Source organism: Rhodococcus sp. IEGM 1381 (genome assembly GCF_030056795.1).
In the GTDB taxonomy this organism is placed as follows: domain Bacteria; phylum Actinomycetota; class Actinomycetes; order Mycobacteriales; family Mycobacteriaceae; genus Rhodococcoides.
Map to the genome: position 1 here is coordinate 1 of NZ_JASHKQ010000019.1, position 57,671 is coordinate 57,671.

The following is a 57,671-nucleotide window of genomic DNA, read 5'->3' on the forward strand; positions in this document are numbered from 1 at the left end:
CCGTCCGTTCCTACAACTGCCTCAAGCGCGAAGGTGTTCACACCGTCGGTGAGCTGGTTGGTCGTACCGAGTCCGATCTGCTCGACATCCGTAACTTCGGGCAGAAGTCCATCGACGAGGTGAAGGTCAAGCTGCATTCGCTCGGCCTCTCCCTCAAGGACAGCCCCGCGTCGTTCGATCCGACCACCGTGCCTGGCTACGACGCCACCACGGGTACATGGAGTGATACCGACGCCGGCTCCTTCAGCGACACCGAAGGTGCCGAGCAGGACTACGCCGAGACAGAACAGCTGTAATCAGCTCGCTGGAGCTCTTACTAGGAGATTCATCATGCCCAAGCCCACCAAGGGCCGCCGTCTCGGCGGGTCGGCGTCGCACCAGAAGGCCATCCTGGCCAACCTGGCGACGTCACTCTTCGAGCACGGCCGCATCACGACCACCGAGTCGAAGGCCAAGCGCCTTCGTCCCCACGCCGAAAAGCTCGTCACCCATGCAAAAAAGGGTGATCTGGCGCATCGTCGTGAGGTTCTCAAGACGATCAACAACAAAGATGTCGTGCACAAGCTGTTCGCCGAGATCGGGCCTTTCTTCGCCGATCGCGACGGTGGCTACACGCGCATCATCAAGACCGTCCCCCGCAAGGGTGACAACTCGCCGATGGCCATCATCGAGCTCGTCAACGAGCAGACGGTGTCCAACGAAGCCGATCGCGCACGCCGCGTGAAGGCATCGAAGGCTGCTCCCGCCGCAACCGAGGCTCCGGCCGAGGACGCGACCGAAGAGAACGTCGTCGAGGCTGTCGAAGCCGACGCAACGGACTCCGAGGTAGCGAACGCCGACGCAGTCATCGATGGCATCGAAGACAACGACGCTCACGCGTCGGACGCCACCGAGGCCGAGGCTGTATCGACTGAAACACCGGGAAAGAAGGACTAGTCCTTTTGTCTTCCGCGCACGATCGAAGCGGGCCCGCCATTCCCTCAGGGGAAGGCGGGCCCGCTTTGTCGGTAGCCACCAGATTTCGGCTCGACATCTCCTACGACGGCACGAACTTTTCTGGATGGGCGCGTCAACCGGGTATCCGTACGGTCTGCGGGGTGCTCGAACAGGCTTTCTCCACCGTGCTTCGTCAACCGATCGAGTTGACTGTCGCCGGCCGAACCGACGCGGGAGTACACGCGACCGGTCAGGTGGCTCACTTCGATGCCGTCGACGTTCCGGATGACCTCGACCGACTGGTCCGGCGGATGGCCCGGTTTCTGCCAACCGATGTTCGGGTGCGGGCAATCAGGACCGTCTCCCGCGATTTCGACGCCCGATTCTCGGCCTATCGCAGACATTACGAGTACCGATTCAGCACTGCACTGTACGGGGTCGACCCCCTCGATGTGGCCGGTGTCGTGTCCTGGCCACGGCCCATCGACCTGGACGCAGTACGCGAGGCGTCGCAGGCACTGATGGGACTGCACGATTTCGCAGCGTTCTGCAAGAGGCGGGACGGTGCCACCACGGTGCGAGAACTGCAGCGCTTCGATTGGGAACGCGACGGTGATCGACTCACCGCGTACGTCAGCGCCGACGCGTTCTGTTGGTCGATGGTGCGCAGCCTCGTCGGTGCTGTGCAGGCCGTGGGGGAAGGACGTCGCACTCCGGATTGGGCGCGGTCGCTGCTGACTCGACGCGAACGGTCCAGTGAGGTGACAGTGGCTCCGGCACACGGACTCTCGTTGGTCCGCGTCGACTATCCGCCGTCCGACATGCTCGCCGCACGAAACGCGGCCACCCGAGAGGTGCGAACTGCGATCTCGGCCGACGGATGCTGTGGGGGAGAGGGCTGACGGACCGCCGCCGGGGCTACTGTCGGAACGATGCAGCCGATACAACTAGCTATCGTCGTCGGTAGTGTCCGCGCCGGGCGCATAGGACCCACGGTCGCGGCCTGGGTCCGCAGCGTCGCCGCCGAGCGCACGACCATCGAGGTGGTCGACGTGGACCTGGCCGAATTCGAGCTGCCCGGCAACTTGGTCCCGAACGACGACACCGAGCGCTTCACCGCAATGATCGGCACATGCGACGCGTTCGTGTTCGTCACGCCCGAGTACAACCACGGCATTCCCGGATCGTTGAAGACGGCGCTCGATACCGTGAAGTACGAGTGGCGCGCCAAGCCGGTGGGATTCGTGTCCTACGGAGGCCTCGGCGGCGGCATCAGAGCTACCGAACAACTACGACAGATCACTGCGGAACTGCACATGGTGTCCGTTCGAGACGCCGTATCGGTGCACCGTGTACGTAAGCGGTTCGACGACGAGGGTGGTATCGACGATCCGGCTGCTGTCGATGCCCTGGGTCGACTGCTCGATCAAGTCGAGTGGTGGGCCGGTGCGGTGGCCGGCGCGCGGGAGCGAATCGACTATCCCGGCTGAGAATCCGTCAGGCACGCACGGCTGAGCGCAGACTTCGTGGTCGACCTATGAACGCCGTTTCTTGAGGGATCGTCACCAGTGTCAGTTCGATATCGAGAGGGCCCGAGAGCACCCTGATCCGGTCGCCCGAGGCGTGCGGTTGAACGATCGATACGTCCCACTCCGCCCGTGGCAGTCCGCGCGCCTGTTCTGTGCCGTCGTTGCGCGGTACATGCTCGGTCAACGACATCACGGTCACACCCGAAAGTCGTTGCTGATCAGTCGGTTCGGATCCGTCAGCGAAGTCGTTCAGGATCACGTCGAACGACGTCCGAGATCGGATCGTGTGGCCGTCGACAGACAGGCGGTCTGGGGCACCTATCGCGTCGAGGAGCGATCGCCATGCGTGCGGGCGGTCGCTCCGAACGAGAACTCTGGCTCCCGTAGCGATGGCGCGGAACAACAGTTGCTGAGCGAGGTAGAGTTCCCCGGCGATCCGCACTCGGGCCAGACCTGGCCCGAACAATCGCACCGCGACACCGTGTCCGGCTGCGTCGGAACCCAGGAGCTGGCCGCAACCGCTCACCGGAAGGTTCAGGTCGTTCAGCCTCGATACCTCGAGAGTTCTACTGGGAGACAAGGACATCAGCCCGGGTACGGCCAGCGGTAGTTGCGCGAAGATACCGTCTCGATGACTTCCACTCATCGAGGTCAATCCGCGGACAGGAGGTTTCGCGACCCGGGCGCGGGCGGCGAATCTGCACGAACCACGGATACGAAGCTTTCCGGTGTCGCGGGTGGGTTGCAGATGGAAAGTCATCGTCGTCCCCAGGGACGGAGTCGACCACAGAGTGGCAATGTCGTCGGCAGTGATTGCACTGCAGTCTATTCCGAAACCGACGCTGGACACACCCGGCATGGGTGCCGTCGACCACGTCTGTGTCAGATCGTCGGTCCTCACTCCCCGACAGAGGTGCAACACCGCCGATCGCAGTTCTACACTCGTGAGCAGTCGCGAGGACAGGCCATCGGCCTGGAGAGCACGCAAGACGCGCGTGGTCGCCACGACGGCGGTGCGGGCTGCCCCTGCCCGGCTTCCGCCTCTGACCTCGATAGCCCGAGCATTGGCCCGCACGTCGAGAGTGACTGCCACCCATACCGTCCGCATCGCCACGGCCGGTAGCGGACCGATGAGTCCCTCGTACACCTCGGTGGCCGCAGAACCGAGTGAGCTGCGAAATCCGAGTGCGGCGATGTCGATCGACGAGACGGCGATGTCGTGTTGCCGAAGACACGACGCCAGCGTCTCGATGGGGACGATGTACCGCGTGTCCGCGCTCGCCCGTCCGAGAACCGTCGTCGTGTGCGCGGGCGGGAGGATCTCGATGATGCAGCTGACCGTGTTTCGCTGCCAGTGGACACCGATGGCCCGGCCCGTCGTGTCGTCGTGATCGGTGGTCACACCTATCTCGGGAAAGCGGTTCGTGAGGAACCGCCAGAGGACCCGGAACCAGTCGACGATCGGTCTGCGACGAATGGTCACGAACGGAACGAGTGCCACCGCCGCAGCGGCGACCAGTGCCCACAATGGCCGCACCTGCCCCGCGAGCAGCGCAAGACTCGTTGCCGCAGCAGCGATCTCGGCCGTGATCACGCGTCGGAGCGTAGGCGCGGCGAAAGGCACCGCGGTTCGCCTGAGCCGGATAGAACCCGTACGTGCCATCTCGAACCCTCCCCCCGAAGGTTGCATCAGCCATCGATCGCCGCCAATGCGGTCGCCGAGGTGTGCGGACGAACTGTACTGTGTCGCGTGACCCGATTGGGGATCGGGTCCGATCGAATCCTGGGGAGGAACTGTGGCGTCGACGCCCACAACGAAGTGGCAGGTTGGCGGCTACCGCTTTCTCGTTCGCCGAATGGAACACGCGCTCATCAGGCGTGATGCCCGAATGCTGCACGATCCGATGAAGTCGCAGTCCCGTGCTCTGCTGGTGGGCGTGGTGATCGCCTGTGTCGGTTTGGCGGGATGCGCTGCGCTGGCGTTGTTTCGGCCGCAGGACAAGATCGGCGATGCGTCGATCGTGGTAGGCAAGGATTCGGCCGCCATGTTCGTGAAAGTAAACGATGTGTTCCACCCGGTACTCAATCTCGCGTCGGCCAGACTGGTGGTCGGCAAGCCCGACGACCCGTTGACGGTCAAGGAATCCGAACTCGCGTCCAGGCCTCGCGGAGCGCTGGTGGGGATTCCTGGCGCTCCGTCGGCGCTGCCGCACGACGCCGATGGTCGAGCCGAAGCATGGACTGTGTGCGATACCGTGGATCCGATCGCAGGGGTCACCTCGACCACCGTCGTCGCGGGTGATCTCCGGTACGGCGACAGCGCAGCGCCACTTGCCGATACCGAAGCATTTCTGTGGACCTCGAACGGAACGGCGTACCTCGTGCACGACGGCACCAAGTCGCCGGTCGATCTGGCCGACCGGGCAGTGATCCGTGCACTGGGGCTCGAGGATGCCATGCCGTCACCGGTGAGTGCCGGTCTACTCAATTCGGTGCCGGAGTCGCCGGCTGTCGCGGCACCGTTCATTCCACGGGCCGGAGAGGTTCCGCAGTTTCCTTTCGACGGTCGACCGATCGGTTCGGTCGTCAAGGTTGTCGGTCGCGACGTCCAGTACTACGTCGTACTCGAGGACGGTATTCAAGCGATCAGCGAAACGGCTGCCTTGCTCATCAAGTTCACCGACTCGCAGGGTAGTCCCGACATCGCAGCAGTGAACCCCGACGTTCTCCGAGATGCGCCGAAAACGTCGCTCGGGCTTTCGGTCTCGACGTTTCCGGCGACGACCCCCGTGATCGTCGACACCGGTGAGCGACCTGTCAATTGTCTGACGTGGGAGCCGCTCGAGGTGGCCGACGGTGGGCCGACTGCTCGGCTCGTGGAGTCCGCCGGTCGCGGGTTGCCGCTCGAGTCCGGCGCGCAACCGGTCACGCTGGCTCAGGCCGATGGTGGAGGTGACGCGGTGGATCAGGTCTATCTGGCACCCGGCAGTGGCGGGTTCGTCCGCGGCACGGGAATCTCGACGTCCAGTACCCGTCAGGACAGCGTCTTCTTCGTGGCCGACACTGGGGTTCGCTACGGGGTCGAGGGCAGCGAAGCCGCGTCGGCGCTGGGGTTCGGGCCACCCGCACCTGCGCCCTGGCCGATCCTGCAGTTGCTCGGCAGCGGTCCCACTCTGGGGCGCGGTCAGGCCCTGACGATGCACGACGGGGTTGCTCCCGACCCACAGGCCGCCGCGCTACCGACGAAGTAGCGCAACTCGTTACGGCCGGCCCCGTCGACGTAGAGGTATCGACAGCGCGAGACCGAGCGCCAGAATCACCGCGACCAGTACCGAACCTGTCACCGCTGCATTTCGCGGGCGATGATCCGGTGCGGGCGGTGGAAGCGGAGCGCGCATCGCGACGCTGTCCGCAGGCGCAGCACGAGGTGCGGGCACCACGAGATCGGTCACTGCGGCGAGTGGATCGACGACGCCGTGACCGACAAGCGGGTTCCATCCCTCGGCCGGTGCGTGCGCCGTTCTCTGGATTCGGTCCACCACTTCCAGCGCCGTCAACTCGGGCCGGTGGGCGCGCACCAGCGCTGCGACAGCAGCCACCAGCGGTGCAGCGAAACTTGTTCCGGTCATGGGATTCACACCGTCGTTGCCCCGTGTGCCGTTCGCCAGTCCGCTGCCCGAAGGCGACAGCGAGGTCATGTTCGAGCCAGGCGCGGCGACGTCCACCCACGGACCCGCCAGGCTGAAAGAGGACGGCGTGCCATCCGATTCGACCGAACCGACGGTCAGCACGTCGTCGAACCAGGCCGGGGTTGCGATGGTCGCGAAGCCGTTCCATGGATCCGCATCGGGCCGAAGCGGGTCGGTGCGTGGATTCTGCGCCTGGCAGGCCGAACCGCCCAGATTTCCCGCTGCGGCAACGACGACGACATTTCTCTCACGGACGGCGTACTGCACCGCGGCCCCGAGGGGACCGTCCGGCACACCACCTCCCGCGGGTACACAGGCCACCTCCGAGATGTTGATGACCGACGCCCCGGAGTCGACCGCCGTCCTGATGGCCATGGCCATCGTGCGCACGTTCCCGTACCCTGCGGCATTCTCCGGCTCGGCTGCCTTCTCCTCGTCGGGTCGGTTGTCGACAATCTGAAAAACATTGCTGGACTGCCGAATCGAGAGTATGCGTGCATCCGGGGCTCCGCCGGCGAATCCACTGCCCGGCGCGGTCTGCGCGGCGATCAGACCGGCGACCATGGTGCCGTGCGCATCGCAATCGAACAACCCGTCACCTGCACTGACGTAATCGCCGCCCGGAATCAGACCCGGCAAGCGCGAATGAGCAGTGACACCGGTGTCGATCACGGCGACCAGCTGGCCGGCTCCGCGAGTGATGGGCCAGACCGACGCGAAGTCCAGCGCCTTCAGAGCGGTCGGAACTTCCTGCGGGTCGGTCGTTCCGGACGGAAGGGCGCAGGCATTCTTCTGCTCCGTGGGCTCGAGAGGGGCGGGAGCGCTCAGCGGGGGTAACTGAGCGGGATCGATCAGGGGACGTTCGGCACGCGCGGGAGACACCCCGAGAGCTGCGTTCGACAACACAGCGACGGCGGTGAGCACCGCAACGACGATTGTGTGCCGCCTACGCGGCGTCACAGCCCGCGGACGATGCTGTACAACCCGCACACCCATACGGCGACAGGTATGACCAGCGCAATGACGGCATACTCGAGAAGCTCGGCCGATCGTCGCATCACCGGCGAGTACGTGCGTGTCGGCACGAACGCGCCGAAGATCGATGCCGTCACGGCTCCTGCCACTGCCACGCCGAACAAAGCGAGAGCATATTCGGGCAACGCGATCACGGCACCGACGAGGAGCGAGAGCACAATCGACGTCCCGCCTGCGACGAGCGGAACAGCATGCACCACAACAGCATAGGTACGACCGCGCAGTAGCAGAACGAGAGCGCACAGCGCCGCGAGCGCGACCGCAGGCCACTCGACGCCGCCCCCGGTATTGTCGGCTGCCGCACCGAGAACGCCTGCCACCACCGCGATCGTGAACGCCAGCAGCAGACCGGTCAGGTAACTTCGAGCCCGTGCTGCGGCACCCTGCAGATCGGCGAAAGAGATCGCATCGAGTTCGGCTTCCTCGACTGTGTCCAGCGGTGCGCCCGCAGTGGGCACCGGTGGAAGCGGCAACTTGGCCTGCATCATCGATACTCGCGCAGAGACGGCAATTCCTGCCAGACCGATCAGGGATGCCGCTACCCCGATCGCTGCTTCGGACATCGTGGTGAACAGGGTGCACACGGCCGCGACGAACGTCAGCGACGCCAGCACGATCGCAGCGGTGAACACCGCAAAGCCGGTTCCGCCGATCCGCAGGGACAGCAGGGCTGTCGCGCCGGCCATGGCCGAGCCCAGCATCAGCTGCGCCGCACCGAATTGTCCTGGCACCAGCAGAGTTCCGCCGGTGAACATCAGCGCAACGGCACACCCACCGAAGAGCACCGCGACCGCGTCCTGCCGGTACACCCGCCCCAGAATCATCCCCGCGATCGCGAAGAGAATCGACGCGGTGACCGCGGCGAGCCCTTCCACGAGATCGCCGACGTTCTCGGCTCCGGCGCGAATCGGCCCACGCAACACCACAGCGCACGCCAGCAACACCATGGCCCCGGTGACGACCGAGCCCGCGGTTCGCGCAGCGCCCGCCGTCCAGTGCGGAACGTCGTCGTTGCCCGCTCTCGCAACGGAATACATGAGGTCGTCGAACAGCGGAACCGGTGCGGGCCGCTCGGCGACGCCCAAGACGAGCAACTCTCCATCGCGGACCGACAGCTCGGCCAAGGTCGCCGTCGGTGACAGCGGAGGCCACCCGATCCGAGCAAGCGTCCACGCCACGGGCACGCCCTCGGACTCCGGATCCACTACGTATCCCGCCACCCTGCGTCGTTCCGCAGAATCCGCTCCTGCTCTCGACGGTCGTTCCGCAGGCTCCATTCCTGCTCTCGACGGTCGTTCCGCAGGCTCCACTCCGGCTCTCGACGGTCGTTCCGCAGGCTCCACTCCGGCAATCATGTCGATGATCCCCGGAACTAGCAGCGAGACCGGAACGTCCACCGGCAGGGCCATGTCCACCTGGGTGGACCTGGCCAACACCGTCACCCGGCAGACGTCCTGCGCGAATACGGAATGCGTTCCCGGTGCTCGCCGATTCGCTTCTGTTGCGGTGGTCGACGGCACTGGGCCGACCGATGGACGGCTGTCGGCGCGTGTCATGAAGATCCCCCCGGATGCGTACTGTTCGCGTGCAGATGCCCGCCCCACTGGGCATCTGCGTGCACACCTTACGACATCACTACGACGCGCAATCGTCCTTCACACTGCTCGCGGAGAACTCGCGCTCAGGCTGCGACGAGGTTGCTCACCTGTGCAAGCAACTCGAAGGACCGAAGCCACGATGCTCGATCGGACACCCCGGAGGCGACGATCAGCTCGTCGGCACCCGTGCGCTCGGCGAATCGATCGAGGTAATCCTTGACCATGTCCGGAGTACCGACGGCCGAATACTTGGTCATTTTCGCGATCTGTTGTCCTGCCGGCGCTTCGAGAACCATGTCGGCTTCTTCGTCGGTGAAGGTCCGGCCTCGGCCGAGCAGCAGGCTGACGCGGCTGCGTTTGGTGCGGAGGAACTGCGCCTGCGCGTCGGCGAGCGAATCCGCCGCAATCACGTTGACACCCACGATCAGGTGCGGCTCGGCCAGCTGTGCCGACGGCCGGAAGTCACGGCGATAGATCGCGACGGCCTGTTCGAGCGCATCGGGTGCGAAGTGCGAGGCGAAGGCGTAGGGCAATCCGAGTGCTGCGGCGAGTTGAGCACCGAACAACGACGAGCCCAGGATGTAGAGCGGCACCTCGGTACCGGCACCCGGCGTTGCGTTCACCCCCGGGATCAACGACTCCGTCGACAGGTACCCCTGCAATTCCTGGACGTCCTGGGGAAAACGATCTGCGGACTCCGGATCGCGGCGCATGGCGCGCATCGTCACCTGGTCACTGCCAGGGGCGCGGCCCAGGCCGAGGTCGATCCGGCCCGGGTGCAGCGTCGCCAGCGTGCCGAACTGCTCGGCGATGGTCAGCGGCGCGTGATTGGGGAGCATGATTCCGCCGGACCCGAGCCGGATCCGCTCGGTATGGGCAGCAACGTGGCCGATGAGAACCGACGTAGCGGACGACGCGATCGACTTCATGTTGTGGTGCTCGGCGTACCAGATGCGTCGATATCCCCAGTTCTCGGCGTGCTGAGCGAGCGTGACGCTGGCGCCGAAGCTGTCGCGGACTGATTCTCCCTCGCCCACATGTGCGAGATCGAGGATTGACAGGGGTACGGACACGGTGGGAGCCAGCCTTTCGTTCGTCGAGCGCACGGCAAGAGGAGCCGCATTGATGTGTAACGGCGTCGGGCGGCGTTCTATTTCTCGCAGCCCCCGCGCGCAGTACAACCCCGATGGCGGAGCGGAGTCGGGCAGGCGCTCGAAGTGCGCGTGGACCGCCCGGCCTGCGATGCGTTAGCCTGTCGTCCACGTGGCCTCGGGGGGAGGTCGCAGCGAGTGCAGTTGTGGGGGCGCAGCCGTGGGGGCGGATCGATGAGTACCGTGCGCTTCGTTCGCGGCGCGCGCAGGGCAGTGCCCCGGTCACCGGGCGGTGAGGTCAATCTGCAGCCACCACCCGAGATCCCGCGGGCAGTTCCCGGCAATCTGCTGATGAAGTTGATGCCGTTGGTGATGGTCGCGGCGATGGTCGGGATGGTCGCGCTGATGTTCACCTCCGGTGCGGCGGCCAACCCGATGATGCTGATGTTCCCGGCCATGATGTTGATGTCCATGGTGGGGATGCTCGCGGGCGGCGGCAAGTCCGGTGGAGCACGCACGGCCGAGGCGAACGAGGACCGCAAGGACTACCTCCGATACCTCGATCAGCTGCGCCGCGACGTCGCCGAGACGGAGCGTGCACAGCGCAGGGCCCTCGAATGGAGCCACCCGGCACCCGAAACCCTGTGGTCGGTTGCCGGAACGGAGCGAATGTGGGAGCGGCGACAGTCGGATCCCGATTTCGCTCACGTACGGGTCGGCCGCGGTGATCAAAGGCTGGCCACCCGTCTGGTGCCGCCCGAGACAGGGCCGGTGGAGGAGCTCGAGCCCGTGTCTGCGGTGTCGCTACGCCGTTTCGTGCGGGCTCATTCGGTGGTGTCCGCGCTGCCGACGGCGGTGTCGCTGAGGGGTTTTGCTGCGCTGTCGATAGCAGGCGATCGCGACTGCGCCCGAGCGATGGTGCGAGCAATGTTGGCCTCGCTGTGCAGCTTTCATGGCCCCGACCACGTTGCGGTCGCGATCGTCTGCGGTCCGGACACCGTGGAGCAATGGGAGTGGACCAAGTGGCTTCCGCACACGCAGCACGACGCTCTGCGAGACGTCGCCGGGTCGGCTCGGATGATCTTCGGGAGCTTTCTCGAACTCGAGAGCGCGCTGGGCGATGTGCTTGCCTTGCGAAATCGGTTTGCACGCGGGGCAGTTCCGGTCGCCGGTGTCGTTCAGCTGGTGATAGTGGTGGACGGCGGACTTCTCGACAACAGGTCGACCGACCTCACCGACACGGGCCTCGATTCCGTCACGATCATCGACTTGTCCGGTCTCTGCCCCAGACTCGCTGCGTCGCGCGGTCTCCAGTTGTTCGCCGAGAACGGATCTATCGGTGCGGTGAGCGGGACCGCGGTCGAGGTATTCGCCGTCGCGGATTCGATGAGTACCACCCAGGCACACGCCGTGGCCAGACGTCTGTCGCCGTTTCGCGCACCGTCCGCGTCGTCGGTGGTCGATGCCACCGGCGACGACGGGGTGCGGGTCTCGGGATGGAACAGTCTGGTCGGCATTGCCGATGTCGGTGCCCTCGATACGGATCTGGCCTGGACGATGCGTCGCGGCCGCGACAGACTGCGGGTGCCCATAGGTGTTGCACCCGACGGTAGCGCGGTGGAGATCGATCTGAAGGAGTCGGCCGAGAACGGTATGGGTCCGCACGGATTATGTATCGGGGCAACGGGTTCCGGGAAATCGGAGTTCCTCCGCACGCTGGTGCTCGGATTGGTGGCGACGCACTCGCCCGAGCAACTGAACTTGGTGCTCGTCGACTTCAAGGGCGGAGCGACGTTCGCAGGCCTCGAATCTGCACCACATGTCGCCGCGGTGATCACCAACCTCTCGGAAGATCTGGCGCTGGTGGATCGAATGCGCGACGCGTTGGCCGGCGAGATGAACCGTCGGCAGGAGTTGTTGCGCTCGGCCGGAAACTTCGCGAACGTCTCGGACTACGAGAAGGCGCGCGCCGCGGGGGCGGATCTGGCACCGATGCCCGCTCTGTTCGTGGTGGTCGACGAATTTTCGGAGCTGCTCAGTCAGCAGCCGGAATTCGCCGAGTTGTTCGTTGCGATCGGCAGGCTCGGACGTTCACTGCATATGCATTTGCTCCTGGCCAGTCAGCGCCTCGAAGAGGGAAAACTGCGCGGGTTGGACAGTCACCTGTCGTACCGGATCGGCTTGAAGACGTTCTCCGCGAACGAGTCCCGCTCGGTGCTCGGCGTTCCCGACGCTTACCACCTTCCTGCGCAACCCGGTGCGGGCTACCTCAAGTGCGATTCTGCCGAAATCGTCAGGTTTGCGGCAGCGTACGTCTCCGGCCCCTACGAGCCGCCACGGCCGAGTGCCGGTGCACGGGCTGTGCTGGGAGCCGACGTCAGACCGAGGCCGTTCACTGCCTATGCGGTGCCACTCGATTCCACCGATGTCGGCCGTAACGAGGCCGCGCAGGCTCCCGTGGACGAACCGGAGCCAGTCGAGTTCGAGAACACCGGCGCAACAGTGCTCGATGTGGTCGTCGGACGAATACGCGGGCGTGGGATGCCGGCTCACGAAGTGTGGTTGCCGCCGCTGGACACTGCGCCCACGTTGATGCAGTTGCTGCCCGAGTCGGTCCTGACCGAGCGCATCGATCCACGTTCGGGCCTGCGTGCTCCGATCGGAATCATCGACCGGCCGTTCGATCAGCGCCGGGATCTGCTGACTGTCGATCTCTCCGGTGCAGCAGGTCACGTCGCTATCGTCGGAGCCCCGCAATCGGGGAAGTCGACGGCTCTTCGGTCGTTGATCCTGGCGCTGGCCATGACGCATTCACCCGCGCAGATCCAGTTCTACTGCTTGGATTTCGGTGGCGGAACGTTGGCCGGTCTGGCCGATCTTCCGCACGTCGGATCGGTTGCCAACAGGCTGGACGTCGATCGGGTTCGGCGGACCGTGGCCGAGGTTGCGGGCGTCGTGCGGCAGCGGGAAAAAACCTTCCGTGATCGCGGAATCGACTCGATGGCGGAGTTCCGGCGTCGACGTGCGACTCAGCCCGTCGATCCCGATGATCGGTTCGGGGACGTCTTTCTCGTCATCGACGGGTGGCCGTCCATCAGATCCGACTTCGAGACCCTGGAACAGTCGATCGCCACCTTGGCCACCCAGGGCCTCGCCTTCGGTCTGCATCTGATCCTCACGGCGTCGCGATGGGCCGAAGTTCGGCCTGCGACAAAAGATCTGATCGGCACCCGATTGGAATTGCGCCTCGGTGATCCGTCGGATTCGGACATGGGCCGTGCGAAGGCGGCGAGTGTTCCGGAAGGTCGGCCCGGCCGGGGTATGACCAGGGAAGGACTGCACATGTCGATTGCGCTTCCGCGAGTGGACCAGCGCAGTTCCGTCGACGATCTGTCCCGCGCTGTCGGTGAGTCGGTCGCTGCGATCTCCGCGGCATCGACGGGAACCCCTGCGCCGCCGGTTCGGATGCTGCCGGAGTTGCTCGAACGGACGGCGATTCTTGCTCAGCTCGGCGATGCGTGGCCTCGAACTCGTGGCGGCACTCCGGAACTCGGAGTTCCGATCGGTATCGACGAGGCCGAGTTGGCGCCGGTGGTGCTCGATTTCGCAGAGAATCCGCACTTCGTGGTGTTCGGCGACAGCGAGTGCGGCAAGACGTCTCTGCTGCGCGGGATCTGTCGATCGCTCACCCTGGCCAATTCATCCGATCGGGTCAAGATCATCGTGGCGGACTATCGCCGAACTCTGCTCGGAACAGTCGATTCCGATCATCTTGCGGGCTACGCGGCCTCGCAGGCGACTCTGACGAGCATGATCGTCGACCTCGCCGGTCGTATGAGCGACCGCATGCCGGGCTCCGATGTGACCCAACAACAGCTTCGCGACCGGTCCTGGTGGGACGGTCCAGAGGTGTTCGTCGTCGTCGACGACTACGACCTGGTGGCCACATCGTCGGGAAACCCCCTGGCGCCGTTGGTGGAACACCTTCCGCACGCACGAGACATCGGGCTGCACGTCATCGTGGCGCGCCGCTCGGGCGGCGCAGGACGGGCACTGTTCGACCCGGTCATCGGGCGGCTACGCGATCTGGTGACACCGGGTCTTGTGATGAGCGGAAGCCGCGACGAGGGGAACCTGCTCGGGACTGTACGGCCCAGTGCCATGCCGCCCGGACGCGGCGTGTTCGTCAATCGCTCCGGTCAGGCTCTCGTCCAGCTCGGGCATTCCAGTTGACCGACTCGTGGCGCTATGCGGCAGTGCATCTGGGGTACACCGAGATCTCGGTCGTCGCGACGGGCGGCCCGCTCGAGGGACCGCGAGAGAGCGTCGGCTCGGCATGCGCCACGGCCGACGGTGGCCGCCTCGTGTTCGGTCGTGCCGACGCGGCTGGGGAGATACCGCCCCTGCTGTGTGTCGACGACCCGTACATCGCGGTGGGAACCTCGGTGTGGAACCGAGGCGAAGTGCTGCACGGGATCGTGTGGTCGGCACTGCAGAGCGCCGGGGTGCACGACCGACTCGATGTACTCGAGATCGCGTATCCGTCGACCTGGGGTGACGAACGGACGGGCTTCCTTCGCGCGACGTTCACGGCATCGGCGAACGAGGTGGTGCTCGTGGAGACGGCCGCGGCCGCGATCGAGTCGTCGGGTGAACGTGCGCCGTCCGCCGCGATCGTCGTCGAAGTGGGTGCTCTGGACACGTCCGTGCTCGTCATCGACGCGTCGGGGGCGCACGGCGGTGACACCGGTGCCGTCGTCCCCTTCGGTGCAGGCGATGACGAGGCCTGGCGTCAAGCGGTCGGTGACTACGTTCGTTCGTCGGTCCCGCACTGCCCGGACGATGTATTCGTGGTGGCGCCGCCGAACGGTGGAGCCGAACTCGTCGTCGATCGCAGCAACAGGTGGCTGACCGGACTCGATATCGCCAGGTCGTTGTATCGGCGGGCCGGCGCGGATCTCGATCCGGCACCGTCCGCCCGTGCCGCGACGACTCGGTCGGCGGCGTGGCTCGACGACGTCACCGTGCCGTCCCCTCGGCGGAATCCGGCCTTCTCTCGAATCGCAATCGCGGTCGGAGTCGCGGTTGCCGTCGTATCGGTATGTGCCGCGGTATTTTTCGTCTCCAACCCGACCGAGGAGGTCGAAACCGCAGCAGCGCAGCCATTTTCGCCGATCATGCCCCCGAGTAGCAGTACGCCGGTGTCTGCCGTCGATGCGGCACAAGCGACCCCGTCGACGGATGCACCTCTGCCGGTTCGAACGGTGACGTTCGTATCGGGACGTGCCTCGATGCGTCTGCCGGCCACCTGGACGAGGCTGGACGACCCGGACCGGCTGGTGTTGATTCCGTCGATACCTCCCGACCGGCGCATCGTCGTCACGGTGGCGGACCTGACACCGGGTTCGACGCAGGAACAGGTGGCTGCGGAGCTCCGGACGGCCGTCGATGCCCGTGGCCCGGATTCCACTGTCGGGTCGCTCGAACCCGTCCGTGATTTCGGTAGTCGGGTCGGGATCGCCTACACGGAGACGCCCATCGACGATTCGACGGTGCTCTGGCGCGTGTTCGTCGAGTCCGATCTGCAGGTCAGTATCGGTTGCCAGTTCGAGGGCGACGACTCGACCGTGATCGACGCCGAATGCGACATGGCCACACAGAGCCTGGAGATCGTCCCGGCGTCGTGAGAACCGACCACAGTTTTTCGAGTGCAGCCGGAACCGAACCGAGGGGTTGCTGCGTCCAAGGAGATGTAGGGGAGTGAGCAGGCCGGACAAGGCCTCTCGGTCGAACAGCACGTGCGCCGCGGGCGCACGTGATTCGAGTAACGAGTACAAGGAGTCGAAGTGGGATATCCAGGGGGACCGGAATCTACGGGTTCGTCGAACGGCGTCACAGTCACACCGCAGGAGCTCGTCGCTGCCGGGGCCACGATCGAGGGGCTGAGCGTCTCGATCAACGCGTCCAATTCAGCGGTTCGCTCCATCGTCGAACAGACCGCTGAGGCTTGGGTCGGCAAGGCAGGCAAGTCGTTTCAGGACGTCATGGCGCAGTGGGACACCAGCGCACAGAAGATGCGCAGCGCGCTGGAACAGATCTCCGCGGACATCAAGACCAATGGCCACGGCTACTCCGACGCCGACGACGACAACGTGTCGGCCGTCAACCAGGTTGCCGGGTCCCTGAACTCGGGCCTGTCCTCCTTCAAGTAACCCTCGCATTCGGTGACCACGAGACAAACCACACGACCGAGCTCGACCAAGGAGACTGATTCGACATGAAATACGACTTCGCGCAGATCGCGGCGTTGACCGAGGCGATGAACAAGCAGGCGAACGTGACCAAGGACCTCCTCGGGGACGTGGACAGTACTGCGAAGCGACTCTACGAATCGTGGGAGGGGGACGCGATGACGTCCTACTACGAGCTTCAGCGCCAGTGGAATTCCGCATCCGACGAGCTCAATCTCATTCTGTCGAGCCTGGTCGCGGCCGCCCGCACCGGTGGCGAGACCATGCACGGCGTCGAGATGGCCAACAAAGCACGAATGGCTCGCTGACTTTCTCGACGTGCAGGTGAGATGTACGGCAAGAGGTATCTGCCCCGACCGAGAAATTCGGTCGGGGCAGATGCCGTTTCTCGGCGTGCGAGCCCACCTCGGGGTCTACTGGTGTGGTGACGGATTTCGGAGCAGCACTCGAGGCCGAGCGGTCTCGTTCCGAACATCGACTCGAGTCCCTGCGGGACGAACTGGCGTCGGTGATCGAAGGATCGCGGTGGACCACCGACGATGACGAACACGATCCGGAAGGGTCGACGATCGCGTTCGAGCGAGCGAAGATCGCGGCACTGATCGACGACACCGAGTCCGAGATGCGCGAGATCGACGCGGCGGATTCGCGGCTCGCCGCCGGGACGTACGGTATGTGCGACAGGTGCGGGACCGAGATCCCGGCGATCAGGCTCGAGGCACTTCCGGCCGCCCGCCGGTGCGTGCAGTGCGTGCGTCTGCGCTGAGACGTTTTTGACCTGGGGGACCACTGCCGGTATCGTCTCCCGTTGGCGTGTATGGGCTCGCCGCGCACTCTTGTGCGTGTCGAGCTCTTGTCCTCGGGTCTCAACTGGCCGCCGAGGGCATCCACTCGTCTTGGCCAGCAGCGACATCATGAAGACAGGAATTTTCTGTGTCTACTTACGCCCCGAAGGCCGGGGACACCACCCGGACGTGGCATGTGATCGACGCCACGGACGTCGTGCTCGGACGCCTCGCCGTCCAGGCTGCGACTCTGCTCCGCGGTAAGCACAAGCCCACCTACGCACCCAACGTCGACGGTGGCGACTTCGTCGTCATCATCAACGCCGAGAAGGTTGCCATCAGCGGCAACAAGCTCGACGGCAAGTTCCACCACCACCACTCCGGCCACCCGGGCGGTCTGAAGTCGCGCTCCACCCGCCAGGTGCTCGAGAACAACCCCGATCGTCTGGTGGAGAAGGCCGTTGTCGGCATGATCCCCAAGAACAAGCTCGGTAATGCCATCGCGGGCAAGCTGAAGGTCTACGCGGGCCCCAATCACCCGCATGCCGCCCAGCAGCCCGTTCCGTTCGAGATCAAGCAGGTGTCCCAGTGACGGCGCCGGAGGGAAATGACGTGACGTCGCAGGAGAACATCGAAGAGATCGCCGCCGACGAGTTCGTGGCCGTCGAAGAGCCGGAGGTGACAGCGGACATCGAGGCCGCTGCTGCCGCTCCGGCCCCGATCGTGTTCGATCGTCCGATCCAGACCGTCGGTCGCCGTAAAGAAGCCGTCGCTCGTGTTCGGATGTCCTCGGGCTCCGGTGGATTCAAGCTCAACGGCCGCACCCTGGAGGATTACTTCCCCAACAAGGTGCACCAGCAGCTGATCAAGGCTCCTCTCGTGCTCGTCGATCGCGCGGAGTCCTTCGACATCGTTGCCCTGCTGCACGGCGGCGGCCCGTCGGGACAAGCAGGCGCATTGCGTCTGGCCATCTCTCGCGCGCTGATCGAGCTCACCCCCGATGATCGCCCGCCGCTCAAGGCAGCCGGCTTCCTCACCCGTGACGCCCGTGCAGTCGAGCGTAAGAAGTACGGCCTGAAGAAGGCCCGTAAGGCGTCGCAGTACTCCAAGCGCTGACGCGTCTTACCCGTTCCATCCTCGAGGGCAGGCTCCATCAGTATCGGATGCCTGCCCTCGAGGCATTTCTCACGACACACTCTCCGCTCGAAGGAGTTCTTGGTTCATGGCGCGATTGTTCGGTACCGACGGGGTTCGCGGACTGGCAGGCGGGCTTCTGACCGCAGAGCTGGCGTTGCAGATCGCGAGAGCTGCGGCCACCGTATTGGCACCGAACATCGACGGCGGCCGACACGTGGCAATCGTCGGTCGTGATCCGCGCATCAGTGGAGCAATGCTGGGTGCCGCCGTGTCGGCCGGACTCACCGCCTCGGGTGTCGACGTGATCGACGTCGGCGTGCTTCCCACACCGGCGCTCGCCTACCTGACCGCCGAATACGGCGCAGCGCTCGGTGTGATGATCTCGGCATCCCACAATGCGATGCCCGACAACGGAATCAAGATCTTTGCTGCGGGCGGGCACAAGCTCGACGACGACGTGGAAGACCGCATCGAAGCCGCCCTCGATCCCGCTGCCCGCTCCGAGAACGACGGACCTCCGCTCGACGCGACCGGTGCTGCGATCGGTAGAATCGATGTCGCCCAGGACGCCGCCACCCGGTACATCGAGCACCTGGCTGCGTCGGTCTCACATCGACTCGACGGTGTCCGTGTTGTGGTCGACTGTTCGCACGGTGCTGCCTCGGTCGTCGGGCCCGAGATCTACCGACGGGCCGGCGCAACGGTGGTGGCGATCAACGCGGAACCCGACGGCATCAATATCAACGACGGGTGCGGATCGACGCACCTCGAGGGGTTGCAGAAGGCCGTCGTGGAGCACGGTGCCGACCTCGGTATCGCCCACGACGGAGATGCCGACCGCTGCTTGGCCGTGGACGCATCCGGCTCCGTGGTTGACGGTGACGCGATCATGGCCGTTCTGGCCATTGCTATGCGCGACGCGAATCAGTTGACCGACAACACGTTGGTTGCCACGGTCATGAGTAATCTCGGTCTGCACATTGCGATGCGTGAAGCCGGAATCACGTTGCGCACCACGGCAGTCGGAGATCGCTACGTGCTCGAGGAATTGCGCCGCGGCGGATTCGCGTTGGGCGGCGAGCAGAGCGGTCACGTGGTGCTCCCCGCCGTCGGCACGACGGGCGACGGCATCGCGACTGCGCTACGACTGATGGAACGGATGGCGCAGACCGGCAGCAGTCTCGCGGACCTGGCGTCGGCGATGCGGACGCTGCCGCAGGTGCTGATCAACGTGCGAGTGACGGACAAAGCGGCAGTGGCGTCGGCACCGTCGGTATCGGACGCGGTGGCCGTGGCCGAGCGCGAACTCGGCGAATCCGGTCGAGTTCTGTTGCGCCCCAGCGGTACCGAGCAGCTGGTGCGAGTGATGGTCGAGGCATCCGAGCTCGACGTCGCGACCCGGCTCGCCGAAGAGCTGGCGGGCCGGGTCGCATCGGTCTGACGTCTCAGGCGGTGAGTTCGCGCAGCGCAGTCAACTGCGCGACGCGCCCCGCGGTGTTCTCGGCCAGTGGCGCGACGTTGAGGGTGGTGACGCCCGCTTCGGCGAAGGCAGCGACTCGTTCCTTGACGTAGCTTTCCGGGCCGATGAGGTTCACTGCGCGAGCCAGCTCGTCGGGGACCGCAGCGGCCGCTTCTTCTTTCTTGCCGGCGAGATACAGGTCCTGGATCTTCTCGGCCTCGGCCTCGTAGCCGTAACGCTGGGCCAGCGAGTTGTAGAAGTTCTTGCCCTTGGCTCCCATGCCGCCGATGTAGAGCGCGAGGTGTGGCTTGACCCAGGGGAGGTACTTCTCTGCGTCCTCGCCGATGGCCAGGGTGGGACTTGCGAACACCTGGAGTTCGCCGAGCGACGGATCACGCTTGGCCTTGCCCGCAGCGAGCGATTCTCCCCAGACGTCGGCTGCCTTCTCGGGGAAGTAGAAGATGGGTTGCCAACCCTCGGCGATCTCGGCGGTGAGCTCGACGTTCTTGGGCCCCAGAGCGGCAATGACGACTGGAATGCGATCGCGCACAGGGTGATTGATGAGCTTGAGGGGTTTGCCCAGCCCGGTGCCCTGGTCGGCAGGCAGTGGAATCTGGTAGTGCTTGCCCTGATACTGCACCTTCTCGCGACGCCAGACCTGGCGGCAGATCTCGATGACCTCGCGGGTTCGTGCGATCGGTGCGTCGTACTTGACGCCGTGGAAGCCCTCGACGACCTGCGGCCCGGATGCGCCGAGTCCGAGTACGAAGCGGCCCTCCGATACGTAGTCGAGACCGGCGGCGGTCATGGCGGTCAGTGACGGTGTCCTGGTGTAGATCTGGAAGATGCCGGACGCGATCTTGATCGTGCTCGTCTTGGCGGCGAGGAATCCGAGTTGACTCACGGCGTCGAACGAGTAGGCCTCGGGCACGAAGATGATGTCGAGACCTGCCTTCTCGAGCTCGGCGACCTCGGCAACCGTCTCGTTGAAACCACCGCTGTAGTTCAGCATCGTTCCGATGTGCATGGGACTCCTCGTTCGGTGAGCAGCTGGGGCAGCCACTTCAGGTACCTGTTACTGACATTTCACATCGGGACGTTACCGCTCGCTGGGGAACCGATGTGCGTCGGCGCACGTCATAGTGAGAAAGGGGCACATCGAGGGCGAGACGGGGACGTATGAGTGAGGGATTCTGGGTGGACGCGGTCCGCGTTCGCGGAGTCGCAGAAGCGTTGGCGGTATCGGCAGACGCACTCGGCAGTGCCGCGGATTCGGTGGCCGACGCGGGCTTCGGTGCTGTCGGCGCCGGACGGAACTACGGCGACCTCGGCGCTGCGTACACCCAGGCTCACCACGGCCTCGGCCGGGCGGTCGAATTGTGGAGATCCTCGGTCGAGGACGTCTCCAACGCCATCGTCGCTGCCATGAACGACTACGAAGGCCAGGACGACACGACAGCAGATGCGATCGAGTCGCCTCGATGACGCCTCCTCCCTTCTCCCCGGGGGAGAACTCGTCGATAGACGAGATTCTCGATGCGAACGCGATAGGGCTGCTGCACTTCGAGCGCTTCCTGCCACTCGTTGCCCGGGTATCGAGCAGCGAAGAGTTCCCGAAGTACGAGCAGGTGTGTGCTAGGTACGACGAACAACGTGGCTTGAATCTCGGCGCGCTCGGCAACGATGCCGATGCGGTCGAAGCTATGTCTGCGGTACTCGGCGATCAACTCGAGGAACACGTTCAATTGCGCCGAGTTCTGCAGATGCGATGGCACGGCGAGGCAGGCGATGCCGTGCAGATCTATCTTTCGGCCGAACATCAGGCAGCGGCCGAGTTCGTGAAATTGATCGAGGACTCCCACCAAACGATGTCCGCTGCCGTCGATGTTCTTCGCGACGTGGTCACCGACAAGGCAGAACTGTTCGGAGGACTCGACATCGATGCGGTGGACGGTCGAACCGCCGACGAGATCGACGCGATCCTGCTTGCCTCGGGAATCGAATGCGTTCCGTTCGATCGAGAGTCGGTGTTTCCTCGGTTGGCGGCGGCATTCGAGGAACTGGCCGAGCGGGCTCGAGGTGCGGACGTATCGGACGAGTTCGCAGCCGAGGTGGGTGAACGGAGTAGGAAATGGATCCACGAGGAGTTCGTCCCGAGGATGAAGGCGACCTGTGATGCTGTGCTCGGTGCATGCACATCGACGGACACCGCCGTTCGAGACAGTCTGGCGTTGCTGGTCGACGTTCTGGGCGACGTACAGGACCCGTCGTTCGGCGATCTCGACGAGCGGAGTTGGGCAATTGCCCCCGGCGCAACGGTTGCCGAGCCATGTCCGGTAGTCGACGACTCGTCGGCAACGCCCCCGGCGACTGCATCTGCTGCTGCGACACCGGCAGCCAGTGCGGCACCGTCGATCGCAGGTTCGTCAGTCGCGGCACCGTCATTCGGGGCTCCGAACGCCGGTTCACCCGGGGTCGCGGGAGGTACCGACTCGTCCGGTCCGCGTACCCCCGACGCCGGATCCGCCGCCCGAGCAGGTGAATCCTTGGACGGACTCGTTGAGCGGGTGGTCGCCGAGATCGTGGATCGCGTCGACGAAGCGTTGAGCACTGCGGTCCCCGATGACCGCAGCGCTGATGACCGCAGTGCTGATGACCGCAGTGCCAAGGTCCGTGGTTCCGACGACATTGCGCCTCCGTCCACTGCAGAACCGGACGGCGGATCAGCGGTGCAGGACGATCCTGCCGGCCCGCGAACGGAGTCGGTGCCATCGGCGCCGCCGGAGCAGTCGCCGCTGCCGGAGCAGTCGTTGCCGATCGACTCGCGCACGCCCGGGTCCACCGAGGAACGCGGCCATCTCGAGGCCGAGCTCGACGGTCATCGCGCCCGCATCGCACTCGAACACGACGGTGCTGTGACTCTCCGACTCGAAACCCCGGGGCTGGGGGTTCGCTCGTTCGAGTTGAGAATCGGCCCGTTCGGCCTGCCCGAGATCGTCGAGATACCCGGTGCTGCAGACAGCGCAGACGCGAACCAGTCATCGATACCGGCAGCCACGCCGCCGTCCGAACCTGTGCCGACGTCCGAACCTGTACCGCCGTCCGAACCTGTACCGCCGACCAACGCCGCGCCTGCCGATTCTGCTCCGACCGAGCCGACACCGACCGAGCCGACACCGACCGAGCCGACACCGGCCGATTCGGTGCCGAGCCAGGGATCCGATCCGATGTCACCGGATGCGCAGGCGCAGTGCCTGCCGGAATCGCCCACTGACGAGCCGACCGTCCAGCCGGATGCGGACGAGGACGAGGCCGGGCACCATCCGTCAGCTGCGCAGCATCCGGTCTCGGCAGATCTCCCGCGTCCTCCGGCCGAATCGCAGGATTCGAGCACCGGTGCCGGCCTGAGTGAAGCGGGGACACTGTGAGCGCAGCCGGCGGGTGGCGGCGCGAGCTGCATCGAATACGCGAAGAGCACCGCGATGCGATGGCGCGTGCGGCCGAGGCGATCAGGCAGGCTCAGACCCCCACCGCAGTATCAGGACGACACGACTCGCCCACCGTCTCCCCCGTAGATCCGGAAGTCGAGCCGATTCGTGGCTCGGTGCTGCAGCCGGCTCACCTGGACCGGCGAAAGTCCGTACCGCATATCGAGACCGAGCCCGAGGACCAGCCGCGATCCTGGTTGGTCTGAAGTCGAGCAGAATCAGCCTCGGCCGAGCAGAGCCTTGATCGACGCGGACGCTTTGGGCTTGGGCTGGGCGTCGAGCGGCGCGTGCGGATCGACCGCTCTGGTTCCGTCGATCTCACCTGCCGATCCGGCCAGCTCCTCGTAGTCGGAGTCGCCCGTCAGGTGGAACAGCAGAAACGCGGTGAGTACGGCACGGGTGCGCTGTTGGGTCTTGCGGTCGGAGCTGTTGATTCCCAGTGAGCGGAGCATTCGCCGGCCTTCGACAAATCCGTCTGCCGTCGAGCCGTCGATTCGGCGGAGGACGGATGGTCCGTACCAGGCCTGGGCGAGAGCCAATGAATTGTCGTTGAGCGAATCGGCGTTCGAGTTGTCGCCGACGACGAGCCCGGGGACGGCAAGGCCGGCGGCGGCGTCCTCGGACGACGGTGCCGTCGGTGCCGGGAAGAGTGCAGCGACGGCCTTGATATCCGATCGCCGGGAGGCTGCGAGAACAGCGGTCCCGGCACCCATCGCGTGGCCGGCTGTGGCGAGTTTCTCCGGATGCACGCTGATGTTGCCTGGACCCAGACGCACGCCGGTCATGATGTCGAGCACAGTGCCCAGGTCGGTGGCGAGTCCGCGGTGCGAGGGCACGAGGCCACGCTCGGTGTCAGGTGCCGCCACGACGATGCCCCAGGACGCCAAGTGCTTCAGTGTGTCGGTGTAATGGCCGGGTCGGAGCATCCAGCCGTGTGCGAAGGCCACGCCGGGCAGGCCGAAGCCCTCGGCCGGGGTGTAGACGACTCCGGGTTGGCCGGCGAGGGCAAGGTTGCCTCGCAGGACCTTGTGCGGGCCACGCTTGGACAGAGCAGATGCCAGCTTCTTCGGTTTCGCCACGAGAGATGACGCTACCGAACGCGGGCCGGTGAGGGGGACGGGGACACGTCGACCCGAGCGAATGGGTCGTGCGCGCCCCGCCGAGTACCCTGAACCACCATGTGCGGAATCGTGGGTTATGTCGGCCACCGCCCAGCTCTGGGTGTGGTGGTCGAAGCGCTTCGGCGTATGGAATATCGGGGCTACGACTCTGCGGGTATTGCAATTCTCGACGGAGCGGGAGCGACGGCCGTCGAACGCAAAGCGGGTCGGCTGGCGAATCTCGAAGCCGAATTGGACGACATCGGTACCGATACGTTCGTCGGCACCACCGGGATGGGACACACCCGGTGGGCGACGCACGGCCGTCCCACCGACCGCAACGCCCACCCCCACCGCGATGCGTCGGGCACCGTCGCTGTGGTGCACAACGGCATCATCGAGAACTTCGGTCCGCTTCGGGCCGAACTGGAAGCTGTCGGGGTCGAGTTCCTGTCCGACACCGACACCGAGGTCGCAGTGCACCTCGTGTCGCGGGCGTACGCGGAAGGTCCGACCGCGGGCAACTTCGTGGCCAGCGCCAAAGCTGTCCTGCGTCGACTCGAGGGTGCGTTCACCCTGGTGTTCACCCATTCCGATCACGCCGACACCATCGTTGCGGCACGCCGGTCCACGCCGCTGGTGTTGGGCGTCGGCGACGGTGAGATGTTCCTCGGTTCCGATGTCGCAGCGTTCATCGAGCACACACGCGACGCCGTCGAACTCGGCCAGGATCAGGTAGTCGTCATCACCGCAGACGGATACGACATCAGTGATTTCGATGGCAACGAGGCGCAGGGGCGCCCGTTCCGAATCGACTGGGACCTGGCGGCCGCCGAAAAGGGCGGTCACGACTACTTCATGCTCAAGGAGATCCAGGAGCAGCCGGCCGCCGTGGCGGATACATTGCTCGGCCACTTCGACAACGGTCGGATCGTGCTCGACGAGCAGCGGTTGTCCGATCAGGAACTGCGCGACGTCGACAAGGTGTTCGTCGTGGCCTGCGGCAGCGCATACCACTCGGGTCTGCTCGCCAAGTACGCGATCGAGCACTGGACCAGGCTGCCGGTCGAGGTGGAACTGGCCAGCGAGTTCCGCTACCGCGACCCGGTCTTGGATCGATCGACCCTGGTCGTCGCTATCTCGCAGTCGGGCGAGACCGCAGACACCCTCGAGGCCGTGCGGCACGCCAAGGATCAGAAGGCGCGTGTCCTCGCCGTCTGCAATACGAATGGTTCACAGATTCCACGCGAGGCCGACGCCGTCCTCTATACCCGGGCAGGCCCGGAGATCGGCGTCGCGTCGACCAAGGCATTTCTCGCTCAGGTGACCGCGAACTACCTGGTCGGTCTCGCTCTGGCCCAGGCGCGCGGCACCAAGTACCCCGACGAGGTTGCCCGTGAATTCGCCGAACTCGAAGCCATGCCCGAGTTGGTGCAGCGAGTTCTCGAGACGGTCGAGCCGGTCCGGGCGCTCGCCCGCGAGCTGTCGACCGCGACGACCATTCTCTTCCTCGGTCGACACGTCGGGTACCCGGTTGCGCTCGAAGGCGCGCTCAAGCTCAAGGAGCTCGCGTACATGCACGCGGAAGGCTTCGCGGCGGGCGAGCTCAAGCACGGTCCGATCGCTCTGATCGAGGACGGTGTCCCGGTGATCATCGTGATGCCCTCGCCCAAGGGCCGCGCGGTGCTGCACTCGAAGATGTTGAGCAACATTCGTGAGATCCAAGCGCGTGGTGCGCGGACCGTCGTCATCGCCGAGGAGGGCGACGAGGCAGTGCGGCCGTTCGCCGACAACTTGATCGAGATACCCGCCGCCTCGACGCTGTTGCAGCCCTTGCTGTCGACGATCCCGTTGCAGGTGTTCGCTGCCGAGGTCGCCCAGGCGCGGGGTTACGACGTGGACAAGCCGCGCAATCTGGCCAAGTCCGTCACCGTCGAGTAGAGCGCGATCATCTGACGACGACTGCACCCTTCATCTGCGGATGGAGGGTGCAGTAGTAGCGGTAGGTGCCCGGTTCGTCGAAAGTCTGCACGTAGTCTCCGTATCCGAGCATGGGGCTGTGCAGGAGCGTCGAGGCCGCTCCGATACCGACCACGTTGTGTCCGACGCCGCGATCGGCGAAATGCCACGCCACACTCTGGCCCACGTCGATCGTGACCGATGCCGGAGAGTAGGCCATTCCGGCCACCTGCACGGTGACGTCGGCGATCGATTCGTCCACCGTCAGCGTCGACGGGTCCTCGGTGCAGCCGGTCGCGCCGAGAACGATCGAGAGCAGGACCATGAGCGTGAATGCTGCCGGTCCACCGCCGCGAGATGTCATCTTTCGAGGCTAACCGCCTACGTCACGGCGCCCTGATCGGACGCACGTAGGCTCGAGGTTCACGCCAGCGGGTAACGAGAGGACCTCGGCATGCGCGCCTACTACACACCCGAGCAGATACGGAATGCGGAAGCGCCGCTTCTGAATTCCTTGCCCGACGGCGTTCTCATGCGTCGCGCCGCCTATGGCTTGGCCACTGTCGTGGCAGCCGAGCTCAGGGCGCGCACGGGCGGCGTCGCGGGACGGCGCGTGACGATTCTGGTGGGCACGGGCGACAACGGCGGCGACGGTCTGTGGGCTGGGGCCTTTCTGCGTCGACGGGGCGTCTCGGTGTCTGTGCTGCTCCTCGACCCGGCGCGAGCGCATGCCGAAGGGCTGGAGGCCCTGCGCTCGTCGGGCGGACGGGTGGTGACGCAGTGCGGACCGGCCGACATCGTGATCGACGCCATCGTGGGGATTTCCGGTAGAGGGCCGCTGCGTCCCGACGCGGCTGCAGTCGTCGCGCAGATTACCGCACCGATCGTGTCGGTGGACGTGCCAAGTGGTGTGGACGCCGAGACCGGTGCTGCTCCGGGTCCGGCGGTGACGGCCGATGTGACGGTGACGTTCGGCGCGCGCAAGCCCGTCCACGTTCTCGCCGTACCTCGTTGTGGCCGAGTCGAACTGATCGACATCGGGCTGACGCTTCCAGCATCGGCGATGGCGTCGTTCGAGCCTGCCGACGTCGGGCAGATCTGGCCGATCCCTACCGCCTCGGACGACAAGTATTCGCAGGGCGTGGTGGGAATCCTCGCGGGCAGCGCGACGTTCCCGGGTGCCGCATTGCTCTGTGTAGGAGCTGCGGTGGCAGCCACCTCCGGAATGGTCCGCTACGTGGGAAGCGCGGGTGCAGAGGTCGTTTCGCACCATCCGGAGGTGGTCGCCGCCCCGGATCTCGACGCGGCCGGCAGAGTTCAGTCGTGGGTTGTCGGTCCAGGCTTCGGCACCGACGAGCCCTCGGCGGAGACAGTGCGCCGGGTGCTGGAATCGGATCTGCCGGTCATCGTCGATGCGGATGCGCTGACGATCCTCGCAGGCAACGCACAGTGGGTGACCGGGCGCACCGCACCGACCCTGATGACCCCGCACGCCGGAGAATTCGCGCGCCTGACCGGATCGGACCCGGGCCCCGACCGCGTGGGAGCGGTGCGCGATCTTGCCGCCCGCTGGGGTGTGACCGTGCTGCTCAAGGGACGCGCAACGATCATCGCCGATGCCGACGGCACCACCTTCGTGAGCGACGCCGGGGGATCGGCCGCATCGACCGCCGGATCCGGCGACGTTCTCTCCGGAATCCTCGGGGCCTTGCTCGCGTCGGGAATGGCGCCCTCCACCGCGGCCGCGTGCGGGGCAAAGGTTCACGCGCTCGCCGCAGCCCGCGCGGCACATGGACCAGGCAGGGAGTTCGCGGCACCGGTGTCGGCGAGCCCGCTGTGCGCATCCATCTCGGACGCCATCCGCACCGTGCGCTCGCTCACAGACGGATCGAGATAGTTCCAGGTCCCACTCGGGGCACCGGGTGTGTCACGAGTTGTGCCACCCTGATCCGTCGTATTACCGGCTCGGATGGCACTATCGAATGTTGTGAGTATCGGCTGCGGTGACGAGAGGACCGGTTCGGGCGCGGTGGCGTCCGTCGACCTCGACGCAGTGCGACACAACGTGCACGTGTTGCAACAGTTCGCCGGCGACGCCGCCGTGATGGCGGTGCTCAAGTCCGACGGGTACAACCACGGAGCCATCGAGGTTGCACACGCCGCTGTCGCAGCAGGCGTGAAGGGGATCGGCGTCACCACGATCGGCGAGGCCCTCGAACTCCGCGCAGCGGGAATCGGCGTTCCCGTGCTGGCATGGCTGCATCGAACGGATACCGATTACGATGCCGCGATCAGCGCGCAGGTCGGGATCGGAGTGTCCACGGCTGCCCAGCTCGACGCCGTGGTGGCAGCAGCGCGCAGAGTCGGTCGCACCGCAGACCTCTCGCTCAAGATCGATACCGGGCTCAATCGCAACGGGGTCGCTGAAGCCGATCTCGATGTCGTTCTCGACGCAACGGCGGCCGCCGTCGCGGAGGGAACCGTGCACTTGGTCGGCATGTTCTCGCACTTGGCCTGCGCCGACGAACCGGAGCACCCGGCCAACGACGCCCAAGCTCAGCGGCTTCGCGACGCAGTCAGCCGCGCCACCCGACGCGGAACGCCTCCCACCGTCGTACATCTGTCCAACTCGGCGGCTACGTTGACCAGACCCGATCTCTGTTTCGACATGGTCCGTCCGGGTATTGCTCTGTACGGTTTGTCGCCCGTGCCGCAGTTGGGAAAGTTCGGCCTGCAGCCGGTGATGACGTTGTCGGCCCAGGTAGCGAACATCAAGAAGGTGAGCAAAGGTGAATCGGTGTCGTACGGATACACCTGGACCGCTCAGGCCGACACCGTGGTCGCCCTCATCGCGCTCGGATATGCCGACGGCGTCGTCCGCAGTCTCAGTGGGCGGTTCGACGTGACGATCGCAGGTCGGCGTTTTCCGTCGGTAGGACGAGTGTGCATGGACCAATTCGTCGTCGACCTCGGCGGCGACGGCTCGGGTGTCGCGGTCGGCGACGAGGCGCTACTCTTCGGGCCAGGGGACAGGGGAGAGGCGCACGCCCAGGATTGGGCAGATGCGCTCGACACAATCAGCTACGAGGTCGTCACCGGCATTCGTGGACGTGTTCGACGGCAGTTCGTCGGCGCGCGCTCAGGGGAGGCGACGGAATAGATCATGCGCGGATTGCTGGAGAGTATTGCAATTGTGGTGCGCGAGACGGCGTTTCGATCCAACAAGGACCCGCTGGCCACCGAGAACCTCGATCTCATGGATGCGGACCGCGGCAGTATCGTCACCGCGGACGACGGTGTGCCACTGGCGGTGCGCGAAGTCGGCCCGACCGACGCCGAGCTGACCGTCGTCTTCGTGCACGGCTACTGTCTGCGCACGTCGTCCTGGCATTTTCAGCGTCGTGCACTCGAACAGCAATGGGATTCGTCGGTTCGCATGGTCTTCTACGACCAGCGCGGCCATGGTCGCTCGGGGGTGCCGAGCTCGGACAGCTGCACGATCGGCCAGCTGGGCCTCGATCTGGACGCGGTGATTCGCTCGGTCGTGCCCAAGGGGCGCATCGTACTGGTCGGTCACTCGATGGGTGGAATGTCGATCCTGTCCATGGCACGGCAACGGTCGGATGTGCTGCGCCAACGAGTCATAGGAGCGGTGCTGATCTCGACGACCGCTGCCGGTCTCGCACAATCCGGGGTCGGTCGTAGTCTGCAGAATCCGGCGGTCGACGCGTTCCGCCTCGCAGTCCGGACCTCGCCCGGCTTCGTACAGTTCGGCCGTGGTGCCGTGCGCGCACTCATCTCACCGATATTGCGTGCGGCGTCCTACGGAACCAGGGTGTCCCCGCGTTTGGTGGCATTCTCCCAGTCGATGATCGACGACACCTCGGTTGTCACGATCGTCAATTTCCTCGAGACACTCGAGTTGCACGACGAGTCCGAGGCTCTCGTGGAATTCGAGAACATTCCGGTGTCGGTGGTGTGTGGCGACGAGGATTGGATCATTCCGTTCGCCAGTTCCGAGGCGCTGGCTCAGGCCCTGCCACGTTCGGAGATGGTGCGCGTCCGGCAGGGCGGCCATCTGGTTCAGCTCGAATTTCCGGAACAGGTCAACGGCGCGATTCTCCGGCTCGTGGCCCGAGCGTCGGAAGCGGCAGGCAAGAAGCGACGGTGGGGCGTTGTTTGACGTGCTGTTGACACTGCCGGTGGAAGCCGAATTGGTCACTGCCGCAGACACTGCCGAGTTCGGCGCACGGTTGGCGAACGTTCTGGTGGCCGGTGATCTGGTGATTCTCGACGGTCCGTTGGGCGCAGGAAAGACAGCGATGACCAAAGGTATTGCCGCAGGTCTCGGCGTGCAGGGACGAGTGACGTCTCCCACCTTCGTCATCGCCCGTGAGCATCGGCCCGGGCCGCGGCCGCATGGTTTACCGCCGGTTGCGCTCGTGCACGTCGATGCCTATCGGCTCGGGATGACCGGACAATCGGCACTCGACGAACTCGATGCTCTGGACCTGGACACCGACCTCACCGATGCGGTGGTCGTGGTCGAATGGGGTGAGGGTCTGGTCGAAAAACTGACAGACGGACACGTCTCGGTTCGGTTGGCGCGCGATCCGGAATCGGATGTTCGACGCGTGACGGTGAGGCGCGTGACCACCACGTCGGCTCCGGCTGACGTTCGTTGATCGGGTACCGGGTGCGCGGCCGAATCTCCGTCGACGCGTAACCTGAACCCTCGTGCTTGTACTTGCCGTCGACACCTCGACCCCCGCCGTCACCGCAGGTGTGGTGCGCCTGACGGAGGCCGCCGGTGCTCCGGTCGAAACCCTCGCCACGCGGGTTCGGGTGGACGCGAGGTCGCACGCGGAGATCCTGACGCCCAACATTCTCGAGTGCCTCACGGAGGCCGACATCACCGCGGCCGACCTCGATGCCGTCGTCGTCGGCGTCGGACCCGGCCCCTACACCGGGTTACGGGTGGGCATGGCGACGGCAGCGGCGTTCGGTGACGCACTCGGGGTGCCGGTGTACGGCGTATGCAGCCTCGACGCCATTGCGGCCGATGTCGCAGAGCCCGGGACCCTACTGGTGGTGACCGATGCGCGTCGTCGCGAAATCTATTGGGCGCGTTACGAAGCGGGAGTCCGCACCGCGGGTCCCGATGTGATCGCGCCGGCTGACCTGAATCATTTCGGAGCCGATGCGGTCGCGGGCTCCGCTCCGCATGCCGCGCAATTCGACGTTCCGATTCGCGATGTGCAGGCACCGTCACCGGCCGGTTTGATTCAGGTCGCCGCGGCCGATATCGCGAGCGGAGTCGTCCCGGGTCCTCTCGTTCCGCTGTATCTACGCCGGCCCGATGCCAAGACGCTCGCCGAGCGCGCCGCGGCGAAGGCTCGGCAATGACGGTGTCGATCGAGCCGATGACCGTGCAGGACGCTCCACGGTGCGCGTATCTCGAGGCGGTGCTCTTCGAGGGAGACGGCCCGTGGACCGAGGATCTGTTCGTTGCGGAACTGGCGGCGCCGCACATCCATTACGTCACGGCGCGAGAGAACGGCGAGATGATCGGCTACGCGGGTGTCGCCCTGTTGGGGCAGCCGAGCCGCGGCGCGTTCGTGGTCGGCGAGTCCGAGGTCCACACCATCGGAGTCGATCCGGCTCACCACCGTAGAGGGATCGGCGGACGACTGCTCGACGAGCTACTCCGGATAGCCGACGAGCACGGCGGACCGGTCTTTCTCGAGGTCCGCACTGACAACGAGCCTGCTATCGAGTTGTACAAACGCGAGGGGTTCGAGATCGTGGGGACCAGGGCCAAGTACTACCAGCCGAGCGGAGTCGACGCGTTCACCATGCGTCGGCCGGAACGAACCGAAGGATCAGCCCGATGATCGTCATGGGTATCGAAAGTTCCTGCGATGAAACGGGAGTCGGGATCGTCCGGTGGAACGCTGGACAGTGCGAGCTGCTGGCGGACGAGGTGGCATCGAGCGTCGACGAGCATGCCCGTTACGGCGGAGTGGTGCCCGAGGTGGCGTCACGGGCGCACCTCGAAGCCATCGTGCCGAACATGCGGCGAGCTCTGGCGACGGCTGACATCGATCGTCCCGACGCCGTCGCGGTGACGATCGGGCCGGGATTGGCCGGGGCGCTGTTGGTCGGGGTCGCTGCTGCGAAGGCATACGCCGCAGCCTGGGGCGTGCCCTTCTATGCGGTGAACCATCTCGGGGGACACGTCGCAGTCGACACGCTCGAACACGGTCCGATGCCGTCGTGTGTCGCCCTGTTGGTATCCGGTGGGCATACTCATCTGCTGCACGTCGACGATTTGTCTCGGCCGATCGCCGAACTCGGAACGACGGTGGACGACGCCGCTGGAGAGGCCTTCGACAAGGTCGCGCGACTACTCGGATTGGGCTACCCGGGCGGGCCTGCTCTCGATGCTGCTGCGCGCGAGGGTGATCCGTCTGCGATCGCGTTTCCCCGAGGAATGACCGGCCCTCGTGATGCCCGGTACGACTTCTCGTTCTCCGGAGTCAAGACCGCGGTCGCTCGATTCGTCGAGGCCAGGCAACGCGCCGGCGATCCTGTTCCGGTAGCTGACATCGCCGCATCGTTTCAGGAGTCCGTCGCCGATGTGTTGACGATGAAGGCGGTTCGTGCGGCCACCGACGTCGATGTCGACACGATCGTTCTCGGCGGGGGTGCCACGGCCAACTCGCGTATCCGGTCGTTGATCGAAAGTCGTTGTGCCGAGCAGGGGTTGAGACTTCGGATACCGAAGCCGCGGCTGTGCACGGACAACGGTGTGATGATTGCAGCGCTGGGTGCACATCTCGTCGCCGGCGGCGCTGCGCCGTCTGCGCTCACCGCAGTGACCGATCCCGGTCTGTCGGTTGCGACCAGTCAGGTCCCCGGCTGAACGTCCGGAACGGGCTCGGAGGTTCGCGGCGCAGCCGTGTCCTGTGAGGTGCGGGGTTCGACGCTCTCACCGGACACCGCAGGCGGTGGCGACCAGACGGTCGGCGGAGGGGTCAGTTCCGGAGTGGGATCGGAGCCGCGGACGACCGTCGTCGGAACCGTGATCGATTCGGTCGGTTCCACAGCGCTGGGTTCCACACTGCTGGGTTTCACACTGCTCTGTGGCACCGCCTCGGCGGAGGGTTGCGGTGTCGGTCCGGGGCTGAGCTCGGTGGGGCCGGACGGCGTTGTCGGACCGGGGGTCTCGCCCACATCGGGGTTGGTGGGCTCGATTGGCAGGGTGGTGGTCGGTGCGGGCGTCGTGGGCTCGGGAGTGACCGGTGTCGGCGGCACGACGGTGATACCAGTGCCTGCTTCGGGTGACGACGACTCCGGCGGCGGACCGACCGGCCATTCGATGCGCGGGAGGTCGGGAGCAGGTCGCAGCGTCGGCGTGGTGGTCGGTGCGGTGGACATGGTGAGTCCGGACGAGGAATCCGTCGACTGCACCGTGGTTGCCGCGGGGCCGACGGGATCTCCCGAGCTACGGGTGGAGGTCGACGTGTCACCGGGCGAGTAACCCTCGGCTACTTCTCGTCCCGCGTCGCCGGAGCCCGCGACGGGGTTTGTCGCGCTGCCGGCAGGGGACACGCTCGGGTCGTCTGCCGGCGTCATCGTCTGCAGGCCGTAGGCGAGCACCAATCCGCCCGCGACGACGGCGGCAGCTATCGCTCCCGAGTAGCGACTCATCCGGCCTGCGGTTCGGCGTGCAGCCGAGACCAGTGGGTAGTCGTTGTCGGTCACCGACGCGGCGACCACAGCCGCTCCCACGGCGAGCACGGCGTCGGGTTCGGGAAGGCGAATGACGCGCGCATGGAACATGTCGGTGATGGAAGAGGCCAGCAGCGGGATGTGGGCTCCGCCGCCGATGAGCACGATGGCCTCGGGTTCGTGAGTGCTCTCGTCGAACACCCTGCGGACGAACAGGGCTGCTTCGCGCAGGAGCGGCGATGCAGCGGTCTCGAATGCACTGCGGTCGATGGTCAGCGGTACCCCGCTGTAACGCTCGATCCGGACTTCGTCCTCGCGGGAGAGCTGTTCCTTGATCGATCGGTACCGTGCCGATCCGATTCCGCGGTCGTCGCGAATGTCGTCTCGGAGGTTGTCGCGGGTCATGTCCTGGACGAGATTCTTGACGAGAGCGTCGAGTGCATTGCCGCTGACGATGTCCGACCGGTCATGCGCCGACACCGTTCCAGCCGTTCGGTCGGTGACGGTGACCGACAGGCCCGACGCACCGAGATCGACCAGTGCGATCGTGTCGTAGCCGTCTATCAGGCCGGTGGTGGCCAGGTGCGCAACTGCCGCCGCGGATTCGGGCACCAGCCGAACGTCGCGAGTGGTGTGCGTCAACGCGTCGCGAATTCCCGCGGCGTGCTCTTCGGTGCGGTAGGTGACGGCGATCGCGTCGGGAGGTCGATGCCCGGGAATCAGCGATGCCATGAGCTCGATGGCAGAGGTAACGAGCTCACCCATGTCGGTGTTCGCCTGGCGATCGGCCGATACCGTCCGGTACTCGACCGTGCGACTGCCGTCGATGTCGACAGTGACGAGGGCTGCGCACACGACCTCGGATCCGGTGGATACTCCCACTCCTACCCGCATGGTGCACCTCCCGCCCCTGTTTGCCTGTCCGGTTCGACTGCCTTGTGTCTCATGTCGTGACACAGCTGTCGATCGTTATCGTTCGGACAGCCCCGTTATCGTAACGTTACTTCGGGTATTTATGCGAGCGTTATATTCCATGTGGTCGGTTATCGGGACGATGTTCGGGTTGGTTCACCTGGCCTTTCGGCGGGCGAGCACGCAGTCGGAAACACACGTAAATCGGTAGCGACATCGGCGTTTCGGGGCCTGATTTTCTGCGTTTTCCAATTGCTGGGGTCCAAGAAACTGCGCGTCGTCTGTAGCGGAAGACCGTCCGTGTCCGCGCCGACTCGAATCTGGCGAACCCAGCCCTTGAGTGCTGGCACTCTCGTGTATAGAGTGCTAGTTGGCATCGAGCGAAGTCCCGGCACCCGCGACGACGGGAACGTGTTCGAGCCGTTTGTCAGAACCGCACGAGAAGTACTTACACACAGCTGTCCGGGGATCCGACCCCGGACGCGTACCCCATAACTTTGGAGGGCTCAACGTGGCGAGCGTGAAAATCAAGCCGCTCGAGGACAAGATCCTCGTCCAGGCCAACGAGGCCGAGACGACGACCGCCTCCGGTCTGGTCATCCCCGACACAGCCAAGGAGAAGCCTCAGGAAGGCACCGTCGTCGCCGTTGGCGAAGGCCGTGTCACCGAAAAGGGCAACCGCATCCCGGTCGACGTCAAAGAAGGTGACACCGTCATCTACAGCAAGTACGGCGGCACCGAGATCAAGTACGCCGGCGAGGAGTACCTGATTCTGTCGGCACGCGACGTGCTGGCAGTCATCGCCAAGTAGGCCACAACGCATCCCGCCCCGGAAGCCGATCTCGTGTCGGTGCCGGGGCGGTGTGCGTTCGATCGAGTTTCTTTACTCGAAGGAGTAACACCGAAACATGGCAAAGCAAATCCAATTCAACGAGGAAGCGCGCCGTTCACTCGAGCGCGGCGTCGACAAACTTGCCGACGCAGTCAAGGTCACTCTCGGACCCCGAGGACGCCACGTCGTGCTGTCCAAGGCATTCGGCGGACCGACCGTCACCAACGACGGTGTGTCGATCGCTCGTGAGATCGACCTGGAGGATCCGTTCGAGAACTTGGGCGCACAGCTGGTCAAGAGTGTCGCCACCAAGACCAACGACGTCGCAGGCGACGGAACCACCACCGCGACGGTTCTCGCTCAGGCTCTCGTGCGCGGCGGACTGAAGAACATCGCCGCCGGTGCGAACCCGATCGCCCTCGGCGTCGGAATCTCCAAGGCTGCCGACAAGGTCGCCGAGGCGCTGCTCGCCGCCGCTACTCCGGTCGAGGGCAAGCAGGCCATTGCTCAGGTCGCCACCGTGTCCTCGCGTGACCCCGAGATCGGCGAACTGGTCGGTGAGGCGCTCACCCGCGTCGGTGCCGACGGCGTGGTCACCGTCGAAGAGTCTTCGACATTGCTCACGGAACTTTCGGTCACCGAGGGCGTTCAGTTCGACAAGGGCTACCTCTCGCCGTACTTCGTCACCGACGTCGACACGCAGGAAGCCGTACTCGAAGACGCGTACGTCTTGCTCTACCGCGAGAAGATCACCTCGCTTCCGGACTTCCTTCCCCTGCTGGAGAAGGTGGCCGAGAGCGGCAAGCCGTTGCTCATCCTCGCCGAGGACACCGAGGGCGAAGTTCTCTCGACGCTCGTCGTGAACTCGATCCGCAAGACCATCAAGGCCGTCGCTGTGAAGGCGCCGTTCTTCGGTGATCGCCGCAAGGCATTCCTGGACGACCTTGCCGTCGTGACTGCGGGACAGGTCATCACTGCCGACGTCGGTCTGAGCCTGAAGGAAGCCGGCCTCGAGCTCCTCGGGCGCGCTCGTCGCGTCGTAGTCACCAAGGACGACACGACCATCGTCGACGGTGCGGGTTCTCAGGAAGACATCGATGCTCGCGTCGGCCAGTTGCGCCGCGAAATCGAGAACACCGAGTCGGAGTGGGATCGCGAGAAGCTCGAAGAGCGTCTGGCGAAGCTCTCGGGCGGCATCGCCGTCATCAAGGTCGGCGCAGCCACCGAGACCGAGCTCAAAGAACGAAAGTTCCGCGTCGACGACGCAGTGGCAGCAGCCAAAGCGGCCGTCGAAGAGGGCATCGTTCCCGGCGGTGGCTCGGCTCTGACCCAGGCAGCGTTGTCGCTGGCCGATGATCTCGGCCTGACCGGCGACGAAGCGACCGGAGTCGCCGTGGTGCGTACTGCACTCAACGCGCCGCTGTTCTGGATCGCCACCAACGCTGGCATCGACGGTTCAGTCGTGGTCAGCAAGGTCGCCGAGCTGCCGAAGGGACACGGATTCAACGCCGCGACCCTGACGTACGGTGACCTGCTGGCAGACGGCGTAGTCGATCCGGTGAAGGTGACTCGATCAGCTGTGGTCAACGCTGCATCGGTTGCCCGGATGATCCTGACGACCGAGAGCTCGATCGTGGAGAAGCCGGAACAGGCCGCCGAGCCTGCTGCCGGGCACGGTCACGCTCACTGACGTTCGATAGAACTACGACGAAGCCCCCAACCCGAGTCGGGTTGGGGGCTTCGTCGTGTGTGCACTCGGCACCATCGCGTCGACTAGACCGCGATACGGCGACGGTTGTGCCGGGCGTGCAGTTCTCGTTCGGTTTCGGACATTCCGCCCCAGATGCCATAAGGCTCACTGACGTTGAGAGCGTGTGTGCGGCATTGCGCGAGGACGGGGCAGCTGCGGCACATTTCCTTGGCGCGCATCTCGCGCTGCGCTCGTGCGCGGCCTCGCTCGCCGTCCGGGTGGAAGAACATGGACGAGTCGACCCCACGGCACAGGCCGTGCATCTGCCAATCCCAAATATCGGCGTTCGGCCCAGGGAGATGATTCGGCTGCGGCATGGAAACTCCTAGGGTGGTGTGGCTTCTCGAATTCGTGATCCGAATGTCGACAACGTTATGTGGGTCGACGAAATCGAGTCAATAGTTCTTCGTCGTGGGCAAATGCATAGTTATGGGGCCAAGAATTAACACGGTTGATCTTTACTTGGGCCTCACCGCGTGCGTGCCGTTCCTGTTGAAGAATCCGCGGACACGGGAGACGATAGGGAGAGTGGGGCTCGGCATCCGTCCCGTCGACACAGTGATTCGGTGGCGGGAACTATGGCCTCGTGCGATCGATTCGCCGTGCGTTCGTCGTAGTTCTCCCTGTTCAGGGTCTCGTGAAGGCTCCGGGGGTTCGTCCGCTGCCGGTCGGTCGGTTCGGTGGTCTCAGTGTGGAAGACGCTGCACGCGGCGCGCGGTGCCGGCCTCTGGAACGGCGTGTCTCGGGCCGAGACGTCGGGCAACGACAGTCGAGGTTTGTCGGCACGGTTCACCGTTTGGGTGCAGCGTTTAACCTATTCGCCACACAGCGTTCAGATTGCCGTTTCCTGGACGGCCTTTTTTACATTGTTAATTCCTTGAAAACTGCATTTCGTGCATTGAATACAGAGCCCGCATCCAGTGCCGTGCTCGAGCACTAATTGTCGCCTCACCGAGTGGTTCTCTGGGCAGCACACGCGGCTTCTCGCGCCCTGGACGACAAATCGGACGACGTATGGCAAGGCCCTACCCTTGCGTTGTGTCACCAGAGCAGATCTCGCGGTTCACTGCGACGCCCTCCGACCTCCTCGACGTCGCTTTCGGTCCCGACCCCGGCCGATTCCCGCTCCCCGCGGCGACCGATCCCTACGAGAGCTGGCACCGCAGTGTGGCGTTGGCCGGGCAAGGTCGATACGGCGCCGCGGACGTCGAGCTGCGGCGGTACACCCCTCGTAGCTTGGAACTCGAGTCGCTGCACGCTTCGACCAGAGCCTCATGGCTGCGTCAACTGGGTAGGCACGAGCGGGCGCGCCGCTTCGACGGCAGAGCGGTGTTCCTCGTCGGTCTCGTGGGACCTCCGCGATCGAGGGACTCGGTCGAAGCACGAAGCGATGCGTTGATCGGCCTCGCCGCCGATGCGCTCGGCACGGGGCGGTTCGGGTTGGCGCAGACCCTGCTCGCTCGCAGTGACGGGCATCGGCAGGGGCCGAACGGCGAGGGGCTGTGGCGTCCGGCTCTGCGAGCTGCGTGGGTATCGGCCGAACTGGCGATGGTGCGCGGCGACGGCTCGACGGCCGTCCGACACGCCGAGTCCGCGCGAGCTCTCGCCAACGATGCCGATTCGTTACGCCACAGCATCAAGACGGACCTGGTCTTGGCGGCCGCACTGAGTTGCGCAGGGCAGACCAGCCGCGCCCATGATTTTGCGGTCCAGGTGGCCAGCGCTGCGGCGATGCACGGCCTGTTGCCGTTGCGCTGGGCCGCGACGATGCTCTGCGAGGGAACCGGAATTGCCGACGCCGCGACGGCGACCTCTGCCGATCTCGCGTCAGCGATCGATCGTCGCGGTGGTTCGTCGATCCACTGACCAGGACCGCGGTGGAAGACGGACCGAGTGGTTCGGTTGGTCCGGGGTGGTGTCGCTATCCTTGGTCACGTTCCACCACCACGTGGAAGCGCTCCCAGGCGGGTGCGTACCTGTAACGCGGGGAAAATTGTCGACGATGAACACAGCGGGTGAGGAGTTGGACTCTTTCGTCGTTGCCGCAGCGCAAGGCGATCGACTGGCTCTGTCCCGGGTCTTGGAGTTCATCCGACCGCTTGTCGTCCGGTACTGCCGGGCACGAGTCGGATCGGCTGAGCGCGGTCAGCTATCGGCCGACGATGTGGCGCAGGAGGTCTGTTTGGCAGTCATGACCGCCTTGCCGCGTTACCAGGACCAAGGTCGTCCGTTCATGGCATTCGTGTACGGCATCGCGGCTCACAAGGTCGCCGACGCCCATCGCAGCGCCTCGCGTAACAAATCGGACCCGGCCGCCGAAGTACCAGATGTCGTGTCGATGGAACACGGACCGGAGCAACGTGCTCTCGAATCCGAGTCGAGTCGTCAGATGACTGCACTGCTGGACACCTTGCCCGCCAAGCACCGAGAAATTTTGGTGCTCCGACTCATCGTCGGATTGTCGGCCGAGGAAACAGCGGCGGCAGTCGGCAGCACTGCAGGCGCTATCCGCGTGGCTCAGCACCGAGCTATCGCAAAACTGAAGAACGAAGTTGTGAGAGCAGGTGAAATGTATGGCTAGGGACATTGGTCACGGTGGCTCCGGTGAGAACCCGCGTCGCGGAATCTCGCGAATCGGTGAGCACGTGAACCCCACTGGACCGAAGCAGAACGATCCCTATGCCGACATCGGTGCAGACGGTGGTCCCGTGGACCTCGTCGCCGTACGTCGTGACGATGCGTTCATCGACGCGATCAGTGGTGACGGACCGATAGCTACCGATGACGCAGACGAGTATCAACTCGCCCTTCTACTCGCCAACTGGCGAGCAGACGTGATGTCGCCGGCGATGCCCGCCGGCCCCTCCCTCGACGTGGTCGTGGCCTCGGTGGAACGCGAGAAGCTCGCCGCCGACATGGCGCGTAGGAGCTCGGCGAATCGTGGTGGACGGATGCGTTTGCTGCGTCCTATCGCCGGCGCTGCTGCGGCGATCGCCGTGGTGATGGGTGGTCTGGTTGTCATCTCCTACAACTCGACGCCCGACGATCCGCTGTGGAGCGTCAAGTCCGTCGTGTTCTCCGAGCAGGCCGATTCGACTGTGGCGCAGATCGATACGACGTCCAAGTTGCAGGAGGCCGAAAACCTTCTGTCGTCGGGCGATGCCGATGCCGCTCGGGCTCTGCTCGACGGTGCATCGAACCGCACCTCTGCTGTGCTCGACGCTTCCCAGCGCGCCGAGCTCGACCAGTGGCTGGCGCGTCTGTTGCAGGAGCTGCAGGCTCTGACGGTCCCCGTCCCGGTACCGCCGGCGGTACCGGTTCCAAGTGTGCCCGCTCCTGTGCCCAGCCCCGACGTCGTTTCCCCTCAGGCTCCGGTGGATGCGGCGGTGCCCGACACCAGCGCGGTTCCGATCACACCGAATCCGGAAACAACCACACCGAGCAGTCCGCCCGTGACGACGAGTCCTAGTCCGACGACGACCGACGTCACGCCGACGGTCCTTCTCGACCCGAATCAACCGACGGCTACCGCCGGTGGAAGTTCGTCCGAGAACCGCGATCGTATGTCGGTTCCGTCCGGCGGAAGCTGAACGTAAACCGGACGGCACTGTCGGTTCGAGCAACGAAGAAGCCCGACACGATAATCGTGTCGGGCTTCTTCGCCTTGCGGGGGTCGTGCAGAAACTCAGCTGTCGAAACCGTCGCCGTGCAGGGCGTCGTTCATCGATGCGTCCGCGAAACCGCGGCAGTAATCCCAGGTGACGTACGCGTCCGGCACGGGGTCGTAGGCCGGCTCGTGCGGTCGTACGGTGCCGTCGACCAAGAGCTGCAACAGGTTCGCGCGCAGCATGTCCCAGTCGTGGTAGTGGTCCTGCTGGCAGTCCTCGCAGCACACGACCAGGCCGCGGATGCCGCGGTGGCCGAGCAGTGCTTCGTAGACAGCAAGGTCCGCCAGGTCTTCCTCGACGGCCAGCCGTTCCTGAGGATCCAGGGGCTGGCCAGGCTCGATGGCGTCGAGGGCGGCCGACGGGTCGGCTGGGTCTCCGGCGAAGGGGTCCGGGGGTAAACCGGGAGGCAGTTGATCGCGCACGCCTCCACGGTACGCAGGATTGGTAGGTCTGCGCCAGCTGTTCGAAAGCGACATGCCGGACGTGGATGCTGCGCCCTGGTGCTGATGGCCGAGATTTCGGGGCCTCGGGCAGGCCGTAGTGGGAGGCATTCGCACTGGTTGTGCCCTAGCCGATACCATGGTTCACGGCGCTGAACAGATGAGTGCAAGTGCCGAAACTCCATCCGTTCTCCAATCCCGCATTGCGGTGCGCCTGCGAGCTCTCACCGGCCGCACGCCGCGCCGAAGTGCAACCAGGCTCTAGGGAGGGCCAGATTCGCATGAGTAGTCCCGGAGCCCACGTCCGCACAGGCGGCGACGATCCCACCAAGGTCGCGATGCTCGGCCTCACGTTCGACGACGTCCTGCTGCTGCCGGCCGCTTCGGATCTGATTCCCAGCTCGGTCGACACGTCCAGTCAGATCACCCGCGAGATCCGGTTGCGGGTGCCTTTGGTCAGCTCGGCCATGGACACCGTCACCGAAGCGCGGATGGCCATCGCGATGGCCCGCGCCGGCGGCATGGGCGTGTTGCACCGCAACCTGTCGCTGCAGGATCAGGCGTCCCAGGTGGAAACCGTCAAGCGCTCCGAAGCCGGCATGGTCACCGATCCCGTCACGTGCAAGCCCACCGATTCGTTGGCCGAGGTCGACGCCATGTGCGCGCGCTTCCGCATCTCGGGATTGCCCGTCACCGACGAGACCGGCGCGCTCGTCGGCATCATCACCAACCGCGACATGCGCTTCGAGGTGGATCAGAACCGCCGCGTCGCCGATGTCATGACGAAGGCTCCGCTCATCACCGCGCAGGAGGGCGTCACCGCTGAGGCCGCCCTCGGCCTGCTGCGTCGCCACAAGATCGAGAAGCTTCCGATCGTGGACGGCAAAGGCGCGCTGACCGGCCTCATCACGGTCAAGGACTTCGTCAAGACCGAGCAGCATCCCAACGCCACCAAGGACCGTGACGGCCGATTGCTCGTCGGTGCCGCGGTGGGCGTCGGACAGGACGCATGGGCTCGTTCGATGGCGCTGACCGATGCCGGTGTCGACGTCGTCATCGTCGACACCGCGCACGGCCACAATTCGCAGGTACTCGAGATGGTGAGCAAGCTCAAGGCCGAGGTGGGCGATCGGGTTCAGGTCGTCGGCGGAAACGTCGCCACCCGCGCAGGTGCACTCGCTCTCGTCGAGGCCGGCGCAGATGCGGTCAAGGTCGGCGTCGGACCGGGATCCATCTGCACCACCCGAGTGGTCGCAGGCGTCGGCGCTCCGCAGATCACCGCCATCCTCGAAGCCGTCGCCGCGTGCAAGCCGCACGGTGTGCCGGTCATCGCCGACGGCGGTATGCAGTTCTCCGGTGATATTGCGAAGGCACTCGCCGCAGGTGCCTCGACCGCCATGCTCGGATCGTTGCTGGCCGGAACGGCCGAGTCCCCCGGAGAGCTGATTCTGGTGGGCGGCAAGCAGTTCAAGAGCTACCGCGGCATGGGTTCTCTCGGTGCCATGCAGGGACGCGGGGGAGCGAAGTCGTTCTCCAAGGACCGCTACTTCCAGGACGACGTGCTGGCCGAGGACAAGTTGGTGCCCGAGGGCATCGAAGGCCGTGTCCCGTATCGCGGACCGTTGAATCAGGTCATTCACCAGCTCACCGGTGGTCTGCGAGCTGCGATGGGCTACACCGGGTCCAACTCGATCGAAGACCTGCAGAAGGCTCAGTTCGTGCAGATCACTGCGGCCGGGCTCAAGGAGAGCCATCCGCACGACATCACGATGACCGCAGAGGCTCCGAACTACACCACCCGATAGTCGTGTCGGCCTCAGTAGGCCGACTCGATTCGCTCTCGAAGTAGAAAGGTGCGCGCGTGCGCGACCTCGTTGAAATCGGCATGGGCAGAGAAGCCCGCCGCACCTACCAGCTGGACGACGTGGACATCGTGCCGTCCCGTCGTACTCGGTCGTCGAAGGAGGTGTCGACGGCGTGGCAACTCGACGCGTACCGCTTCGACATCCCGGTGCTCGCCCATCCGACCGATGCCCTGGTCTCGCCCGCGTTCGCGATCGAGCTGGGTCGCCAAGGCGGACTCGGAGTCGTCAACGGTGAGGGCCTCTGGGCCCGTCATGCGGACGTACAGGCCAAGTTGGATCAGCTGATCCATATCGCCGAGACCGATGTCGATCCCGATGCGCCGATCGCATTTCTGCAGGAGTTGCATGCCGCGCCGCTGCAGCCCGATCTGCTGTCGGCCGCAGTCGGCCAGGTACGCGATTCCGGGGTCACCGTCGCCGTGCGGGTGAGTCCGCAGAACGCACGTGCGTTGACACCCGCTCTGGTCGCCGCCGGCCTGGATCTGCTGGTCATCCAGGGCACCATCATCTCCGCCGAGCACGTGGCGCACGGCGACGAAGAGCCGCTCAACCTCAAGACGTTCATCGCCGAACTCGACGTCCCCGTCATCGCCGGTGGCGTCAGCGATCACCGCACCGCGCTGCACCTGATGCGCACGGGTGCGGCGGGCGTCATCGTCGGCTACGGCTCCGTCGAAGGCGGCACCACCACCGGTGAGGTACTGGGCATCGGCGTTCCGATGGCTACCGCGATCGCCGACGCGGCAGCCGCGCGTCGGGACTATCTGGACGAGACCGGCGGGCGCTACGTGCACGTCATCGCCGACGGCGACATCACGACGTCCGGTGCGTTGGCCAAGGCCATCGCCTGCGGAGCCGACGCTGCGGTTCTGGGGGCTCCGTTGGCCGTCGCCGCGGAGGCTCCCGGGGGTGGCTGGTACTGGCCGTCCGCGGCGGCGCATCCGTCGATGCCGCGTGGCGCGTTGCTGCCGATGTCGGCGGGGGAGCGTCCGAGCCTCGATCAGGTGCTGCACGGACCGTCTCGCGAGTCGTACGGCTCGATCAACCTCGTCGGCGGACTACGTCGGTCCATGGCGAAGTCGGGGTACTCCGATCTCAAGGAATTCCAGAAGGTGGGCCTGAACGTTCGGGCTTGATCAGCTGCACCTTTCAAGGGCGCGTACTCCTGTCACCGGGGGTGCGCGCCCTTCGTCGTGAGCGGAAGTTCGTAGCCCGCTACGAAGTCTCGTGCACATAAGCCGACCCTGAGTTGGTGATACCTCTCGTAACAGCTAGAATTGCTTGTGGCGGTAGTCACATGGGGGTGTGCATACTGTTCGACAGCAACGGATGTAGCGGAGGTCACCATGGGTTCAGCTGTTCGCGCCACGGATTACGACGTTCTGATCGTCGGTTCGGGCTTCGGCGGAAGTGTCACTGCGCTGAGGCTGGTGGAGAAGGGATACCGCGTCGGGATCCTGGAAGCCGGGCAGCGCTTCGAGGACAAGGACTTCGCGAAGAACAGCTGGGATCTCAAGCGCTTCCTGTGGGCACCGAAGCTGGGCCTCTACGGCATCCAGCGCGTGCACCTGTTGCGCGATTGTCTCATCCTCGCCGGTGCCGGAGTGGGCGGTGGGTCGCTGAACTACGCGAACACCCTCTACAAGCCTCAGGCACCCTTCTTCGAGGACAAGCAGTGGGCGCACATCACCGATTGGAGCAGTGAGCTCTCTCCGTTCTACGACCAGGCCACCCGCATGCTCGGCGTGGTGCGCAATCCGCACATGACCCCCGCCGACGAGGTGATGAAGTCGGTCGCCGAGGACATGGGTGTCGCCGATACTTTCATCCAGACACCGGTGGGCGTGTTCTTCGGTGACGAACCCGGCAAGACCGTCCCGGACCCGTACTTCGGTGGTGCCGGCCCCGAGCGAACCGGATGCATCGAATGCGGTGAGTGCATGACCGGGTGTCGCCACGGTGCCAAGAACACGTTGCTGAAGAACTACCTCGGCTTGGCCGAGCGCGCGGGAGCCGAGATTGTGCCGATGACGACGGTGTCCGGCCTCCGCCCTAGATCCGACGGCACCTGGGATGTCGACACCGAGCGCACCGGCGCTCGACTCCGCAAGGGCAAGAAGACGTACAGCGCTGCCAATGTCGTGTTGGCGGCAGGCACCTGGGGCACCCAGAACCTGCTGCACAAGATGAAAGACACGGGCGCGCTGCCCAAACTGTCGGACACACTCGGCGAACTGACGCGCACCAACTCCGAGTCGATAGTCGGAGCGGCCAAGCTGGCGGTCGATCCCGATATGGACCTCACGCGCGGAGTCGCCATCACGTCCTCGTTCCACCCCAGTCCCAACACGCATATCGAACCGTGCCGCTACGGCAAGGGCTCCAACGCGATGGGCATGCTGCAGACCCTGATGACCGACGGCGGAGGAAAGATTCCGCGGTGGCTCAAGTTCGTGTTCGCGCTGATCATCCACCCGATTCAGTTCGTCCGCGTCGTCAACGTCCGGCACTGGAGCGAGCGCACCATCATCGCGCTGGTGATGCAGAACCTCGACAACTCGATCACCACGTTCACCAAGCGTGGGCCGTTCGGCCGCAAGATCTCCAGCAGGCAGGGCCACGGTGAGCCGAACCCGACGTGGATCCCCGAGGGCAACGACGCCACCCGGCGCATCGCCAAGAAGATCGGCGGAGTCGCTGGTGGCACCTGGGGAGAGCTGTTCAACATCCCGCTCACCGCACACTTCCTCGGCGGCTGCGCCATCGCCTTGGATTCAGCGCACGGCGTCATCGATCCGTACCACCGCGTCCACGGATACCCGACGCTGAGCGTGGTGGACGGGGCGGCCGTGTCGGCAAACCTCGGGGTCAACCCGTCGCTGACCATCAGCGCGCAGGCCGAGCGGTCCGCCGCACTGTGGCCGAACAGGGGCGAGCTGGATCTTCGTCCGGCACAGGGGCTTCCGTATCAGCGGCTCGACCCCATCGCCCCCAACTCGCCCGTCGTCCCGGTGGACGCTCCGGGTGGACTGAGACTGCCGATCGTCGAGATCAGGTCCGGCTCTGCGGCGCTGCACGTCGAGCATTCGGGTGTTGCGTAAGCGCTGCAGCAGTCCCACTAGACTGACCCGGTGACCGACTCCACTGCACACGATCCCGCACATGCACGCCCGGTTCTCGTCGTCGACTTCGGTGCTCAGTACGCGCAGTTGATCGCCCGCCGTGTGCGTGAGGCCAACGTGTACTCCGAGGTGATCTCGCATACCGCGACCGCCGAGGAGATCGCGGCAAAGGATCCGGTCGCGCTGGTGCTTTCCGGTGGACCGTCGAGCGTCTACGCCGACGGGGCACCCGAACTGGACTCGGCGCTCCTCGACCTCGGCATCCCCGTGTTCGGAATCTGCTACGGGTTCCAGGCCATGGCTCAGGCCCTCGGCGGAACCGTCGAGCACACCGGAACGCGGGAGTACGGTCGCACGCAACTCAGCGTCGACGGCGGGCGTCTGCACGACGGTTTGCCTGCAACCCAACCGGTGTGGATGAGCCACGGCGACGCGGTCACCGCGGCCCCGGAGGGCTTCACCGTCACTGCCACCAGCGCCGGCGCACCGGTCGCCGCCTTCGAGAACGAGGCCACGCGGATGGCCGGAGTGCAATATCACCCCGAAGTTCTGCACTCCCCGCACGGGCAGCAGGTCCTCAGTCGGTTCTTGCACGAGACGGCAGGCATTGCTCCGGACTGGACAGCGGCCAACATCGCCGACGCTCTGATCGAGTCAGTCCAGGAGCAGGTCGGACCGACGGGTAAGGCCATCTGTGGTCTGTCCGGTGGAGTCGACTCCGCGGTGGCGGCAGCTCTCGTGCAGCGGGCAATCGGCGACCGGTTGACCTGTGTCTTCGTCGACCACGGCTTGCTGCGTGCCGGCGAGCGCGAGCAGGTTCAGCAGGATTTTGTGGCTGCCACCGGTGCCAAGCTCGTCACCGTCGATGCGGTCGACACCTTCCTCGGTGCGCTCGAGGGTGTCTCCGATCCGGAGGAGAAGCGCAAGATCATCGGTCGCGAGTTCATCCGTAGCTTCGAGGGTGCCGTCACCGAGGTGCTGGGTGAGAACGCCGAGCACGGCGACTCCGTCGAGTTCCTGGTGCAGGGCACGCTCTACCCGGATGTCGTGGAGTCCGGTGGTGGTTCGGGAACCGCCAACATCAAGAGCCATCACAATGTGGGCGGTTTGCCGGACGATCTGCAGTTCGCCCTGGTCGAGCCGTTGCGTGCGTTGTTCAAGGACGAGGTTCGGGCCGTCGGGCGTGAATTGGGACTGCCCGAGGACATCGTCGGAAGACAACCTTTCCCGGGACCAGGACTGGCCATTCGCATCGTCGGAGAGATCACTGCGGACCGGCTGGCCACGTTGCGTCATGCGGATTCCATTGTCCGAGAGGAGCTTACGGTCGCCGGCTTGGATCAGCAGATCTGGCAGTGCCCGGTGGTGCTGCTGGCGGACGTGCGCAGTGTCGGAGTGCAGGGCGACGGTCGTACCTACGGTCATCCGATCGTTCTGCGTCCGGTGTCGAGCGAGGACGCGATGACTGCGGACTGGACCCGACTGCCGTACGACGTGCTGGAAACGATTTCGACTCGGGTGACCAACGAGGTTCCGGAGGTCAACCGAGTCGTTCTCGACGTGACGAGCAAGCCGCCGGGCACCATCGAGTGGGAGTGAGCGCCTTAGCTTTTTCTGCTGGGACCCAATAGAAGAGCGACTCCGACGGCGACCGCAGCAATCACGAAGACCCAGCGAAATTGCACGTCGCCCAGGGCCGCGATCGCATCCTGCCCGATGATGGCTGCGACCGAGACGACCATGGCGGCCAGTCCGGCAAGCAACAGCAGCGCCGACGGTCCGCGGCGGTTCGAGTTCTGCGCCTCGGTGTCGGAATCACTGTCGCCGTAGTCGTGTCCGATCCTGTCGGAGTTGTTCTTCTTCACTTCTGCACCTTCAACTCGCCGAATGCCACATCTCCCACGATCGTCAGGACCTGAGCGTCGGTGCTCGTTGCCGGACCGAACCGCGTTTCGGTGGGGCACGTACCCATCGCCGACTCGCACTCCACGATCACGTTCATCGAATCGGGCACGGTGACCGACGCAGTGCCCAGTGCTACATCGATTTTCACGGTGCGGTTTTCGGTGAGCGTCAGGCCCGTGAGGTCCAGATTCAGGTCACCAAGACCGACGTCGTACGTCGGAGCCAGGTCGGCATTGGTCGACGGAACGACCCGCTGGGTTCCCGACGGACCATTGCCCAGGTCCAGCGGTCCGACCGCCGATGCCAGGACGACGAATCCGGCTAGGGGTGCCGCGACCACCAGCAGTCCGTACCCCTTGCGGAGGAAGGCTCCGAGGATCAGCCCGACCGCGATGATCGACAACGCGACGGCTCCGACGCGTCCTGCTGTGGCCCAGTCCCCGCCGGACGCGGCTCCGACCGCGGCGGTGACGGCAGCACCGAGCAGTGCAAGGCCGAGAAAGCTTGCTGTCCACCGTGATCGGTGTTTACGCTCGATCGCTGCCGGTGGGAATGCCGGTGCCGGTTCGGGGAGATCCCAGGCGAACGGAGCCACCCCGAGCGGGTCCCACGACGGGGGAGTCACCGACGGCGTTTCGGCCGGCTTCTGCTTGCTCAGATTCACGGTGTGGTCGGCACCGGAGTCTGCAGCATCGGAGCTACCGGCTGCTTTCGGCGTCGGAACGTAACTCGTCGGCAAGGTCGTGTACGGGCTGTAGTGCTCCTGCTGAAACTGCGGCGGCCGATACTGCGCGGCCGTCCACTGTTCCGCTGACGTACTGTACGAGCCGAAAGGCTTGGGCGCGTAGTAGTTTCGAGAGAACTCTTCCGTCCGCATGTACGGTGGCGGCTCCGGGCAACGCTGATGCAGCAACCACAGGCCACCGAGCATGGCCAACAGCGAGATGAGCCCCGAACCTCCGAGCCCGACACCCACCGGGCCTATCGTCGACACCGCGATCACCAACGCCACCGCGACGACCACCATCTTGGTCGTCGAATCGGAGCTGGTGCCGCGGCCGACGAGCGACTCTGCGCCCGACGCAGTGTCACCGGCTCGGCTGAGCACCAACCACGCCGCCAGATACAGCACGATGCCGGCACCGCCGAACAGGGTGGACACGACGAACGCGACCCGAATCAGAACAGGATCCACGTCGTAGCGATAGCCGATACCGGCTGCGACACCCGCCACGTGTCCGCGTTGCGGCAATCGGTGCGGACGGGTTCGCCACATCTGCTGAATTTGATCCGAGACGGTCACGTTGCTCATGACAACCATCGTGACGTTTCCGATCGTGAAACACATCAGGGATACCCCTGATATCGACCCCGAGCGTGATCGGACGTCGTCGAAGGCGCGAAACATCAGGGCGAACCCTGATGCGACACCCGCCCTGTCCGTGCCAGGATCGAGGCGTGCACCCTGTCGACAATCCCTCCGTTGACGCCGCCCGCAACACACCACCCGTAGCCGGCGACGCGCCGGTCGCCCCTGTTACCTTTCCTGTCGCTCCTGCACGCTCTGCTCCGGTGCCCTATCGACGACGCGGCGGCGGACGCATCGTCGGCGGCGTAGCCGGGGGTCTGGCCGACCACCTCGGCGTCGACGTCTTCAAGATTCGGGTGGCCTTCGCGCTGCTCGCGGCCTCGGCCGGTGCCGGGATCGCAACCTACGGCCTGATCTGGATGTTCACGCCCGTCGGCGACGACACGGCACACCCGAGTGCCGCCGAACGTCAGCGTGCGCTGGGGTTGGCCGCCATCGGTCTCGGCCTCGCGGTGGGGCTTGCCTGGCTCCTCAGCGGTACTGCCGCATCGGTCATCGTGCCGGTCATCGTCGTGGTGGTCGGTGCAGCGCTGGTGTGGCGCGAGTTCGACGTGGAGGGTCCACGGACGGCGTTGGGATTGCCCAAGCATCCGACCGTGCTGAGCTGGGCGCGGGTGGTCGGCGGAGCAACACTGATCGTCCTCGGGCTGGGGGTGGTGGTCCTTGCCCGCGTCGATTTGGCCGCACTGCGTTCGTCGCTGCTGGCGGTGGTGGTCACCCTCGTCGGCGTCGGCTTGTTGACGGTTCCCATCTGGCTGCGAATGTGGCGTGCGCTCGGTGCCGAGCGATCTGCGCGTATTCGTAACGACGAACGTGAGGAGATTGCCTCGCACTTGCACGACTCGGTGCTGCAGACACTCGCCTTGATCCAGAAGCAGTCCGACCGGCCGCAGGAGGTGATGCGGTTGGCGCGCGGGCAGGAGCGGGAGCTACGCAAATGGCTGTTCGACGGCGGTGACACCGACAACTCCAGCTTGGCCGATGCCCTCAAGACCATCTCCGGTGAGGTCGAGGATCAGCACGGTGTGACCGTCAGGCCCATCACCGTCGGAGACGTGCATCTGCTGCCCGACGACATCGAATCCGGCCTGTCCAGGGAAAGTTTCACCGCGCTTCTCGGTGCCACGCGAGAGGCACTGGTCAACGCGGCCAAGCATTCCGGTGAGACCAACATCGATCTGTTCGCCGAAACCGAAGCGGAGCAGGTCAGCATCTTCGTCCGCGACCGCGGAACCGGGTTCGACGAATCCGAGGTTCCCGAGGACCGGCAGGGCCTCGCGAAGTCCATCAGAGGTCGTGTCGAACGCCGCGGCGGCACCGTGCAGGTACGGTCGACCGTCGGCAAGGGCACAGAAGTACGCATCTTCATGCCCCGCAACGGCAGTACTGTGACCACTGAATCGCCCGAATCCAACCAGCAGGAGCAGCCGACGTGACCGACCCGTTCCGAGTTTTCCTGGTCGACGATCACGCGGTTTTCCGCTCGGGCGTGCGAGCCGAACTGGGCCGTGAGGCGGACATCGTGGTCGTCGGTGAAGCGGGAGGCGTCGCCGAGGCGGTATCGGGTATCGACTCGACGAAACCCGATGTGGTGTTGCTCGACGTGCACATGCCCGACGGCGGTGGCGTGGCCGTGCTCAATCGCATCGCCGAGGGGCCGGTGTGTCTGGCTCTGAGCGTGTCCGACGCGGCCGAGGACGTCATTGCCGTCATCCGTGCGGGGGCCAGGGGGTACGTGACCAAGACCATCTCCGGTGCAGAGCTCGCCGACGGTGTTCGACGCGTCGCCGGGGGAGACGCGGTCTTCAGCCCGCGTCTGGCCGGATTCGTCCTCGATTCGTTCACCGGTCGTAGTGCCGCCCCGGAGCCCCCGCTCGATCCGGAACTGGACTCGCTGACGCCCCGTGAACTGGAGGTTCTGCGGTTGCTGGCGCGCGGATACACCTATCGCGAGATTGCCGAGGATCTGTTCATCTCCGTCAAGACCGTCGAGACTCATGCCTCGAATGTTCTCCGAAAGACCCAGCAGTCCAACAGGAACGCACTCACGCGATGGGCACACAAGCGCCGAATCGACTAGCCGTCCGCGTCACGCTTGACCTTCGACCAACCCGAAGCCTCAGGATTTCGCCATGACTGATTCTGACGAAGAGTTCCTGACCATCGGTGTGTTCGCTCGCTCGAGCGGGCTGACCCCCAGTGCCCTGCGCTTCTACGACGACTGTGGGTTGCTCGTCCCGGCGTCCATCGACGCGAAGTCCGGCTATCGCTACTACACCCGCGCACAAGCGAAGCGGGCCAACATCATTCGACAACTGCGCGAGATCGGGATGCCACTCGACAAGGTGGCCGCCGCCCTCGACGGCGTCGGAGCCGCGGCGGTCGAGATCGTGGATCGACACGTCGAGGAGCTTGCCGCGAATGCGCGCGCGGCAGCCGAGGCTGCGGTGTCGATCCGCCGATTATTCGACGAAAAGTACTGCACGGCAACGGTATCTGCCGCGGAATTTGCCTCCGCAGTAGAACAGGTCTCGTCGGCAGCCGGGACGAGTGACGATTTCCCGGTGTTGCAAGGCGTCCTGATCGAGGTGGACGGCAGCAGCGTCACTCTCACTGCGACGGATCGGTATCGACTCTCCACCCGCAGTCTCGTTGCGCCGTGCTCGCCCGGTGCCCCCTGGTCTCGAATCGCAGCGGTCGGCTCCCTCGGGACGGTGACCGCAACCGGCACCCTCGTGCTGACGGCAACCGACGACGCGATGGTGATCGACTCCGACGGTGCTCGGGCCGAGGTGGACCCGGTCGACGGTGAATTCCCCGACTGGCGGACGATCATGGACGGTCTGGCTCCGACCGTGACGAGGGTTGTGCTGCAACGAGATTTCGTTCCGCTCGACGGCGGCACTCTTCGCATAGCCGCCGGGCCGAACGGCGTCTCGGTCGATGGTGTTCCGGTTCCCGCACAGGTGACCGGTTCGGAGAGTGTGGTGTTCTTCGACGCGGCAGTTCTGCAGGCAGCCGTCGCCTCGGCTGTCGGACCCGACCTGATGCTCGACATCGCTGCACCGGATCAGCCGATGCTGGTGCGCTCCGCGCTCGACGGCGCTCTGACGACGCTGGTGATGCCGGTTCGCGGCTGATCGAGTGCTTCCTGTCGTCGAAAGTCGGCGAAGTGTCGACTTTCGATGACTGGGTACCAGCTCCCACAGTCGATACCGTCGACGGTATGGACGACAAGATGCTCGGGGAGACGCCACCGGCGGTGCTGTGGTTCTCTCGTGGTGATCGAATTCTGTTGATCGTCGGGGCAATGCTGGTGGGCGGACTGCTGGGATTCGCGGTGCCGTACGTGGCGGAGTGGGGAGCGTCGCTCACCTGGATACCGTTCCAGGGTCCGTTGGAGTTGATCGCGTCGTGGTCGCAGTGGTGGGTGCGGTACGTGTGTATCGCGGTGGGGGTTCTGCTCGGGTTGGCGCTGGTGGCCGCCGCGTTCTACGACACTGCGCGGGTGGCGGTGTCTGAGGCGCACGTACGCATCACCGAAAAGGGTGAGACCGCCACGGTGTCCAGGTCGCAGGTCGGTACCGTGTTCGTCGACGGCAAGGAGTTGGTGTTGCTCGACGCAGCCTCGCGTCAGTTGGTGCGGGTACCGAGCGAGGAGAGACGTGATGCGATCGAGGCAGCATTCGAGCAGCGGGGTTACTCGATTGCGCCCGGTGATCCCTACGACGATCTGTATCACCTGTGGGTGCCCGAGACGCCAGGCCTGGCACCGGAGGTGAATGCGGTGCTCAAAGCTCGGGACATGGCGCTGAAGAAGAAGGCGGGTTCCGATGCGCGCGAATTGCGTTCGGAGCTCGACAGACTCGGTGTAGTAGTGCGCGACAAGAAGACCAGCCAATACTGGCGTCCCCTGGTTCGATCATGACGGTCGGATCATGATCCTGTTGCGACAACACCGGGAGCGCGCATGGGACGTCGCCGCCATGGCGTTTGCTCTGGTGTTGATGCTGGCGGTGACCGTGGACACCGAGGGCGGGACTCACACGGGCACCGTCGTGGCGGTTGTCGTCGGCGTCCTCGGCGCTGTGTTGTTGTGGTGGCGTCGCCGGTGGCCGATCGAAATCGCGGTAGCGCTGGGGGCGTGCACTGTCCTCACCGATGCTGTGGGCGGAGCCGAACTGGTAGCCGTCTTCACCGTGGCGTCTCTGAAGTCGTGGCGAGTCACCACTGCGGTGGTGGTTCTGCACGTGCTGGCACCGATGATCTGGACGCGACTGTGGGGCGAACAGTCGATTCTGTACACCGCGATACTCAGTCTCGCCTTTGTGAGCATTCCGGCAGCGTGGGGAATCGTCGTCAAAGCGCGGCGGGAAGTGATCGACTCTTTGCGAGAGCGGGCGGAGCGCGCCGAGTCGGAATCGAATTTGCGCGCCGAGACCGTTCGCGGACTCGAACGTGAGCGGATCGCGCGCGAGATGCACGACGCATTGGCGCATCGGATTTCGTTGGTCAGTCTCCATGCCGGTGCACTCGAGGTCCGGCCGGATGTCGGTGCGCGGGAGGTCGAGGCGCTTGCGTCGACCATCAGGTCCAATGCGCACGGGGCCCTGGAGGATTTGCGGGAGATACTGGGAGTACTTCGATCGGGCGACGTGAACGTGCCGCGTCCACAATCGGGTGTGGGCGATATAGCTGCGCTGATCGACGATTCGGAGAAAGCCGGTACGCAGGTGACGTTCGTCGACGAGATGTCGGCGGATATTTCGCTGCCTGCCTCTACTTCACGCACCGTCCACCGCGTGATTCAGGAAGGTCTGACCAACGCCAGGAAACACGCGCCGGGGTTGCCGGTGCGATGTGGGATTACACAGGTCGACAACGAGATTCGAGTGTGGCTCGAAAATGGCATCGGCACAGGGGGATTCGCGACAGTCCCAGGCTCTCGATCGGGAATGATCGGCCTCACCGAGCGAATCGAACTGGCAGGAGGGCGAATAGAGTACGGAATTGCCCGCACCAGTAACGGAGTGGTCTACCGTTTGGAAGCATGGCTACCGTGTCCGAACTGACCTACGGTCCCGAAGCGGGCAAGACACTGAAGGTGTTGCTGGTCGACGACGACGCATTGGTTCGGGCCGGTTTGTCGCTCATCTTGAGTTCGGATCCGGGTATCGCAGTGGTCGGTGAGGCGTCCGACGGGCGCAGCGGTATCGATGCAGTGCACGCGCTGTCTCCCGACGTGGTTCTGATGGACGTGCGGATGCCTGTCATGGATGGTCTGGTTGCCACCGAAATGCTTCGCGCAGAGGGTTTTTCAGCGGCAATCGTAGTCCTGACCACGTTCGACACCGACGAATATCTGCTGCGGGCTCTGCGGGCGGGAGCCAACGGGTTCTTGCTCAAGGACACGCCACCGCGCGACATCATCGACGCGGTGCATCGCGTCGGAACCGGGGAGTCGATGCTGTCTCCGACGGCCGTAGGACGCTTGGTTGCCCACTGGCGCGAGCAGGACGCGCGATCACACGACTCCGCCACCCCTCGAGCGCGAGCGGCACTCGATTCTCTCACCGATCGAGAACGTGAGGTGGCAGTTGCTGTCGGATCGGGAAAGTCCAACGCGGAGGTCAGTACGGAGTTGTACATGAGTGTGGCGACGGTGAAGACCTACGTGTCACGGATCTTGACGAAGCTGGAGTGCAGCAACAGGGTTCAGATCGCAATCATCGTGCACGAGGCGCGCTGACGGAGCGGGCTCCAATTCGATCACAGCGCAAGGGTGATCAGCAGAATCAGAACGATCGCGACAGCGAGGATCAGTGCAGCGAGGATGACCGGCGACGGAATCGACGTCCGATCGCCGACGGCATCTTCGATCCGCATCAGGACGTCGTCGATCGGGTTCTTTTTCTTCTTGGGCAAGTCGAATGGCGGTGGCGAGTAGGTCGAAGGAACGGGATTCGCTGTGCTTTCACCAGGTTGCACGGCGGGTAGGCCTGCGATGGTACTGCCGAATTCTCGGGACGGACGGCGAGATTCGGACACCGGTGTCGAGCGTCTCGCCCATGCCGGAACTACGCCGTCCGCGGAAGTCAGGGGTACACCCCGTAGCTGAGCTATGGTGCCGCGCTTGCTGATCGCAGCGAGGATGATCTCGTCGCGGGCCTGCGCCATGGTGGGACGCCGAGCAGGATCGGGCTCGAGCATGTGCAGCAGCGGACCGGTGAGATCTCCGCTGCGGGTGGGAGAAATGATCTGCCCCTTGGCAACTCGGTGCAACAGTGCGATCGAATCGTGATCGATGTCGAACGGAGGTTTGCCTTCGATGGCGGTGTACAGCGTGGCGCCGAGGGAGAACACGTCGCTGGCTGCTGTGGGATCCTGTCCGCGGGCAACCTCCGGGGCGAAATATGCAGGGGTGCCGGTGATCACGCTGTCGTCGGATTCCTCGACGTCCCCTTTGGCGCGAGAGATGCCGAAATCACTGATCTTGACGATGCCCAGATCTTTGCCGCGATCGGCGATCAGAATGTTGCCCGGCTTGATGTCGCGGTGCACGATTCCCGCCTCGTGCGCCTCGGTCAGTGCGTCGGCGATCTGTGCCCCGATCTGAGCAACCTCGAACGGCGGTAGTGAATCGGTGGTGCCGAGCGCCTGCGCGAGACTGCGCGAGGACAGGTATTCCATGACCAGCCATGGCTCGCCGTCGACGAGAGCAACGTCGTGCATCGCGATGGCGTGTGGGCTGGACAGGCGGGCAGCGATGCGACCCTCACGCATGGCCCGATTGCGCACCTCGACGGCTTGCTCAGGGCTCAGCGCGGTGGTGGACGTGACCTGTTTGACGGCAACCTGACGATGCAGAAGTGTGTCGGTGGCGAGCCATACTGCGCCCATTCCGCCGCCCCCGAGTTTGCCGGCAAGGCGGTATCTTCCGGCCAGGAGGTAGTCGGGTCCGACTCCTCGTCGAACACGCTGCTGATCGGTCACGCCCACAGGTTAGTTGACGATGGCGGGGCGTGCCCGCAGCAGCAGAACGGAAGCCCCCACCAGCGGCTTCGGCACCACCTTGACGAGTTGCCGTCCGAGCGGCTTTACTGAGTGCAGATCGAAATTGTGTTCGAATACGCCACTTCCCGCGTTCGACGAACACCGATGTTTCGGCTCGATTTTCTACATCGTGAAGGGGAGTGACATGACTGTATCGGGAGCTTCTGTCACGCCGGATGTGCTCGACGGGTTGTCGCTGCCGGAGCGTGTCGCGTTGCTGCGTAGCCGGATGGCTGCCGTGCCATCCCGGGGCGAAACGGCGTCGGTGCGCATCGAGAGTTCGGACCCCGACCCCGTTCGCTCCGATCCCATTCGTTCCGATTTCGGCGAGGCCGAGCCGATACGTGCGGTCCGTCAGCGGGCCGTTCTTCCGGTGCCCTCTGCACTGATCGACGTGCTGCCGCACGGTGGACTGGTGCGTGGAACGGTGGCCTCGGTGTCCGGTGCCGGCTCGCTGCTGATCGGTTTGGTGGCGGCAGTGACAGGTGCCGGTGGGCATGTCGCCGTCATCGGGCAGCCTCGTTTCGGGATTCTGGCCGCGGTGGAGATGGGCGCACAGCTGAGCAAGCTGGCCCTCATTCCCGATCCCGGTCCCGATCCGGTGGAAGTGGCGGCAATCCTGCTCGACGGTGTGGACCTCGTGGTGCTCGGTCTCGGTGGCATGTCGGTATCGCCCACTCGGGCCAGAGCCGTGGTGGCCAGGGCGCGGAGCAAGGGATCGACGCTGCTCGTGACCGATGGACACTGGGACGGGGCAGAACTACGACTGGACGCATCGGTGCACGGTTACGACGGTCTCGGTACGGGTCGGGAGCTGGGACGTGGCCGGCTCCGCGGCGTCCGACTGTCGGTGTGCGCGCGCGGCAAGGCGATGCGGCCCCGCACCGTTCGGCTCGACCTGCGTTCGGAGAACGGCCGCATCGAGTGGCATGCCGAGGAGCGCGAACAGAATCCATTGTCGATC

53 protein-coding genes (1 of these 53 running past the window's edge) are annotated in these 57,671 nt (G+C 65.1%); 40 read left to right on the forward strand and 13 right to left on the reverse strand.

From position 1 onward, the window contains the following. The 4 genes from QM797_RS23655 to QM797_RS23670 all read left to right on the forward strand — a co-directional run. On the forward strand, positions 1 to 296 hold a 296-nt coding region (locus QM797_RS23655), incomplete at its 5' end, for a DNA-directed RNA polymerase subunit alpha C-terminal domain-containing protein (protein ID WP_283278108.1). Positions 297 to 330: 34 nt separating this feature from the next. Next, positions 331 to 936, forward strand: a complete 606-nt coding sequence (gene rplQ / locus QM797_RS23660; RefSeq protein WP_283278109.1) for a 50S ribosomal protein L17 — start codon at positions 331 to 333, stop codon at positions 934 to 936. A 5-nt stretch (positions 937 to 941) separates the two neighbouring features. Further along, positions 942 to 1,838, forward strand: coding sequence for a tRNA pseudouridine(38-40) synthase TruA (truA, locus tag QM797_RS23665; RefSeq protein ID WP_283278110.1), 897 nt, complete (start codon positions 942 to 944; stop codon positions 1,836 to 1,838). A gap of 30 nt (positions 1,839 to 1,868) precedes the next feature. Beyond that, entirely contained in the window at positions 1,869 to 2,426 is a 558-nt protein-coding gene (locus QM797_RS23670) for an NADPH-dependent FMN reductase (protein ID WP_283278111.1), read from the forward strand. Between the two features lie 7 nt (positions 2,427 to 2,433). On the opposite strand, the gene eccE is transcribed toward QM797_RS23670, so the two are convergent. Beyond that, entirely contained in the window at positions 2,434 to 4,059 is a 1,626-nt protein-coding gene (eccE, locus tag QM797_RS23675; RefSeq protein ID WP_283278113.1) for a type VII secretion protein EccE, read from the reverse strand. A gap of 202 nt (positions 4,060 to 4,261) precedes the next feature. Here eccE and eccB point away from each other — a divergent pair, with 202 nt between their 5' ends. Continuing rightward, complete coding sequence (gene eccB, locus QM797_RS23680) at positions 4,262 to 5,716, forward strand: type VII secretion protein EccB (RefSeq protein ID WP_283278114.1); 1,455 nt, start codon at positions 4,262 to 4,264, stop codon at positions 5,714 to 5,716. Between the two features lie 9 nt (positions 5,717 to 5,725). Here eccB and mycP read toward each other — a convergent pair whose 3' ends face one another. The 3 genes from mycP to QM797_RS23695 form a co-directional block, all read right to left on the reverse strand. Then, the gene (gene mycP, locus QM797_RS23685; RefSeq protein ID WP_283278116.1) at positions 5,726 to 7,150 is read right to left on the reverse strand and encodes a type VII secretion-associated serine protease mycosin; all 1,425 of its coding nucleotides are present in this window, start codon (positions 7,148 to 7,150) and stop codon (positions 5,726 to 5,728) included. Continuing rightward, on the reverse strand, positions 7,111 to 8,745 hold the full coding sequence (eccD, locus tag QM797_RS23690) for a type VII secretion integral membrane protein EccD (RefSeq protein WP_283278117.1): 1,635 nt from the start codon (positions 8,743 to 8,745) through the stop codon (positions 7,111 to 7,113). Before eccD ends, mycP begins: the two co-directional genes overlap by 40 nt. Positions 8,746 to 8,870: 125 nt before the next feature. Beyond that, the gene (locus QM797_RS23695) at positions 8,871 to 9,860 is read right to left on the reverse strand and encodes an LLM class flavin-dependent oxidoreductase (RefSeq protein WP_283278118.1); all 990 of its coding nucleotides are present in this window, start codon (positions 9,858 to 9,860) and stop codon (positions 8,871 to 8,873) included. A 252-nt stretch (positions 9,861 to 10,112) separates the two neighbouring features. Here QM797_RS23695 and eccCa point away from each other — a divergent pair, with 252 nt between their 5' ends. From eccCa to glmM, 8 genes are all read left to right on the forward strand, one after another. Beyond that, complete coding sequence (eccCa, locus tag QM797_RS23700) at positions 10,113 to 14,111, forward strand: type VII secretion protein EccCa (protein ID WP_283278120.1); 3,999 nt, start codon at positions 10,113 to 10,115, stop codon at positions 14,109 to 14,111. Beyond that, on the forward strand, positions 14,108 to 15,565 hold the full coding sequence (locus QM797_RS23705; RefSeq protein WP_283278121.1) for a type VII secretion-associated protein: 1,458 nt from the start codon (positions 14,108 to 14,110) through the stop codon (positions 15,563 to 15,565). Before eccCa ends, QM797_RS23705 begins: the two co-directional genes overlap by 4 nt. Before the next feature lie 159 nt (positions 15,566 to 15,724). Next, positions 15,725 to 16,090, forward strand: coding sequence for a WXG100 family type VII secretion target (locus tag QM797_RS23710; RefSeq protein WP_032376662.1), 366 nt, complete (start codon positions 15,725 to 15,727; stop codon positions 16,088 to 16,090). 65 nt (positions 16,091 to 16,155) lie between these two features. Beyond that, complete coding sequence (locus QM797_RS23715; RefSeq protein ID WP_032376663.1) at positions 16,156 to 16,437, forward strand: WXG100 family type VII secretion target; 282 nt, start codon at positions 16,156 to 16,158, stop codon at positions 16,435 to 16,437. Between the two features lie 116 nt (positions 16,438 to 16,553). After that, the gene (locus tag QM797_RS23720; protein WP_283278123.1) at positions 16,554 to 16,895 is read left to right on the forward strand and encodes a TraR/DksA C4-type zinc finger protein; all 342 of its coding nucleotides are present in this window, start codon (positions 16,554 to 16,556) and stop codon (positions 16,893 to 16,895) included. 167 nt (positions 16,896 to 17,062) lie between these two features. Continuing rightward, entirely contained in the window at positions 17,063 to 17,506 is a 444-nt protein-coding gene (gene rplM / locus QM797_RS23725) for a 50S ribosomal protein L13 (protein WP_008718193.1), read from the forward strand. Then, a complete protein-coding gene (gene rpsI, locus QM797_RS23730; RefSeq protein ID WP_283278124.1) occupies positions 17,503 to 18,030 on the forward strand; it encodes a 30S ribosomal protein S9 in 528 nt (175 codons plus the stop codon). The genes rplM and rpsI overlap by 4 nt, the downstream gene beginning before the upstream one ends. Positions 18,031 to 18,136: 106 nt before the next feature. Next, positions 18,137 to 19,492, forward strand: coding sequence for a phosphoglucosamine mutase (gene glmM / locus QM797_RS23735; RefSeq protein WP_283278125.1), 1,356 nt, complete (start codon positions 18,137 to 18,139; stop codon positions 19,490 to 19,492). A 4-nt stretch (positions 19,493 to 19,496) separates the two neighbouring features. Here glmM and QM797_RS23740 read toward each other — a convergent pair whose 3' ends face one another. Further along, entirely contained in the window at positions 19,497 to 20,537 is a 1,041-nt protein-coding gene (locus QM797_RS23740) for an LLM class F420-dependent oxidoreductase (RefSeq protein ID WP_283278126.1), read from the reverse strand. 152 nt (positions 20,538 to 20,689) lie between these two features. On the opposite strand from QM797_RS23740, the gene QM797_RS23745 reads away from it, so the two are divergent. Genes QM797_RS23745 through QM797_RS23755 form a run of 3 tightly spaced genes read left to right on the forward strand, consistent with a single transcriptional unit; the run spans position 20,690 to position 23,204 of the window. Next, positions 20,690 to 20,995 carry a hypothetical protein gene (locus QM797_RS23745; protein ID WP_283278127.1) on the forward strand — a complete coding sequence of 102 codons (306 nt, stop codon included), beginning with the start codon at positions 20,690 to 20,692 and terminating at the stop codon, positions 20,993 to 20,995. Next, positions 20,992 to 22,938, forward strand: coding sequence for a hypothetical protein (locus QM797_RS23750; protein WP_283278128.1), 1,947 nt, complete (start codon positions 20,992 to 20,994; stop codon positions 22,936 to 22,938). Before QM797_RS23745 ends, QM797_RS23750 begins: the two co-directional genes overlap by 4 nt. Further along, positions 22,935 to 23,204: a hypothetical protein gene (locus QM797_RS23755; RefSeq protein ID WP_283278129.1), complete on the forward strand. Its 270-nt coding sequence runs from the start codon at positions 22,935 to 22,937 to the stop codon at positions 23,202 to 23,204. Before QM797_RS23750 ends, QM797_RS23755 begins: the two co-directional genes overlap by 4 nt. A 12-nt stretch (positions 23,205 to 23,216) precedes the next feature. On the opposite strand, the gene QM797_RS23760 is transcribed toward QM797_RS23755, so the two are convergent. After that, on the reverse strand, positions 23,217 to 24,077 hold the full coding sequence (locus tag QM797_RS23760) for a dienelactone hydrolase family protein (protein WP_283278130.1): 861 nt from the start codon (positions 24,075 to 24,077) through the stop codon (positions 23,217 to 23,219). A 99-nt stretch (positions 24,078 to 24,176) separates the two neighbouring features. On the opposite strand from QM797_RS23760, the gene glmS reads away from it, so the two are divergent. After that, a complete protein-coding gene (glmS, locus tag QM797_RS23765) occupies positions 24,177 to 26,039 on the forward strand; it encodes a glutamine--fructose-6-phosphate transaminase (isomerizing) (protein WP_283278131.1) in 1,863 nt (620 codons plus the stop codon). 7 nt (positions 26,040 to 26,046) lie between these two features. Here glmS and QM797_RS23770 read toward each other — a convergent pair whose 3' ends face one another. After that, entirely contained in the window at positions 26,047 to 26,421 is a 375-nt protein-coding gene (locus tag QM797_RS23770) for a plastocyanin/azurin family copper-binding protein (RefSeq protein ID WP_283278132.1), read from the reverse strand. A gap of 90 nt (positions 26,422 to 26,511) precedes the next feature. Here QM797_RS23770 and QM797_RS23775 point away from each other — a divergent pair, with 90 nt between their 5' ends. From QM797_RS23775 to tsaD, 7 genes are all read left to right on the forward strand, one after another. Beyond that, positions 26,512 to 27,954, forward strand: a complete 1,443-nt coding sequence (locus QM797_RS23775) for an NAD(P)H-hydrate dehydratase (RefSeq protein ID WP_283278133.1) — start codon at positions 26,512 to 26,514, stop codon at positions 27,952 to 27,954. A 72-nt stretch (positions 27,955 to 28,026) separates the two neighbouring features. Further along, positions 28,027 to 29,217, forward strand: a complete 1,191-nt coding sequence (gene alr / locus QM797_RS23780; RefSeq protein ID WP_502942389.1) for an alanine racemase — start codon at positions 28,027 to 28,029, stop codon at positions 29,215 to 29,217. A 3-nt stretch (positions 29,218 to 29,220) separates the two neighbouring features. After that, positions 29,221 to 30,240, forward strand: a complete 1,020-nt coding sequence (locus QM797_RS23785) for an alpha/beta fold hydrolase (protein ID WP_283278135.1) — start codon at positions 29,221 to 29,223, stop codon at positions 30,238 to 30,240. Further along, positions 30,233 to 30,742 (forward strand): tRNA (adenosine(37)-N6)-threonylcarbamoyltransferase complex ATPase subunit type 1 TsaE, encoded by a 510-nt coding sequence (gene tsaE / locus QM797_RS23790; RefSeq protein ID WP_502942390.1) that lies wholly within the window; start codon positions 30,233 to 30,235, stop codon positions 30,740 to 30,742. Before QM797_RS23785 ends, tsaE begins: the two co-directional genes overlap by 8 nt. A gap of 52 nt (positions 30,743 to 30,794) precedes the next feature. Continuing rightward, on the forward strand, positions 30,795 to 31,463 hold the full coding sequence (gene tsaB, locus QM797_RS23795; protein ID WP_283278136.1) for a tRNA (adenosine(37)-N6)-threonylcarbamoyltransferase complex dimerization subunit type 1 TsaB: 669 nt from the start codon (positions 30,795 to 30,797) through the stop codon (positions 31,461 to 31,463). Further along, positions 31,460 to 31,951: a ribosomal protein S18-alanine N-acetyltransferase gene (gene rimI / locus QM797_RS23800; RefSeq protein WP_283278137.1), complete on the forward strand. Its 492-nt coding sequence runs from the start codon at positions 31,460 to 31,462 to the stop codon at positions 31,949 to 31,951. Before tsaB ends, rimI begins: the two co-directional genes overlap by 4 nt. Continuing rightward, positions 31,948 to 32,982 (forward strand): tRNA (adenosine(37)-N6)-threonylcarbamoyltransferase complex transferase subunit TsaD, encoded by a 1,035-nt coding sequence (gene tsaD / locus QM797_RS23805; RefSeq protein ID WP_283278138.1) that lies wholly within the window; start codon positions 31,948 to 31,950, stop codon positions 32,980 to 32,982. Before rimI ends, tsaD begins: the two co-directional genes overlap by 4 nt. On the opposite strand, the gene QM797_RS23810 is transcribed toward tsaD, so the two are convergent. Then, complete coding sequence (locus QM797_RS23810) at positions 32,967 to 34,685, reverse strand: DUF7159 family protein (protein WP_283278139.1); 1,719 nt, start codon at positions 34,683 to 34,685, stop codon at positions 32,967 to 32,969. The genes tsaD and QM797_RS23810 overlap by 16 nt on opposite strands. 529 nt (positions 34,686 to 35,214) lie before the next feature. On the opposite strand from QM797_RS23810, the gene groES reads away from it, so the two are divergent. Next, positions 35,215 to 35,514 (forward strand): co-chaperone GroES, encoded by a 300-nt coding sequence (groES, locus tag QM797_RS23815; protein ID WP_008718149.1) that lies wholly within the window; start codon positions 35,215 to 35,217, stop codon positions 35,512 to 35,514. Positions 35,515 to 35,611: 97 nt separating this feature from the next. Further along, the gene (groL, locus tag QM797_RS23820; RefSeq protein WP_283278141.1) at positions 35,612 to 37,225 is read left to right on the forward strand and encodes a chaperonin GroEL; all 1,614 of its coding nucleotides are present in this window, start codon (positions 35,612 to 35,614) and stop codon (positions 37,223 to 37,225) included. An 83-nt stretch (positions 37,226 to 37,308) separates the two neighbouring features. Here the strand turns inward: groL and QM797_RS23825 are convergent, their stop codons facing one another. After that, positions 37,309 to 37,602, reverse strand: coding sequence for a WhiB family transcriptional regulator (locus QM797_RS23825; RefSeq protein WP_027496361.1), 294 nt, complete (start codon positions 37,600 to 37,602; stop codon positions 37,309 to 37,311). Positions 37,603 to 38,323: 721 nt separating this feature from the next. Here QM797_RS23825 and QM797_RS23830 point away from each other — a divergent pair. From QM797_RS23830 to QM797_RS23840, 3 genes are all read left to right on the forward strand, one after another. Beyond that, entirely contained in the window at positions 38,324 to 39,151 is an 828-nt protein-coding gene (locus QM797_RS23830) for a hypothetical protein (RefSeq protein ID WP_283278142.1), read from the forward strand. A gap of 136 nt (positions 39,152 to 39,287) precedes the next feature. Continuing rightward, positions 39,288 to 39,866 carry a sigma-70 family RNA polymerase sigma factor gene (locus tag QM797_RS23835; RefSeq protein WP_032376740.1) on the forward strand — a complete coding sequence of 193 codons (579 nt, stop codon included), beginning with the start codon at positions 39,288 to 39,290 and terminating at the stop codon, positions 39,864 to 39,866. After that, complete coding sequence (locus QM797_RS23840; protein WP_283278144.1) at positions 39,859 to 40,875, forward strand: anti-sigma-D factor RsdA; 1,017 nt, start codon at positions 39,859 to 39,861, stop codon at positions 40,873 to 40,875. Before QM797_RS23835 ends, QM797_RS23840 begins: the two co-directional genes overlap by 8 nt. Positions 40,876 to 40,970: 95 nt before the next feature. Here the strand turns inward: QM797_RS23840 and QM797_RS23845 are convergent, their stop codons facing one another. Next, entirely contained in the window at positions 40,971 to 41,375 is a 405-nt protein-coding gene (locus tag QM797_RS23845; RefSeq protein WP_032378069.1) for a DUF5319 domain-containing protein, read from the reverse strand. Positions 41,376 to 41,674: 299 nt separating this feature from the next. Between QM797_RS23845 and guaB the strand changes: the two genes are divergently transcribed. The 4 genes from guaB (at position 41,675) to guaA (ending at position 47,979) form a co-directional block, all read left to right on the forward strand. Then, positions 41,675 to 43,198 (forward strand): IMP dehydrogenase, encoded by a 1,524-nt coding sequence (guaB, locus tag QM797_RS23850; protein ID WP_032376741.1) that lies wholly within the window; start codon positions 41,675 to 41,677, stop codon positions 43,196 to 43,198. A gap of 56 nt (positions 43,199 to 43,254) precedes the next feature. After that, on the forward strand, positions 43,255 to 44,394 hold the full coding sequence (locus QM797_RS23855; protein WP_283278146.1) for a GuaB3 family IMP dehydrogenase-related protein: 1,140 nt from the start codon (positions 43,255 to 43,257) through the stop codon (positions 44,392 to 44,394). Positions 44,395 to 44,604: 210 nt separating this feature from the next. After that, complete coding sequence (locus QM797_RS23860) at positions 44,605 to 46,359, forward strand: FAD-dependent oxidoreductase (protein WP_283278147.1); 1,755 nt, start codon at positions 44,605 to 44,607, stop codon at positions 46,357 to 46,359. A gap of 30 nt (positions 46,360 to 46,389) precedes the next feature. Continuing rightward, positions 46,390 to 47,979, forward strand: a complete 1,590-nt coding sequence (gene guaA, locus QM797_RS23865) for a glutamine-hydrolyzing GMP synthase (RefSeq protein WP_283278149.1) — start codon at positions 46,390 to 46,392, stop codon at positions 47,977 to 47,979. A gap of 5 nt (positions 47,980 to 47,984) precedes the next feature. Here the strand turns inward: guaA and QM797_RS23870 are convergent, their stop codons facing one another. Together QM797_RS23870 and QM797_RS23875 are read right to left on the reverse strand one after the other, a co-directional pair. Then, entirely contained in the window at positions 47,985 to 48,245 is a 261-nt protein-coding gene (locus tag QM797_RS23870) for a hypothetical protein (RefSeq protein ID WP_283278150.1), read from the reverse strand. Further along, complete coding sequence (locus QM797_RS23875; protein ID WP_283278151.1) at positions 48,242 to 49,597, reverse strand: PspC domain-containing protein; 1,356 nt, start codon at positions 49,595 to 49,597, stop codon at positions 48,242 to 48,244. The genes QM797_RS23870 and QM797_RS23875 overlap by 4 nt, the downstream gene beginning before the upstream one ends. A 110-nt stretch (positions 49,598 to 49,707) precedes the next feature. Between QM797_RS23875 and QM797_RS23880 the strand changes: the two genes are divergently transcribed. From QM797_RS23880 to QM797_RS23905, 6 genes are read left to right on the forward strand one after another with little or no spacing between them, the layout of a single operon-like run. Further along, positions 49,708 to 51,090 carry a sensor histidine kinase gene (locus QM797_RS23880; protein WP_283278152.1) on the forward strand — a complete coding sequence of 461 codons (1,383 nt, stop codon included), beginning with the start codon at positions 49,708 to 49,710 and terminating at the stop codon, positions 51,088 to 51,090. Further along, positions 51,087 to 51,734 carry a response regulator gene (locus tag QM797_RS23885; protein ID WP_283278153.1) on the forward strand — a complete coding sequence of 216 codons (648 nt, stop codon included), beginning with the start codon at positions 51,087 to 51,089 and terminating at the stop codon, positions 51,732 to 51,734. The genes QM797_RS23880 and QM797_RS23885 overlap by 4 nt, the downstream gene beginning before the upstream one ends. A gap of 52 nt (positions 51,735 to 51,786) precedes the next feature. Beyond that, positions 51,787 to 52,794, forward strand: a complete 1,008-nt coding sequence (locus QM797_RS23890; protein ID WP_283278154.1) for a DNA polymerase III subunit beta family protein — start codon at positions 51,787 to 51,789, stop codon at positions 52,792 to 52,794. Between the two features lie 32 nt (positions 52,795 to 52,826). Further along, positions 52,827 to 53,582, forward strand: a complete 756-nt coding sequence (locus tag QM797_RS23895) for a YqeB family protein (RefSeq protein ID WP_283278155.1) — start codon at positions 52,827 to 52,829, stop codon at positions 53,580 to 53,582. Between the two features lie 10 nt (positions 53,583 to 53,592). After that, positions 53,593 to 54,726 (forward strand): sensor histidine kinase, encoded by a 1,134-nt coding sequence (locus tag QM797_RS23900; RefSeq protein ID WP_283278156.1) that lies wholly within the window; start codon positions 53,593 to 53,595, stop codon positions 54,724 to 54,726. Continuing rightward, on the forward strand, positions 54,705 to 55,403 hold the full coding sequence (locus tag QM797_RS23905) for a response regulator (protein ID WP_283278157.1): 699 nt from the start codon (positions 54,705 to 54,707) through the stop codon (positions 55,401 to 55,403). The genes QM797_RS23900 and QM797_RS23905 overlap by 22 nt, the downstream gene beginning before the upstream one ends. A gap of 20 nt (positions 55,404 to 55,423) precedes the next feature. On the opposite strand, the gene QM797_RS23910 is transcribed toward QM797_RS23905, so the two are convergent. Next, positions 55,424 to 56,647: a serine/threonine-protein kinase gene (locus QM797_RS23910; RefSeq protein WP_283278159.1), complete on the reverse strand. Its 1,224-nt coding sequence runs from the start codon at positions 56,645 to 56,647 to the stop codon at positions 55,424 to 55,426. Positions 56,648 to 56,852: 205 nt separating this feature from the next. Here QM797_RS23910 and imuA' point away from each other — a divergent pair, with 205 nt between their 5' ends. After that, a protein-coding gene (imuA', locus tag QM797_RS23915; protein ID WP_283278160.1) for a DnaE2-dependent mutagenesis accessory factor ImuA' crosses the window boundary here: on the forward strand, positions 56,853 to 57,671 show its 5' portion. Its footprint extends 15 nt past the window's final position; only the first 819 of its 834 coding nucleotides appear in the window; the start codon lies at positions 56,853 to 56,855; its stop codon lies off the right edge, out of view.

What these genes read in the sequence shown, in the direction of transcription:
- QM797_RS23785 (WP_283278135.1), top strand. Translation starts at nt 29,221, where the DNA reads ATGCGCGGATTGCTGGAGAGTATTGCAATTGTGGTGCGCGAGACGGCG.
- QM797_RS23740 (WP_283278126.1), bottom strand. Translation starts at nt 20,537, where the DNA reads ATGCACATCGGAACGATGCTGAACTACAGCGGTGGTTTCAACGAGACG.
- QM797_RS23890 (WP_283278154.1), top strand. Translation starts at nt 51,787, where the DNA reads ATGACTGATTCTGACGAAGAGTTCCTGACCATCGGTGTGTTCGCTCGC.
- glmM (WP_283278125.1), top strand. Translation starts at nt 18,137, where the DNA reads ATGGCGCGATTGTTCGGTACCGACGGGGTTCGCGGACTGGCAGGCGGG.
- QM797_RS23825 (WP_027496361.1), bottom strand. Translation starts at nt 37,602, where the DNA reads ATGCCGCAGCCGAATCATCTCCCTGGGCCGAACGCCGATATTTGGGAT.
- QM797_RS23775 (WP_283278133.1), top strand. Translation starts at nt 26,512, where the DNA reads ATGCGCGCCTACTACACACCCGAGCAGATACGGAATGCGGAAGCGCCG.
- QM797_RS23835 (WP_032376740.1), top strand. Translation starts at nt 39,288, where the DNA reads ATGAACACAGCGGGTGAGGAGTTGGACTCTTTCGTCGTTGCCGCAGCG.
- QM797_RS23880 (WP_283278152.1), top strand. Translation starts at nt 49,708, where the DNA reads ATGCGACACCCGCCCTGTCCGTGCCAGGATCGAGGCGTGCACCCTGTC.
- QM797_RS23745 (WP_283278127.1), top strand. Translation starts at nt 20,690, where the DNA reads ATGAGTGAGGGATTCTGGGTGGACGCGGTCCGCGTTCGCGGAGTCGCA.
- groL (WP_283278141.1), top strand. Translation starts at nt 35,612, where the DNA reads ATGGCAAAGCAAATCCAATTCAACGAGGAAGCGCGCCGTTCACTCGAG.
- QM797_RS23770 (WP_283278132.1), bottom strand. Translation starts at nt 26,421, where the DNA reads ATGACATCTCGCGGCGGTGGACCGGCAGCATTCACGCTCATGGTCCTG.
- QM797_RS23900 (WP_283278156.1), top strand. Translation starts at nt 53,593, where the DNA reads ATGATCCTGTTGCGACAACACCGGGAGCGCGCATGGGACGTCGCCGCC.
- QM797_RS23875 (WP_283278151.1), bottom strand. Translation starts at nt 49,597, where the DNA reads ATGAGCAACGTGACCGTCTCGGATCAAATTCAGCAGATGTGGCGAACC.
- mycP (WP_283278116.1), bottom strand. Translation starts at nt 7,150, where the DNA reads ATGGGTGTGCGGGTTGTACAGCATCGTCCGCGGGCTGTGACGCCGCGT.
- glmS (WP_283278131.1), top strand. Translation starts at nt 24,177, where the DNA reads ATGTGCGGAATCGTGGGTTATGTCGGCCACCGCCCAGCTCTGGGTGTG.
- rplQ (WP_283278109.1), top strand. Translation starts at nt 331, where the DNA reads ATGCCCAAGCCCACCAAGGGCCGCCGTCTCGGCGGGTCGGCGTCGCAC.
- alr (WP_502942389.1), top strand. Translation starts at nt 28,027, where the DNA reads ATGGCACTATCGAATGTTGTGAGTATCGGCTGCGGTGACGAGAGGACC.
- eccD (WP_283278117.1), bottom strand. Translation starts at nt 8,745, where the DNA reads ATGACACGCGCCGACAGCCGTCCATCGGTCGGCCCAGTGCCGTCGACC.
- QM797_RS23715 (WP_032376663.1), top strand. Translation starts at nt 16,156, where the DNA reads ATGAAATACGACTTCGCGCAGATCGCGGCGTTGACCGAGGCGATGAAC.
- tsaD (WP_283278138.1), top strand. Translation starts at nt 31,948, where the DNA reads ATGATCGTCATGGGTATCGAAAGTTCCTGCGATGAAACGGGAGTCGGG.
- guaB (WP_032376741.1), top strand. Translation starts at nt 41,675, where the DNA reads ATGAGTAGTCCCGGAGCCCACGTCCGCACAGGCGGCGACGATCCCACC.
- QM797_RS23750 (WP_283278128.1), top strand. Translation starts at nt 20,992, where the DNA reads ATGACGCCTCCTCCCTTCTCCCCGGGGGAGAACTCGTCGATAGACGAG.
- QM797_RS23810 (WP_283278139.1), bottom strand. Translation starts at nt 34,685, where the DNA reads ATGCGGGTAGGAGTGGGAGTATCCACCGGATCCGAGGTCGTGTGCGCA.
- rimI (WP_283278137.1), top strand. Translation starts at nt 31,460, where the DNA reads ATGACGGTGTCGATCGAGCCGATGACCGTGCAGGACGCTCCACGGTGC.
- QM797_RS23670 (WP_283278111.1), top strand. Translation starts at nt 1,869, where the DNA reads ATGCAGCCGATACAACTAGCTATCGTCGTCGGTAGTGTCCGCGCCGGG.
- QM797_RS23840 (WP_283278144.1), top strand. Translation starts at nt 39,859, where the DNA reads ATGGCTAGGGACATTGGTCACGGTGGCTCCGGTGAGAACCCGCGTCGC.
- eccCa (WP_283278120.1), top strand. Translation starts at nt 10,113, where the DNA reads ATGAGTACCGTGCGCTTCGTTCGCGGCGCGCGCAGGGCAGTGCCCCGG.
- QM797_RS23905 (WP_283278157.1), top strand. Translation starts at nt 54,705, where the DNA reads ATGGCTACCGTGTCCGAACTGACCTACGGTCCCGAAGCGGGCAAGACA.
- QM797_RS23860 (WP_283278147.1), top strand. Translation starts at nt 44,605, where the DNA reads ATGGGTTCAGCTGTTCGCGCCACGGATTACGACGTTCTGATCGTCGGT.